The organism is Streptomyces sp. NPDC045778 (assembly GCF_056431945.1).
In genome coordinates this window covers 288,358-336,610 of the sequence record NZ_JBWKJZ010000006.1, presented here as the reverse complement: position 1 = coordinate 336,610, position 48,253 = coordinate 288,358, and the positions used below count along the sequence as shown (strand labels likewise).

Here is a 48,253-nt window from a genome sequence, read left to right as displayed (position 1 = left end):
GCCGTTGAGGCGGCGCCTGTGGCGCGTACGCGTCGGCGTGCGACGCGGCGTGCGTCGGCTCCGGCCGGTGCGCCCAAGGGTGCCGAGGAGGCTCCGCGGGAGGCCGCCGCCGAGCAGGCCGAGGCCGTGGAGCCGTCGGTCGCCGAGACCGCCGAGACCGCTGAGGCCGTTGAGGCGGCGCCTGTGGCGCGTACGCGTCGGCGTGCGACGCGGCGTGCGTCGGCTCCGGCCGGTGCGCCCAAGGGTGCCGAGGAGGCTCCGCAGGAGGCCGCCGCCGAGGCGCCCGCAGCCGCCGCCGAGCCGGTCGCCGCCGAGTCCGCCGCCGGGCCGGAGGCCGAGGCCGCGCCCCGCCGCAGCCGCCGCCGCGCCACCCGTGGCGTGACCGCGCCCGCCGCCGAGGCGCAGGCGCCGGCCGAGCAGCCCGCCGCCGCGGAGGAGCCCAAGGCCGCCGCCGAGCCTGAGGCCGGTGCTGAGGCCGAGGCCGCGCCGCGTCGCAGCCGCCGCCGCGCCACCCGTGCCGTCTCCGCGCCCGCCGCCGAGCCGCAGGCCGAGGAGACCGCCGACGTGGCGGACACCACCACCACCGCCGCCGAGCCGGAGGCCGAGGCCCCGCAGGCCGAGACCGAGGCGCCCCGCCGCGCCCGCCGCCGCGCCACCCGTGCCGCCGCCGCGCCCGCCGCCGACGCGAAGCCCGCGGAGGAGCCCACGCCCGCCGCCGAGGCCCCGCAGGCCGCCGACGATGCCGAGGCCGCCCCGCGCGCCCGTGCCCGCCGCCGCGCCACCCGCAAGGCCGCGGCCGGGTTCACCGCGCCGCCCGCCGCTGCGCGTGCGAAGGGTGAGGACGAGGCCGGTCAGCGGCCCGCGCGTCCCTCCGTCGCCGTGTTCCAGGCGCCGGTGTTCACCGAGCCGATGTTCCAGACCCCGGAGCGCGCCGCCGCCGCTGCCGCCGCCGAGGCGGCCGAGGCCCAGAGCGCGCCGCCCGTCGCCGACGAGGAGTCGGGCCCGCGCCGTCGCCGTCGTCGCCGCGCCGCCGACGAGCAGCCCGCCGAGGCCGCCGCGCCCGCCGAGGCCGTGGAGGCCCCGCAGGCCCCCGAGGCCGAGGAGCCCCAGGACGCCGACGCCGAGGCCGAGGGCCCCGACGCCGCCGAGGGCGAGGAGGGCGGCGAGCGCCAGGGCCGCCGTCGCCGCCGCGGTGGCCGTCGCCGCCGCCGCGGTGAGTCCGCCGACGGCGCCGACGCCGACGCCGACGAGAGCGCAGACAGCGCCGCCGTCGCCGCCGAGCAGGCGGAGCAGGACGCCGAGGACACCGCCGAGCAGTCCGCAGAGGACGCCGAGGACGCCGAGGAGTCCGACGAGGCCGACGGCCCCACCGGGTCCAGCAGCAGCCGCCGTCGCAGGCGCCGCCGTCGCCGCGCCGGTGACGCCGCCGAGTCCGAGCCGGGCGAGGGCGACCCGGAGCGCACGGTCGTGAAGGTCCGCGAGCCGCGCAAGAAGTCCGCGGACGACGGCACGCCGAGCGACGAGGTGCAGTCCATCAAGGGCTCGACCCGTCTGGAGGCGAAGAAGCAGCGCCGCCGCGAGGGCCGCGAGCAGGGCCGCCGCCGGGTGCCGATCATCACCGAGGCCGAGTTCCTGGCCCGCCGCGAGGCGGTCAACCGCGAGATGATCGTCCGTCAGAACGGCGACCGCACCCAGATCGGCGTCCTCGAGGACAACGTGCTCGTCGAGCACTACGTCAACAAGGAGCAGTCGACGTCGTACGTCGGCAACGTCTACCTGGGCAAGGTGCAGAACGTCCTGCCGTCGATGGAGGCCGCCTTCATCGACATCGGCAAGGGCCGCAACGCCGTCCTGTACGCCGGTGAGGTCAACTTCGAGGCGCTCGGCATGGCCAACGGGCCGCGCCGCATCGAGTCCGCCCTGAAGTCCGGCCAGTCCGTGCTCGTGCAGGTCACCAAGGACCCGATCGGCCACAAGGGCGCCCGCCTGACCAGCCAGGTCTCGCTGCCCGGCCGCTACCTGGTCTACGTGCCCGAGGGCTCGATGACCGGCATCAGCCGCAAGCTGCCCGACACCGAGCGCGCGCGTCTGAAGTCCATCCTCAAGAAGATCGTCCCCGAGGACGCGGGCGTGATCGTGCGCACCGCCGCCGAGGGCGCGAGCGAGGACGAGCTGCGCCGCGACGTCGAGCGGCTCCAGGCGCAGTGGGAGGACATCCTCAAGAAGTCGAAGATGACCACGACCAGCTCGCCCAGCCTGCTGTACGGCGAGCCGGACATGACCGTCCGCGTGGTCCGCGACATCTTCAACGAGGACTTCTCGAAGGTCATCATCAGCGGTGACGAGGCCTGGCAGACGATCCACGGGTACGTCTCCCACGTCGCGCCCGACCTCGCCGACCGCCTCCAGCGGTGGACGTCCGAGGTCGACGTCTTCGCGACGTACCGGATCGACGAGCAGCTCGCGAAGGCGCTCGACCGCAAGGTCTGGCTGCCGAGCGGTGGTTCGCTGGTGATCGACAAGACCGAGGCCATGGTCGTGATCGATGTCAACACCGGCAAGTTCACCGGCCAGGGCGGCAACCTCGAAGAGACCGTGACCAGGAACAACCTGGAGGCGGCCGAGGAGATCGTGCGCCAGCTGCGCCTCCGGGACCTGGGCGGCATCGTCGTCATCGACTTCATCGACATGGTCCTGGAGTCCAACCGCGACCTGGTCCTCAGGCGGATGCTGGAGTGCCTGGGCCGCGACCGTACGAAGCACCAGGTCGCCGAGGTGACCTCGCTGGGCCTCGTGCAGATGACCCGCAAGCGCGTGGGCCAGGGCCTGCTGGAGTCCTTCTCCGAGACCTGTGTCCACTGCAACGGCCGCGGTGTGATCGTGCACATGGACCAGGCGACGTCCACCGGTGGCGGCGGCAAGCGCAAGAAGCGCGGCCGCGGCGGTGCCGAGCACACGCACGAGGCCCCCGCGACCGTCGAGACCGAGTCCGAGACCGACACCGAGACCGCGGCCGAGGTCGAGGCGGAGGCCGCCGCGCCGGTGGCCCTGCCCGAGCCCGACTTCGCGGTGGACGAGGAGCTGTACAGCAGCGCCGCCGAGGCCGAGGCGGCCGCGGCGTCCCGGGGCCGTTCGCGGCGCCGGGCCACGCGCCGCGCGTCGGCTCCGGCGGGCGCGCCGCAGTCGGAGCAGGCCCCTGAGGCCTCCTCCGCGTCCGCGTGGGCCGATGAGCCCGAGGCCGAGCGGCCGGAGTCCGGCAGGAAGGCGAAGAGGGCGAAGTCCGGCTCGGCGAAGGCACGTGCGGAGAAGGCCGAGCCCACCAGGGCAGAGCCCGCCCCGTCCGAGCCCGCCCCGTCCGAGCCCGCCCCGGCGGAGCCCGCCAAGGCCGAGACCGCCCAGGCCGAGCCCGCCAAGGCGGCGCCCGCCGAGGCCGCCCCGGTGGCCGAGGCCCCGGCGCCCGCCACCGAGGACGACGCCGCGCCCAAGGGGCGTACGCGGCGCCGCGCGACCCGCAAGGCGTCGGCTCCGGCCGGTTCGCCGAAGGCCGCGGCTGACGCCGAGGTGATCGTCACGGAGGCCGCCAAGCAGGAGCCGGCGGCTCCGGCCGAGCAGGAGCCGGTGGCCGCTGCCGCCGAGCCCGTCGCGGAGCCGGTCGCGGAGGCCGTGTCCGAGCCCGTCGCCGAGGCCCCGGCCCGGCCGCGCCGCCGTGCCGTCCGCAAGGCGACCGCGCCGACCGCGTCGGAGGACGCGGCCGTGGTGGTCCTGCCCGCGGCGGACAAGCCGGTGGAGAAGGCCGAGAAGCCCGGCAAGGCCGAGAAGGCTGAGAAGGTCGAGAAGGCCGACGCCGCTGACAAGGCCCCCGAGGCCCCGTCCGCGACCGCCGACGAGGCGGCCACGGAAGCGGCCGAGGACGGGACCGAGGCCAAGGCCGCCAAGAAGACGGCCCGCAAGACGGCCAAGAAGGCCACCGCCAAGAAGGCCGCCACCAAGAAGACGGCGGCCACGAAGACGACGGCGGCCAAGAAGACCGCGGCCAAGAAGACGACCGCGAAGAAGGCGACGGCGAAGAAGACGACGGCCAAGAAGGCGGCGAAGAAGACCACCGCCAAGAAGGCCGCGACGGCCGAGCAGCCGTCGTCGTCCGCCGTCCCGGCCGACGCGAGCTGACCCGCGAGGGCGCAGCGACCGCGGAGGTCAGCGGCTCAGGGCCCCCGCCCGGCGATCACGCCGGGCGGGGGCTTCCGCGTTCCCGCGTGCCACCGTCACTCATCCGTTGCCGATATCGCCTTTTCGGCCCGCACTTGGTGCCGGAGCCGGATACCTGTAAGACTCACCCGGTCCGTTGAGCAAGGGGAGGGATGGACATGACGGGAGCACGCCCACGAGGGATACGCCTGAGAGGAACGGGGCGCCACCGAGCGGTACGGCCCGCCAAGGGAGGCCGCCAGGCCGCCGCGCTCGCCACGGTCCTCTCGGCCGCCACCCTGCCGGCCGCGGCCACCGCCACCGCCGCGCCCGCCGCGACGCCCGCCTGGCCCGAGGGCCCGGTCTTCAACGACCCGCTGGGCACCGTCGACCAGCAGCACGCGATCCGCACCCGGCTCATCGAGCTGACCGACGCGGCCGTGAAGGGCTCGACCATCAAGGTCGCCGTCTACCACGTGTGGGAGGCACCCATAGTCGATGCGCTCGTCGCCGCCCACAAGCGCGGCGTCGACGTGCAGGTCCTGCTCGACTCGACCAGCAAGACGGACCGCCCGGACAACACCGCGTACGCCCAGCTCGTGCGCGAGCTGGGCGCCAACCGGACCAAGTCGTCCTTCGTGACGCTCTGCCCGCCGAACAAGTCGTGCCTCGGCGACCCGAAGTACGGCAAATCGATCATGCACAACAAGTTCTGGCTGTTCTCCGAGGTCAAGGGGGCCCGGGACGTCGTCGTGCAGACGACGTCGAACTCGACCCCGTCGGCGCACACCAAGTTCTTCAACGACGCGCTGCTGCTGCCGGACAACCCGGCCATGTACGACGCGTTCTCCGAGTACTTCACCGACATGGTCGGCAGGAACTGGGAGGCCTGGGACTACCGCACGGTCAGCAGCGGCCGCTACAAGGCGTACTTCTTCCCGCGCGTCGGCACGGTGAACGAGACCGACACCATGTACTCGGTCCTGAACAACGTCTCGTGCACGTACAAGGACGCGAGCGGCGTCAAGCGCAGCACCAAGGTCCGCGCCTCCATCTTCAAGATCACGCGCAAGCAGATCGCCGACAAGCTGGTCTCCCTCCAGAAGGCGGGCTGCGCCGTCGAGCTGGTGTACGCCGAGACGGACAGCGCCAAGAGCCAGAACGGCAAGCCCGGCACCTGGGAGGGCCTGCACAAGCCGGGCGGCCCGGCGCTGCGCTGCTACAACGACGACCGGGACCCGCTCAGGCCCGGCCAGAAGCTGATCACGCCGTACATCATCCACAGCAAGTACGTGCTGATCGACGGCAAGTACGACGGCAAGATCAAGAAGGTGTCCTTCACCGGCTCGCAGAACTACACCGCGCCCGCCCTGCGCGAGAACGACGAGCTGATCGTCAAGGTCGACGACGACTCCGTGCACAACACCTACCTCAAGCACTTCAACCGCGTGAAGAAGGTGGCGTGGCCCGGCACCAAGGACAAGACGGACCTGTGCCGGGGCGTGAAGCCGCTGCCGCCGGACGGTGAGAAGCCGCCGCACTAGGGGCGCGGGTCACAGGGGACGAGGCCCGGTTTGACCCGTACGGGTGGGCCCCGTAATCTTGACCGTCGGCGTGTCCATAGGTACGCCCATCCTCGTAAACCTTCTTCCTCCCGGGAATTTCCCAGAGATGTCCGGGAGAGGCCGATCGCGCTGTCGCGCCGGACGGCTGGACTGCGGGGATACCGTTCCGAGCGAGAGAGAGATCCGCGTGTACGCCATCGTGCGCAGCGGTGGTCGCCAGCACAAGGTTGCTGTCGGCGACATCGTTGAGGTTGACAAGATTTCCACTGCCAAGGTTGGCGACACGGTCGAGCTCTCGACCCTGCTCGTTGTCGACGGCGAGTCCGTGACCAGCGACCCGTGGGTCCTGGCCGGCATCAAGGTCACGGCCGAGGTCGTGGACCACCACAAGGGCCAGAAGATCGACATTCTGCGCTACAAGAACAAGACCGGCTACCGCCGTCGCCAGGGTCACCGTCAGCAGTACACGGCGATCAAGGTCACCGGTATCCCCACGGCTGCGAAGTAAGGGACTGAGACAAGATGGCACACAAGAAGGGCGCATCGTCCACCCGGAACGGTCGCGACTCCAATGCTCAGCGGCTCGGCGTGAAGCGCTTCGGCGGTCAGCTCGTCAACGCCGGTGAGATCCTGGTCCGCCAGCGCGGCACCCACTTCCACCCGGGCTCGGGCGTCGGCCGCGGCAAGGACGACACCCTGTTCGCCCTGGACGCCGGCGCGGTGGAGTTCGGTACCCACCGCGGCCGCAAGGTCGTGAACATCGTCCCGGTCGCCTGAACGGCACTCTGACCGGAACTTTCGCGAGGCGGACCTCACTTCCCTGCCGGGAAGCGGGTCCGCCTTTCGCGTGTTTTGAATAGACACAGCAAGCTACACACCCCGTACGTCTCTGGAGGCACCGAACCATGACCACCTTCGTGGACCGCGTCGAGCTGCACGTCGCCGCGGGTAACGGAGGCCACGGCTGTGCCTCCGTCCACCGTGAGAAGTTCAAGCCGCTCGGCGGCCCGGACGGCGGCAACGGCGGCCGTGGCGGCGATGTGATCCTGGTCGTCGACCAGTCGGTCACCACCCTGCTCGACTACCACCACAGCCCGCACCGCAAGGCCACCAACGGCAAGCCCGGCGAGGGCGGCAACCGCTCCGGCAAGGACGGCCAGGACCTGGTCCTGCCGGTGCCGGACGGCACGGTCGTCCTGGACAAGCAGGGCAACGTCCTGGCGGACCTCGTCGGCCACGGCACCTCCTACGTCGCCGCCCAGGGCGGCCGCGGCGGGCTCGGCAACGCGGCGCTCGCCTCCGCCCGGCGCAAGGCCCCCGGCTTCGCGCTGCTCGGCGAGCCCGGTGACGCGGGCGACGTGGTCCTGGAGCTGAAGACGGTCGCCGACGTGGCGCTCGTCGGCTACCCGAGCGCGGGCAAGTCCTCGCTGATCTCGGTCCTGTCCGCGGCCAAGCCGAAGATCGCCGACTACCCGTTCACGACGCTCGTGCCGAACCTCGGCGTCGTCACCGCGGGCTCCACCGTCTACACCATCGCCGACGTGCCCGGGCTCATCCCGGGCGCCAGCCAGGGCAAGGGCCTGGGCCTTGAGTTCCTGCGCCACGTCGAGCGGTGCAGCGTGCTCGTGCACGTCCTGGACACCGCGACCCTGGAGTCCGACCGCGACCCGGTCTCGGACCTCGACGTGATCGAGGCCGAGCTGCGGCAGTACGGCGCGGGCCTGGAGAACCGGCCCCGGCTCGTCGTCCTCAACAAGATCGACATCCCCGACGGCCAGGACCTCGCCGACATGGTCAGGCCCGACCTGGAGGAGCGCGGCTACCGCGTCTTCGAGGTCTCCGCCGTCGCCCACAAGGGCCTCAAGGAGCTGTCGTACGCCCTCGCGGAGCTGGTCGCGGAGGCGCGGGCGGCCCAGCCCAAGGAGGAGGCCACGCGCATCGTCATCCGGCCCAAGGCCGTCGACGACGCGGGCTTCACCGTGACGCGCGAGGACGAGGACGGGGAGGTCGTGTACCGCGTGCGCGGCGAGAAGCCGGAGCGCTGGGTCCGCCAGACCGACTTCAACAACGACGAGGCCGTCGGCTACCTCGCCGACCGGCTCAACCGCCTCGGCGTCGAGGACCAGCTGATGAAGGCGGGCGCCCGCGCGGGCGACGGCGTCGCCATCGGCCCCGAGGACGACGCCGTCGTCTTCGACTGGGAGCCGTCGATGTCCGCGGGCGCCGAGATGCTCGGCCGCCGTGGCGAGGACCACCGCTTCGAGGCACCGCGCCCCGCCGCGCAGCGCCGCCGCGACCGCGACGCGGAGCGCGACGAGTCGGAGCGGGAGTTCAACGACTTCAACCCGTTCTGAACGACTGCGACCCGTTCTGGCCGTACGGGATCGTCGTCGCGCCCCTGGGGCACAGCGACGCCTCTGGGGCACAGCGAAGGGGCCCGGAGCGAATCACTCGCTCCGGGCCCCTTCGGCGTACGAAGAGCTACGAAGAGCTACGCGGACTCCAGCTCCTCCGCGGCGGCCTCGGCCGCCTCGGCGGCAGCCTCCTCCGCGGCCTCCTCGCGCTGCGCGGGGATCTCCGCGGCCACCCGGGCGGCGGCGCGCACGCGCCGGGCGTCGGACTTGGCGCACAGCGCCACCGCGGCCGCGTTGAAGCGGACCAGGGAGGGCGGGTCGGAAGGACCGAGCAGGTGCTCCTTCAGCTCGGCGCGCGCCTCGGCGTACACGTCGTGCCGGGGGTCGCGCACGGCGGCCAGGAGCGCGGGCACGCCCTCCGCCTCGGGCGACAGGATGGCCGCGGCGCGCACCGTCGGGAAGCCGGCGCGGAAGTCGGCCTCGCTCAGGCCGGAGGTGTTGGCCACCGCGTACGGCTTCTCGCTGCTCAGCCAGTCGGACACGACCGACGAGACATCGCTGATGAGCAGGTCGGCCTGGTTGAAGCAGGAGAAGATCGCCGGCCGGGACTCGGTGATGATCTGGTGCTCCCACTCCGGCAGGGCCGCCCAGTAGGCGTTCTCCCAGGCGAGGGTCGCCTCGATGATCGCGGCGCGGATGTCGCCGTCCGGCTTGCCCTGGAGCATCATGCGCTCCTGTTCGTCCGCGCCCTTGCGGAACTTCTTCGCCGTGAGGAGGTTCAGCTCCTCGGTGCGGCGGACCAGCTCGGCGTCGGCCTCGGGGCCGGGCCGGGCGCCGGAGCGCCGGGTGTTGGCCTCGCGGATCAGGGCCTTGATGCGCTCGTTGGCGGCGCCCGCGGCCGGGATCTGGGAGCCGGTCATCGGGTGCGGCTTGTAGATCAGGCGCACGCCGGGGTCGGCGAGGAGGTTCCTGACGATGTTCTCGCCCGCGAGGATGACCGAGGTGTTGCCGGGGTTGCCGTCCCAGCCCTCCCAGGTCGGCGCGTACAGGACGGTCGTGTACGCCCCGGTGGGCGCGCCCGAGTACGGGCGGATCGGCGACAGCTGCGGACGGCCGACCTCGACGACGTCCTTGTCGTCCACGCCGATGTCGGCGAGCTGGTAGCGCTCGCGCGCGGCGGGACCGGCGACCCACACCTCGTCGTACGCCTTCGCGTACGGGTTGCAGGAGGACAGCTTGTCGCTCTCGCCGTGGTTGATGAAGGCGTGCTTGATCGACGGGATGCGCAGGACCTGCGAGGTCTTCGCGGCGTTCGCCGGGTGCAGGAGCATCTTCAGCGTCGACTGCTCCAGCGAGAACATCGTGGCGACCTTCGGGAAGCAGATGATCGGCACGTCCGTGGAGTCGATCTTCTGCACCATGAAGCGCTCACGGAGCACGATCAGCGGGTTGCCGTCGAGCTGCGAGAGCGTGGAGAGCCACATGTTGGCCTGGTACGCGGACGTGGTGCCGCCGGAGAAGTACATGCCGACCGTCGGCTGGTACTCGGCCAGCCACTGGTCCAGCCACTCCATGACCGCTTCGGTGTTCTTGGCGCGCTTCTTCGGGAGCAGCCAGGTCATGAGGTGGGCGACGCCCGCGCCCACGAGCACCAGGGAGATGCCGAGGCCGACGCCGCCCCAATACGCGTCGGTGGTGGCGGCCGTGAGCAGCAGGCCCAGGGTCGTCGGCACCGAGAACAGGAGCAGGCGGCGCGCGTGCTGGCGGGCCAGAAGGCGCGGCGGCGCGGCGGTGAGGTGCAGCGCGGACGTGTCGATGTTCCGCGTGAGCACCGGGAGCTGGCGGCTGCGGCGGACCATGACGGCGGTGGCCGTGCAGGTGAAGTGCAGCGCGAAGAACACGAGAAGGCCGATGGTCAGCGGCGACTGCTCGGCGAGCGGCTCGATGCCGTCGATGCGCAGCAGGCCGACCAGGATCAGCATGTCCCGCAGCAGCTGCCGGACGATGACGTCGAAGCGGACCTTCCCGAGGAGGGAGAGCAGACCCGGCTGCTTGTACTGCAGGTAGATGTCGAGCGCGAGGTTCGCCGCGGAGGCGGCGATGAACACCGGGACGTACGGGATCAGCGCGGTGGCGAGCTGGGCCGCGAAGAGTGCGAACATCGTCAGCAGCGCGGTGAGCTGCACGATGCGGCGGTTGGCGAGTCCGGCGGAGGGCACGGGCTTGAGCTCCTGGCGGGGGGCGGTCGGACAGGGCGGGGGCGGTACTGAGAGTCCGGACGTGAGGGCGGGGCCTGCTTCAGACGAGGCTCGTCACTCATCCGGATAAGAGGAAGACCCCTGACCGTATGACGCCGGGCGCCTCCGTAGCAATCTTCCGTGATGCTCATCACCGCATATAGGGACAAAAGTCCCCTGGCTGTCCCGGTGCGGTCCACCGGGCGAAACGCCGGGGCGCCGGGCCCCGGTCTTCGCGTAGATTCGCGGGGCAAGCAGCATCGGGATCATTGGGGAAGCGCGTGACCAGACAGGGCGTGGCAGCGGCGCACCGGGTCGTCGTCAAGGTGGGGTCCTCCTCGCTGACCACCGCTTCGGGCGGCCTCGACGCGGACCGCGTTGACGCGCTCGTCGACGTGCTGGCCAAGCACCGAAATCTGGGGGCGGCCCGAAGGGCCTCGGTTGAGGGTGGTGGCGGGAGACGGGCGGGCGGCGGCGAGCACGAGATCGTCCTGGTGTCCTCAGGGGCCATCGCCGCCGGGCTCGCGCCGCTCGGCCTGCGCCGCCGCCCCAAGGACCTGGCCCGCCAGCAGGCCGCGGCCAGCGTCGGCCAGGGCCTGCTCGTGGCCCGCTACACGGCCTCCTTCGCGCGCTACGGCGTCCGCGTCGGCCAGATCCTGCTCACCACCGACGACACCAGCCGCCGCGCCCACCACCGCAACGCCTCGCGCACCCTCGACAAGCTCCTCGCCATGGGCGCCCTGCCGGTGGTCAACGAGAACGACACCGTCGCGACCGACGAGATCCGCTTCGGCGACAACGACCGGCTCGCCGCCCTCGTCGCCCACCTCGTACGCGCCGACCTGCTCGTGCTGCTCTCGGACGTCGACGGCCTGTACGACGGCGACCCCGCGGCCGAGGGCACGGCCCGCGTCGGCGAGGTGCGCGGCCCCGCCGACATCGCGCACGTCAAGATCGGCAGCGCGGGCAAGGCAGGTGTCGGCACCGGCGGCATGGCCACCAAGGTCGAGGCCGCCCGGATCGCGGCCGCCGCGGGTATCCCCGTCGTCCTGACCTCCGCGAGCCACGCCTCGGACGCCCTCGCGGGCCGGGACACGGGCACGTACTTCCACGCCACCGGGCGCCGCTCGGCGGACCGCCTGCTCTGGCTCCAGCACGCCTCCGCGCCCCGGGGCGCCCTCACGCTCGACGACGGGGCCGTGCGCGCGGTCGTCGAGGGCCGCAAGTCGCTCCTGCCCGCGGGCATCGCGGCCGTCGAGGGCGACTTCATCGCGGGCGACCCGGTCGAGCTGCGGGACCCCTCCGGGCGCGCCGTGGCCCGCGGCCTGGTCAACTTCGACGCCAAGGAGCTGCCCCTGCTCTTCGGCCGCTCCACCCGCGACCTGGCCCGCGACCTTGGCCCCGCCTACGAGCGCGAAGTGATCCACCGGGACGACCTGGTGGTCCTGCACCCCTGAACGCGCGCTCGCGCGAACCCCTGTGCGGCCGGCCCCGGTATCCCCGCCCACCCCAGGGGCACCAGCGGAAAACAGGCCGAAAACAGGCGCGAACGCCGTCCCGGGACCGGCCCGCCCGAGGGGAAACTCCGGAAAATCGCCCCGAGGGACCGCTTGTCCTGCTCAACTTTGTGTCAAGGCAGTTCCGCACGACCGTTGCGTAACGACCGTTGCGTATCCGCATGAGGACTGGTTGAAGGAGGCCGTCGTGAGACGAGTGCGCCCAGGGGCGGCGTCCCGCGGGTCGGCTGAGCGCGCCCTGACGAGCGTCGCCGCGGGGGCGACGTACACCGGGGACGCGAGCGAGGACCACGACCGGGAGTCACGCGCGCGGCAGTCGGACGAGAGCCCCAAGGACACGGGCGGCGAGCGCGCCGAGGCGCCGCGCCTGTGGCACGTGACCCTCAGCGTCTCCGGCGCCAGGACCCCGTTGCAGGAGGTCAGGCGGGGCCTCGAACAGCTCGCCCACGACCACCCCTTTCTGCTGACCAGCCGGTACGCCCACGACCACGCGGAGATCCGCTACTGGGAAGAGGCCCGCGACCTGCACGACGCCGCGGCGGTCGCGCTGCGCCTGTGGGGCGAGCACCGGCAGACCGCGCGGCTTCCGCCCTGGGAGATCGTCGGCCTCGAAGTGATCGACCGCGACACCTATCACCAGCGGATCGCGGAGGGGTACGGGCCGCTGCCCGCGACACCCGTCGGCGTCCACCCCTTCTGAGCCCCGGCCGGCCCCCGCTGCCCCTCCGGGACGCGCCCCGCGGCCGGACCGGCGAGGTTACGCACCACTGGTCATTACCGGCCATGTCTCGCGGAGTGGGATACCGGCTGGACGGCCCGGGACGCGCGGTTACCCTGCCCTCATGACCGCCCCGCTCTCCCCGTACGACAACATGTCCCCGGTCGCCCAGGCGGCCTACCGCGCCCGCGCCGCCGCCGCGGGGCTCGCGCCGCTGCCACGGGCCGCGAAGGACGACGCGCTGCTCGCCGTCGCCGACGCCCTCGAAGTGCGCACGGCGGAGATCGTCGAGGCCAACGCCGAGGACGTCGAGCGCGCCCGCGCCGCCGGGACCAGCGAGGCGATCGTCGACCGGCTCACGCTCACGCCCGAGCGCGTGCGGGCCATCGCCGCGGACGTGCGGGACGTCGCCGCGCTGCCCGACCCCGTCGGCGAGGTCGTGCGCGGCTCCACGCTGCCCAACGGCATCGACCTGCGCCAGGTCCGCGTCCCCCTCGGCGTCGTCGGCATCATCTACGAGGCCCGCCCGAACGTCACCGTGGACGCCGCGGCCCTCTGCCTGAAGTCCGGCAACGCGGTGCTGCTGCGCGGTTCGTCATCGGCGTACGCCTCCAACACGGCCCTCGTGCGCGTCCTGCGCGACGCCATCGAAGGGGCGTCGCGCAGCGACTCGTGCACGGGTGGTGGTGGGCGACGGGTGGGCGGCGCCGGGCTCCCGGCCGACGCCGTCCAGCTGGTGCCCGGCGAGAGCCGCGAATCCGTCCGCGAGCTGATGCGCGCCCGCGGCCTCGTCGACGTCCTGATCCCGCGCGGCGGCGCCTCGCTGATCAAGACCGTCGTCGAGGAATCCACCGTCCCCGTCATCGAGACCGGCACCGGCAACTGCCACGTGTACGTCGACAAGGACGCCGACCTCGACACGGCCGTCGAGATCCTCATCAACTCCAAGGCGCACCGCGTCAGCGTGTGCAACGCCGCCGAGACCCTCCTCGTGCACGCGGGCATCGCCGACGCCTTCCTGCCGCGCGCCCTCGACGCGCTCGCCGATGCGGGCGTGACCGTGCACGCCGACGAGCGGGTCCAGGCGTACGCCCCCGGCTCCAAGGCCACCGTCGTACCGGCGACCGCAGAGGACTGGGAGACCGAGTACCTCTCGTACGACATCGCGGCCGCCGTCGTCGACTCCCTGGAGCAGGCCGTCGAGCACATCCGGCTGTGGACCTCCGGGCACACCGAGGCCATCGTCACCACCTCGCAGCAGGCCGCCCGCCGGTTCACGCAGCTCGTGGACTCCACGACGGTCGCCGTGAACGCCTCCACGCGGTTCACCGACGGCGGCCAGTTCGGATTCGGCGCCGAGATCGGCATCTCCACGCAGAAGCTGCACGCCCGGGGCCCCATGGGCCTGCCCGAACTGACCTCGACGAAGTACATCGTGACCGGCGACGGACACGTGCGCTGAGGCGTCCGCGGGCCCGGCCGGCGGACGGGGGCGTTCGCGGTCACACCCGCTGAATTCCCTTTCCGTCTGCCCAAATCCACCCCTCCAGGTCTACGCTGGACGCGTGCCGGAGGACGTGGGGGGCACGCCGTTCCCAGGCGGCGAGGAGCCCGACGACGACCGCGACCACGGGGGTGCGGACGACGAGTTCGCCTCCGTGGTCTTCGACGAGGACTTCGTGCGGGCCGCGCGGATCCACGAACCCACCGCCGTGGAGCGCCTCCTGGCCGCCGCCCAGGCCCGCGCCGACGCCGAGGCCCGCCGCGGCCGCGCCCGCCGCTCCGGCTCCGACGCCCGGGACGGGGCGGACGACGACTTCGACGACTACGCCTACGACGGATACGGCCCGGACGACGGCGTCTTCGGCCCCGGCCGTGAGGGTGGCCCCTTCGACGACTCCGACGACTCCGACGACTTCGACGACTTCGACGACGCGACCCTCCTTGAGGACGGCCGCGGGCGCTACGGCCGCCGCGGCGGCAAGGTCCGCTGGCACCGCCCCGTCGCCTGGATGCTGGCCCTCCTGATGGGCATAGGCATGGTGGCCTTCGCCTTCGCCGCGGTGTACCGGGGCGCGTCGTCCGGCCGCCAGGACCGCATACCCCCGCCCGCGAGCACCGAGGTCGAGCAGCCCAGGGGCGCGGGCGAGGCGGGCGGCCCCTCCGCGTCGGCGGAGTTCGGCCAGCCCGCCGTACCGGCCGAGCCGCGCAGGCCCTGACACCGCCCCGCGAACCCCCGCCCCAGCTCGGCGAACGCGCTGACACAGCACGTGAGGCGTTGTCAGAACTTGTCGTGTACCAGGGCGTTTATCGCGCGTCCCGGAGACCTACCCTGAAGGTATGGGCGGGCCAGGAGAACCACCTGCGGGGACACCCGAGGGCGCTCCCGGAGGTGAGGACGAGTACCGATCCGTCGTCTTCGACGAGTCGTTCATACGCGCTGCGCGATTACAGGAGTTCTCCGCGCGCGAGCGCATGGGCGACCACGCGCGCGCCGTACGCCGCAGGCCGAACCCGCACCGGCGGCTCTCCCGGCAAGTGGTGGTCCTCGTCGTCCTGATCGCCGTCGCCTTCGGCACCGCCATCTACATGGGCGTGCGCCACCCGTACGAGACCCCCGTGGCCCGCCGCCCCGAGCCGCTGCGCATGACCGTCGTCCCGCTCGCCCCGCAGGGCCGCGTGCCCGGCTCCGAGGAGGTGGCCGAGCTGTTCGCGAAGAGCCCGGCCGCGCAGTTCGGCGTCGGCGCGAGCGGCATCGCGCTGCCCGCCGCCCGGCGCACCGCGCACTTCTCCGAGGACCAGGTCGTCGCCGCGCTCGCCACCGCCAAGGACTACCTCGTCGAGTCCTCGCTCGACCCGGACGTGCTCAGCGGCCGTGCCGTCCGCTCCGCCCGGGTGCTGCTCGACCCCGCTCAACTCGACCAGTTCGACCGCAGCTTCGACCACCCGGCCGCCGACGGGCGGCACGCGTCCACCGGCTGGCTGGTGCGGTTCGACCCGGCGAAGACCGCGCTCGCCGACCCGGGGGTGCGGGTGAACGGCTCGCTGCGCGCCACCGAGACCGACAAGGAGACCCTCGAAGTGGCCTCCGACCACACCTTCGTCTACGCGCTGCGGCCCGCGGGCGCCGGACGCCACGCGCGCGCCTCCCTGTTCACCGTCCGCCGTGAGCTGCTCTTCCGCTTCGACCGCGACGACCTGCGCATGCACCAGACCGAGCTGCTGGTGTCGTACGTCCAGGCCGGGCCGCTGACCTGCGCCGCCGACACCACGCGCCGGCTGCGGCCGCTGCTCGCGGGCCAGAAGGCGACGCCGGGCGGCCCCGCGGGCACCGACCCGTACGCGACGGGCCGGGCCACGGCGCTGTGCGGGACCCTGGCGGGGGCGGCCCAGCCCAGGGTGTAGCTCCCGCCCCGCGGCCTCGGGGTTCGGGGGACCGGGGCTACTTTCCGTCGGGCCCCGCGGAGGGCCCGTCCCCGCCGGAGCGGTCGGAGGGACCGCTGCCGCCCTGCCCCGTGAACCGGCCGCGCAGCTTGCCGCCGAGGTCGCCCGCGCCGCCCGCGATGTCCGTGACCAGCTTCATCAGCGGGTCCTTGCTGCCCCGCACGCTCTCCGCGTACGACGACGCCGACTGCCGGAAGGAGTCGCTGACGGAGGTGTCCTTGTCCTCATCGCGGCGCGGGTAGTGCCCGTCCATGAGGCGCTGGTAGTCGCGGGTCGCGGCCCACTTCTTCAGCTCGGCGGCGCGCACGGTGGTGAAGGGGTGGGAGCGCGGCAGCACGTTCAGGATCTTCAGGACGGAGTCGCGCAGGTCGCCGCCCGCCTCGTACTCCTCGGCCTGCTCCAGGAACGCGTCCACGTTCATCTCGTGCAGGTGGTTGCCGCCGGCGATCTTCATCAGGCCGCGCATGGACGCTTGCAGGTCCTGGCCGACGAGCAGGCCCGCGCGGTCCGCGGACAGCTCCGACTTGCGGAACCACTCGCGCAGCGCGGTCACGATCGCCATGATCGCCACATTGCCGAGCGGGATCCACGCGACCTTCAGGGCGAGGTTCGTCAGGAACAGCAGGATCGTGCGGTACACGGAGTGGCCCGACAGGGCGTGGCCCACCTCGTGGCCCACGACCGCGCGCATCTCCTCCTCGTCGAGCAGCTCGACGAGGCCGGTGGTGACCACGATGATCGGCTCGTCGAGGCCGATGCACATCGCGTTCGGCTTCGGGTCCTGCGTGACGTACATCGGCGGGACCTTCTCCAGGTCCAGGATGTAACAGGCGTCCCGCAGCATGACGTTGAGGTGCGCGAACTGGGCGTCGGACACGCGCACGGAGTCCGAGAGGAACAGCAGCCGGAGGCTGCGCTCGGGCAGCAGCCCGCTGAGCGCCTTGAAGACCGTGTCGAAGCCGCTGAGCTTGCGCAGGGCCACCAGGGCCGAGCGGTCCGCCGGGTGCTCGTACGCCCGCGACGAGATGCCGGGGAAGCGCCTGCGCTGCCGGCTCGGCACGCTCTCCTGCCCGCCGTCCGTGCCGTCGTGATTGCCGTTGGTCATGCCGCAGCCCCCATGTCGTGTCCGCGTGGCGGATCCACGTGCCGGATCCGCGTGTCGTGTCTGCGCATCGGATCCGCGTGTCGTGTCCGCGTGTCGAATCCGCAGTCGTGCCCCCGAGACGGACCCCAGCCTAGGCGGAGATACCGTGACAGGGCAGCGCACAGAAGGAGCCATCCGCCATGGAGCACATCTCTCCCGCCGACGCCCTCACCCTGGCCGCCCACGCGGCCGACAAGCAGGGCCCGGGCAACCTGCTTCGCGTCGTACTGATCGTGATGGTCATCGGCTGTGTCCTGGTGGGCTGGCTGCTCCTGCGGGGTTACCGGAAGTGACGGGAGCGGGGGACCCCGGCAGGGCGGCGTGGTCGCGTCCGCGCGCCCCGCATACGATGTGCCCAAGTCTTTACCCCGATCCCACACCGGATAGGTCCTGCTGACGATGAGCCTCCACGCCACCGCCGCCCAGTTGGTCACCCTCGCCTCCTCCGAAGGTGAGCACGTCGATGAGCACGCGAGCATCAGCCCCTACGTGACCGGCGGCGGCGCCTTCGTCGTGCTGCTCCTGCTGCTGTGGATCACCACGCGCTTCAACCGCGACCGCTGAGCCCCGCGGCCCGGGGCCGTACGCCTGGAACCCGGGTCGCCCGGCCGGGCCGGTAGTGTCTGCACGCATGGGAGAGCAGGACATGCCGGCCGGCCCGCGGGGCGGACCTGGCACAGGCCCGGCGAGCGCCGCCAAGCGCCGTCTGGGCGTCATGGGTGGGACGTTCGATCCGATCCACCACGGACACCTGGTGGCGGCCAGTGAGGTCGCCGCCCAGTTCCACCTCGACGAGGTCGTGTTCGTACCGACCGGGCAGCCGTGGCAGAAGAGCCACAAGCAGGTCTCGCCCGCCGAGGACCGCTATCTGATGACGGTCATCGCGACCGCGGAGAACCCGCAGTTCTCGGTCAGCCGCATCGACATCGACCGCGGCGGCGCCACGTACACCACGGACACCCTGCGCGACCTGCGTCGCCTCAACCCCGACACGGACCTGTTCTTCATCACGGGCGCCGACGCGCTCGGTCAGATCCTCACCTGGCGGGACACCGAAGAGCTGTTCTCGCTGGCCCACTTCATCGGCGTCACACGCCCCGGCCACACCCTGGCCGACCCCGGCCTGCCCGAAGGCGGCGTCTCGCTGGTGGAGGTGCCCGCGCTCGCGATCTCCTCCACCGACTGCCGCTCCCGGGTCGCCAAGGGGGAGCCCGTCTGGTACCTGGTGCCGGACGGCGTGGTGCGTTATATCGACAAGCGCGAGCTGTACCGCGGCGAGTGAGCCGAGAGGGGCACCGGTGAACGACCGACAGTACGACCCGTACGGCGGCGAGTACGAGGGTGACGCGGCGGCTCAGTACGAGGTCGTCGGGTACGACGAGTACGGCCGGCCGGTCTACCAACTGGTGCCCCGGCAGGCGCCGGCCCCCTCGTACGACACGTATGCCGCGCAGCCCCAGGCCCAGCCGCAGCCGCAGCCGCAGCCGCAAGGCTATGGCTATGACACGTACGCGCCGTCGTACGAGGTCCCGTACGGGGCCGGGGAGCAGGCCGGGTGGATCCCGCAGCAACAACAGCCTGAGCAGCGGCCTTCGTGGGATCAGCAGTATCAGGAGCCTCAGCAGTATCAGGAGCCTCAGCAGGGCCAAGAGGCTCAGCAGGGCCAAGGGGCTCAGCAGGGCCAAGGGGCTCAGCAGGGCCAAGAGGCTCAGCAGGGCCAAGGGGCTCAGCAGCCTCAGCATCACCACCAGCCCGACCCCGGACCGGAGCCCTCGGAGCAGCGCGAGTACCACACCGCGCAGTTCTCCTTCATCGAAGAACCGGACGAGGACTCCGAAGACGTCATCGACTGGCTGAAGTTCACCGAGAGCCGTACCGAGCGGCGTGAGGAGGCCAGGCGGCGCGGCCGCTCGCGGATCGTCGCGCTGGTCGTCGTGCTGGCGCTCGCCCTCGTCGGCGGCGTCGGCTATCTGTGGGCCGCGGGCAAGCTGCCAGGACAGTCGGACGACAAGTCCGGCGGCGCGGCCGCCGCGGGACCGCAGAAGCGGGACGTCGTCGTCGTGCACCTGCACAACACCAAGGGCGGCGGCACTTCCACCGTGCTCCTGGTGAACAACACCACCAGCAAGCGCGGCTCCGCCGTCCTGCTGCCCAACGCCCTCGCCCTGACCAGCGACGACGGCACCACGACCACGCTCGGCAAGTCCGTCGACGACGACGGCTCGACCGGCACGCGCGAGGAACTGGACACGCTGCTCGGCACGAAGGTCGAGGGCACCTGGCGCCTCGACACCCCCTACCTCAACAACCTCGTCGAACTCGTCGGCAACATCGACATCGACACCAACACCGACGTGCCGGACCCCAAGGCCAAGCGCAAGGGCGAGGCGCCGCTGGTCAAGAAGGGCGAGCAGCAGACCCTGAGCGGGCCCATGGCCGTCGCCTACGCCACTTACCGCGCGCCGGGCGAGGGCGAGAACGCGCAGCTCACCCGGTTCGGCCAGGTCATGCAGGGCGTGCTGCGCAAGCTGTCGTCCGACCCGCAGGCCGCCACGGTCACCGTGCAGTCGCTCGCGCAGATCCTCGACCCGTCCCTGAAGGAGAAGGACCTCGGCAGCTTCCTCGCCAAGCTCGCCGACCGCGCCAAGGGCGGCGACTACGCGACCACGCTCCTGCCGGTGCGGCAGGACGGCACGCTCACCGAGAAGGCCGGCGCCCAGGTGGTCAAGGACGTGCTCGGCGGCGTCGTGAAGAGCCCGGAGCAGGGCGCGGCGGTGCGCGTCGGCGTGAAGAACGCCACCGGCGCCAAGACCGCCACCGAGAACGCCCGCATCGCCCTCGTCAACGGCGGCTACACCTTCGTCGACGGCGGCACCGGCTCCGCGCCCGCCCCGTCCTCGCAGGTCACCTACGGCGACGCGGACAAGAAGCGGGAGGCGGCGGAGGTCGCCAAGACCCTGGGCCTGCCCGCGAGCGCCGTCCGCAAGGGCGACCCGGCGTCGAACGCGGAGGTGTCCGTGGTGCTCGGCCGGGACTACGGGAGTCGCTGAGGGGTGGGGTCGCCGGAGCCGGGGGCCGAGACCTTCGGGGGCGCTGAGCGGCGGCGCCCGTTCCGCCCGGCTCCGCGAGGGATCGAGTACGGCTCCTGGGGTGATCGAGCACGGCGTTCCCGGGTGATCGAGTACGGCGTCCCCGGGTGATCGAATAATCGCCTGGGGAGCCGTCCGCAGTCCGTGAGACCCTTGACGGGTATTGCCTACCTGAAGGAAAGCTCTCTAGTGACCGCCACGGACCGCTCCACCGAGCTCATCACCGTCGCCGCCCAGGCGGCCGCCGACAAGCTCGCGCACGACATCATCGCGTACGACGTCAGCGACGTGCTGTCGATCACGGACGCCTTCCTGCTCGCCTCCGCGCCCAACGACCGCCAGGTCAAGTCGATCGTCGACGAGATCGAGGAGCGCCTGAACAAGGAGCTGGGCGCCAAGCCGGTGCGCCGCGAGGGCGACCGCGACGCCCGCTGGATCCTCCTCGACTACGTCGACATCGTCGTCCACGTCCAGCACAGCGAGGAGCGCGTCTTCTACGCCCTCGAGCGGCTGTGGAAGGACTGCCCCGAGATCGAGCTGCCCGCCGACGCCAAGGCCTCGCGCGGCAAGGCCGCGGAGCACGCCAAGCTCCAGCAGGCCGCGGAGGAGGCCGAGGAGATGCGTCACCTCGGCGGTGAGCTTCGGTGACCTCCCGCGGCTGCCGCATCATCCTGTGGCGGCACGGTCAGACGTCCTGGAACCTGGAGCGCCGCTTCCAGGGCTCCACGGACATCGAGCTGACCGAGGCCGGTGTCGCCCAGGCCCGGCGCGCCGCGCGGCTGCTCGCCTCGCTGAAGCCGGACGCGATCATCGCGTCCGACCTCAAGCGTGCCGCCGCGACGGCCGCCGAGCTGGCCGCCGTCACGGGCCTCGACGTCACGCACGACGAGGGCCTGCGCGAGACGTACGCGGGGGAGTGGCAGGGCCTCACCCACGAGGAGATCATCGACCGCTTCGGCGAGCAGTACGCCGCCTGGAAGCGCGGCGAGCCGGTGCGCCGCGGCGGCGGCGAACTGGAGACCGAGGTCGCCGACCGTGCCGCCCCGATCGTGCTGCGGCACGCCGAGAAGCTGCCGGAGGACGGCACCCTCGTGGTCGCCAGCCACGGCGGCACGATCCGTACGACCATCGGCCGCCTCCTCGGCCTGGAGTCGCACCACTGGGAAAGCCTGGGCGGGCTCACCAACTGCTGCTGGTCCGTCCTCGGCCGGGGCGCCCGCGGCTGGCGCCTCCTGGAGCACAACGCGGGCACGCTGCCCGAGCCGGTGCTCGGCGACGACGACTAGCCGCAGGTCACGCCCCCGCGGCGGGGTCCGACCACGGATTTCGCGTTTGGGCAGGTGGCAGGCTAAAGTTCTTCTTGTTCGCACCGCGGAGCGGGAAGAACGCAAGGGGCTATAGCTCAGTTGGTAGAGCGCTTGCATGGCATGCAAGAGGTCAGGAGTTCGATTCTCCTTAGCTCCACAATCCCGGTCCCGTCCCCGTCAGGGGGCGGGACTTTTTGCTGCTCGGGTGGGGATTTTCGCTGCCCGAGCGGGGCTTTTCGCTGCTCGCGGACCGATCGCCGCGCGCCGCAGCTCCCGGAGCCGGGCCACTCCCCTGCGGGTGTCCTCGTCGACCGGGGTGTAGGCCACGATCCGGCACTCCGGCATCCCGTTGATGGACAGCGACACCGACGTCATCCGCAGCTCGCCGACCGCCGCGTGCCGGAACGTCTTCACGCGCGGGCCCGGGGGTATGACGTCCCCGCTCGCCCAGAGGTCGGCGAACTCCGGGCTGGCCAGGGAGAGGCCCCGGACGAACTCCTCCCAGGCGGGCTCGCCCACGTGCCGTCCGTACGCCCCGCGCAGTGTCGCCACCATCACCGGCAGCTCCGAGTCCCGGAAGACCAGCGGGCAGTCGCGCCTGGGCACCACGAACAGGGTCCACAGGACATTCGGCACGCCTATGACCTCTGTCTCCGGGACCAGGAACAGGTCTCGGTAGGCGGGGTTGGTGGCGAGGATGTCGTACCGCGTGTTGTAGACCACGGCCGGGTGCGGGTCCAGGGCGTCGATGATGCCCTGGATCTCGGGGCCGACCGCCTCGGCGGCCGCCTCGTGCCGTACCGCGTACGGCACGTCGGCCAGGTGGTACAGGTGCTCGTGCTCCGCCCCGTCCAGGCGCAGGGTGCGGGCCACGGCGTCCAGGACCTGCGCGGAGGCGTTGATGGGGCGGCCCTGCTCCAGCCACGTGTACCACGTCACGCCGACGCCGGAGAGCTGGGCGACCTCCTCACGCCGAAGCCCCGGCGTGCGCCGCCGCGGCCCCGGCGGCATGCCCACGTCGGCCGGGGTCACCCGGGCCCGACGACTGCGCAGAAAGGCGGCCAGCTCGGGGCGGCGCCGGGGTGACGCGGCCGCGGAGGGGGCCGAGGGGGCCGAGGGGGTGGCGGGGGCGCTCGCGTAGGGGATGGTGAGGCCGGGCGCGGGCGCGTCCGCGGTGTCCGCCGTGCCGGGCGCCCGACCGGTGGCCGACCCCCGTGCGGCACCGGTCGGACGCCCCGCACCGCGGACACCGGCGGCCTCCGCCGCGCCCGACACGGCGGCGGCCGAGGTCGCGTGAGCAGTGTCGCCGGGTGGGGTGGCGGGGCTCGGAGCCGTACGGTGCGGAGTCGCGTGGCCCGCGGTCGGGTCGGCCGCAGGGCCGGCCGCCGTCGGGTCGGTCGGGGCCGGGGCGGCCGGGGGCGTGGCGTGCGGTGCGGGGGCCGGAGTCGCTCGGCCGGAGGTGGGGCCCGGCGCCGGGAGGTCCGGCGCGGGGCGTGGTCGCGCCCTGCTCGTCGTGTCCGTCATCGTCACGTCTGTCATCGTCACGTCCCCCATCGTCACGTCCCCCATCGTCACCGCCCGGCCCGGCCTGTGCCAGGTGCTGTCAGTACCAGCATCCGCGGGCTCTCACTACCTGTACCGAACCGTCGCCACGCTCAGGGGCATGACGACCACCACCCCATCGGCACCGAGCCCGGTCTCAACTCCCGCGTCCAGTAAAGCCCCCGGCACTGACAATCGCCCGGGACGCGTCCTCGCGACCGTGCTCGCGGCCCAGTTCATGGCGCTGCTCGACGTGTTCATCGTCAACGTCGCCGCACCCACGATCCGTACCGACCTGCACGCGTCCGGCGCCGGGCTGCAACTGGTGATCGCGGGCTACACGATCACGTACGCCGTCCTCCTCATCACCGGCGCCCGGCTCGGCGAGCGGCTCGGGCACCGGCGCGTCTACATCGCCGGGCTCGCCCTGTTCACCGCCGCATCGCTGGCCTGCGGGCTGAGCCAGAACACCGGGCAACTCATCGCGTTCCGGCTGGTCCAGGGCGCGGGCTCCGCGCTCCTGATCCCGCAGGTCCTGAGCCTCATCCAGCGCACCTTCACCGGCGAGGCCCGGGTGCGGGCCCTCGGCGCGTACTCGGCGGTGCTCGCCACGGGGGCCGCGGCCGGGCAGGTGCTCGGCGGCGTCCTGGTCAGCGCCGACCTGTTCGGCGCCGGCTGGCGCCCGGTGTTCCTCGTGAACGTGCCGGTCGGCCTGGTCCTGCTGGTCCTCGCCGCCCGCGTCCTGCCGGCCGACGGCACGGCCCCGGCCGGGCGCGCCCGCGGCCTCGACCTGCCGGGCCTCGTCCTGCTCGGCGCCGCCGTCTCGCTCTTCACCGTGCCCCTGGTACTCGGCGAGCAGAAGGGCTGGCCGCTGTGGACCTGGCTGTCCCTGGCCGCCTGCGCGGTGCTCTTCGTCCTGTTCTGCGGCTACGAGTCCCGCCTGGCCGGGCGCGGCGGGTCGCCGCTGATCTCGCCGCGCCTGCTGCGCGCCCCGGGCATGGGCGTCGCCGTCGTCCGCCTCGCCGTGATCATGGCGGTCAACGCGGGCTTCCTGTTCGTGCTCACGCTGCACCTGCAAGGGGGGCTCGACTACAGCCCGCTGCGCGCGGGGCTGACGTTCGCGCCGACCGCCATGCTCTTCGGCGCGGTCGGCCTCACCTGGCGGAAGTGGCCGCAGGCCGTCCAACCGGCGCTGGTCCCCTTCGGGTTCACGCTCACGGCGGTGGCGAGCCTCACGATGGGCCTGCTGCTGCGCGACGGCCACGACGTCGGTCTCTGGCTGTACGTGACGTTCGTCGCCGCGGGCACAGGAATGTCGCTCGGCTTCAGCCCGGTCCTCACGCGCGCGTTGGCGACGGTCAAGCCCGAGGACGCGGCCGACGCCAGCGGCCTCCTCGCGACCGTCACCCAGCTCGGCCAGGTGACGGGCGTCGCCGCCTTCGGCGCGCTCTTCCTCGGCCGGCTTGAGTCACAGGGGACTCCTGGGGCGTATTCGTCGGCGGACGCGCTCTTGGTGTGCTCCTACGCGCTCGCCGCGGCGGCCGCCCTCGGGGCCGTGTCCGGACTGGTACGTATGCGTCGCTGACCGGCTCGCCGTGGGCGTGGCAGAATTCGGGGGGCCGGAAGGGGACTGCACCAGTGCGCCGACGGTGACTCGACGGGAGGGAGAGCGCGATGCCTGCGAGCATCCTCGAGGAGGCCGGCGGCCTCCCCGAAGTGGCGAAGATACGGTCCGGCGACGCCACGCTCCTCAACTGCCCTTCCTGCGGTTCGTCCCACGTCGCCCAAGTCCTCGGTGACAACGGCGGAGTCAGTTACGTGTGCACGGCCTGCGGCCACAGCTGGAGCTGATCGATGGGTGCACACAGGCGTAAGTGCGACTGGTGCGGCAGCGGTACGCCGATCGTCCGCGACATGGAGCCGGTGAACCCGGACTACCAGTACTGGTGCGAGGAGTGCGCGCGGGCGCTGATCATAAAAGGCGACCCCATCGAGACGTACCGCGAACTCGAAGGGGAGCCGATCTACGGCCGCCTTCTCGACGAGCACTGCACACTTAAACGTTTCTATTCCTTCGCCACTGCCTGAGCGAGGCTCCGGAGGTGCCGTCCGGGCACTGGGTCCGCCCGCGGGGCCCGCGCCGCGCGACGGCCGCCGCCACCGCGAGGAAGCCGAAGGCCGTCAGCGGGTACACCGCCGAAAGCGCCATCTGGACGACGCTCTGGTCGAGTTCGGGCCGCCCCGGACGGTGCGGAACCCACCACAGGGCGTACGAACAGAACACCACCACGAGCCCGCCCGCGGCCGCCCAGCGCACCGGCCCGCCACGGCGCGCGGCCCGCGTCCACAGGAGCAGCGCCATCGGCACGCACCACACCCAGTGGTGCGACCACGACACGGGGCTGACGAGCAGCGCCGTCGCCGCGCAGGCGACCGCGCCCCAGGCCCGCTCCCCGCGCAGCGTCGCGGCCACCGCGACCCCGAGGCCACCCGCACCCACCAGGACGGCGCCCGCCGCCCACCACGGGCCGGGCTCCCCGGTGTGCAGCAGCCGGGCGAGCACCCCGCGCAGTGACTGGTTCGCCGTCTGCTCGGTGTGCCCGGCCCGGCCCGCCTCGAAGACCACGCGGGTCCAGAAGCGCCGGGAGTCGCCCGGCAGCGCCACAGCGGCGGCCAGTGTCGCCGACAGGAACGCCGCGGTGGCCACGCACGCGTGCCGTACGGCAGGTGGCCATCCCCCTCTCCGTACGGCCTGCGCGATGCCGACCAACAACAAGAAGACCGCGAACAGCGCGGGCGTGAGCTTGATCGCCGCCGCCACCCCGATGCCGGCCCCCGCCCACCGGTGGCCCGGGCGCCGGGTCAGGTCCCACAGCACCAGGACCGCAAGGAGCAGATTGATCTGCCCGTAGCGCAGCGTCGTCCACACCGGCTCCGACCAGACGGCGACCGCCGAGACCCACAAAGCGGTCTCTACGCGCGCGTGCCCTCGCCGCAGCGCGACGGGCGTATGCCCCCTCTCCTCGATCAGCCGCAGGCACAGGCGGACGAAGACGATCAGCAGGAGCAGGTTCCCTGCCGTCGCGAGCACCCGTAGGTCCGCGACGTCCGGCACGGTCAGCGGTGTGAAGAGCAGCGCGGCGAAGGGCGGGTACGTCATGGGCAGGTGCGCCTCGGTCGCGCGCAGCGCGTACAGGTCACCGCCCGCACGCGCGGTCGCGCCCTCCGCGCGGTAGACCATCAAGTCGATCATCGAGACGTCGGCAGCACGCTGAGCCGCCCAGAAGAGCACGAAGGAGAACAGGCAGGCCCCGGCGGCGAGCGGTACGCGGCGGCGGGCGGCGACGGACACGAGCACGGTCACGCCGCGGGACAGTAGCGCCCCCGTCCGACCGGAACGGAAACGATTTGGTGGTGCGGGGGGTCCACCGTGTAATGTTGGCGGAGCCGCCGGGGAAACCGGGCGGAACACAGCAAGGGGCTATAGCTCAGTTGGTAGAGCGCTTGCATGGCATGCAAGAGGTCAGGAGTTCGATTCTCCTTAGCTCCACAGTGAATTGAGAGCGGGCCACCCGGATCGGGTGGCCCGCTCTCGTGTTTCCTCCCCGCGCCGTGTGCTCTACTGCCGTCCGCTGCCCAGGGCGCGGCGCCCGCGCCCGCGCGGCGGCATCGGCAGTGCCCGGGACGCGGCGGGAGCCGCGGGGTCCTCCTCGACCCGCAGGGCGAGCGCGGGGCAGCGCCGCACGGCCCGCTGGGCGCGTGCCTCCGCGTAGCGCGGCACCGCGGCCTCCGCGACGGACGGGAAGCCGTCGGGACCCAGCTGGATCAGCTCGGGCACGATGTCGGCGCACAGGCCGTGGCCCTGGCACAGCGTCCAGTCGACGGCCAGCCTGCGCCCGCTGGGCGCCTCGCCCTCCGGCGCGTCGTCCTGGAGGGGCAGCACGCCCTCGACCGGCCGTCCGCAGCCGTCGCCCAGGACGTGCGCCGCCAAGTCGTCCGTGAAGGCGGCGATCGTGGACTCCAGGAAGGCCGCCGTGCCGTCGGGGTGCTTGCAGGCGCCGCGCCGCTTCACCGCCCGCGTCACCTCGCGCAGCGCCTCCAGGGCGGTCGGCCCGCCGCCGTCCAGGACGTCCGCGAGACCGCGCGCGGCGGCGGGCAGCCCCAGGTAGCAGGGGCCGCACTGGCCCGCGCTCTCGGCCGCCAGCCAGTGCGCCACGCGCAGGGACTCGCCGAGCGGACAGGTGCCGGGGCCGATCGGAAGGACCGCGCCCGCGCCCAGAGCGCCCCCGCAGGCCTCCAGGGCGGCCCGGGAGACCACGGCGTCGTGCGCGGTGGCCGCGTCCAGCCACTTGCCGTGGTAGCCGCCCGTGAGGACGCCCTGCGGCAGCGGGGGAGCGCCCGCGAGCTGGAGAACGTACCGCAGGGGGACGCCCGTTGGGACCTCCACCACCATGGGGCGCGTGACGGCCCCGGAGAGGGTCAGCAGGACGGTGCCGGGCTCGTCGCGCAGACCGGTGCGGCGGTAGCGGTCCGCTCCGGTCCGGGCGGCGACGGCGAGCTGCGCGAACGTCTCCGCGTTCGACAGGAGCGTGGGCGCGCCACCCACCCCGGAGTCGGCGGTGCGGACCTTGCGCCCCGGAGGCAGCGGCGGACCGCCGTCGGCGGAGCGTACGAGCGCGGAGGACTCGCCGGTCACCATGCGCGCGGGATTGCGCTGCACCCGCGCGCGGAGACGCGATCCACGCCGGTCGGTCAGACCCCGCTCGCCGAGTGCGGCGCGCATCGACGCCTCCGTGGAGTCGCGGGTCACGCCGACGACGAGGGTGCGCGCGCCGAGGGCCTCGGCCGCGAGCAGGGCACCGTCCAGGATGAGGTGCGGCGTGCGGTTGATCAGGACGGTGTCCTTGCGGCAGGCGGGCTCGTCCTCGCTGCCGTTGACGACGACCACGGGACGGACCCCGCGGCGGATCGCGGCCTCGGCGACGGCCCGCAACTTCCTGGCGAACGGGAAGCCCGCGCCGCCGCGGCCGCGCAGGCCGATCGCCTCCGCGAGCCCGGCCAGCTGCTCGCCCGCGACGGGCCGCAGCGGGCCGTGCACCTTCAGGTGCATGGCGAGGTCGAGCCGCTCGACCAGATCGAAGCCCGAGGTCAGCAGCGGAAGCCCGACGACGCGGACTTCGGGGACGTCGGGCAGGGACGCGTTCACTTGCTGCCTCCGGCGGGCGCGTTCCAGGGCTCACCGGTGCTGGGTGCCTGGAACGGGCCTGGTAGGGGTTGCGTGGCGGGCTCGCCGCCGTCGCGCACGGGCTCGCACGGCGGGTCGTACACGGGCGGGTGGTAGGCGGGCTGGGAACAGGTGTCGAAGGAGCTGTCGGCGTACGGCCCCGGGCCGTCGGTGCCGAATCGGGTGTCTCCGTAGTCGTGTTGCGTGTCCTGGGGGTCTACGGAGTCGTATCGCGTGTCTACGGAGTCGTATCGCGTGTCTACGGAGTCGTGTCGGGGGTCTACGGAGTCGTACGAGAACGGGGGTCCGGGGGCCTGGGCGGGTGGCGGTGGTGAAGGGGTGGGCCAGCGGGGCGTGACGGTGGGCAGGACCTCGGTCGTCCTGAGGTCCGGCGGGAGATCGGCCCCGTCCTGGCCGGAGGGCGTGGCGAGGGCGCGGTAGGCGGCGGCGATGCCGGTGACGGGGCCCGGCTCCGGGGGGAGCCCGCGGGCGCCGGGGGCCGTGCCGGGGAGCGGGGCGGTCTCGGTGTCCCGGGCGGTCGCGCGGGCCCTGCGGCGCGGCCGGCCGGGCGCTCCTCGGCCGTCGGGTTCGAGGACGGCGAGGATCCGGGCGGCCACCCTGCGCTTGACCGGGCGCGGTGCCGCGCGCAGCGCCATCGCCCCGGCGACCGCGACGAGGCACAGGCAGTACAGGGCGACGACCCACGGCTTCGGCTGGCGTCCCGCGTACAGGCCGTGGAGCAGGGCGGCGCACCAGGCGGGATAGGCGAGCATGTGCAGGGCCCGCCACCGCGAGGCGACCTGGACCGGTGAGGCGAAGGCGCTGCGCAGCGCGCCGGTGACGCTGGTGGTGACCATCAGGAGGCCGGCGAGCGACCCCAGGCCGATGAGGCCGTCGCCGCCGGTGACGCCGAGGCCGAAGGGGACGAGGGCGCCCACCAGGGACACGTGGTCGAGCGCGAGCTTGACGGTGCCGTGCAGCAGCAGGAAGCCGACGGAGGCGACCGCCGTGGCCCGGTGCACGGCCTGGGCGAGCAGACGCTGGCGGGAGCGCAGGAAGAGCCGGTCCGACGCGACGAGGCCCCAGCCGACGGACGCGGTCAGGGCGACCAGGGACAGGACGCCGGTGGTGTGGTCGAGGGCGGCACGGAAGTCGTCGCCTCCCGCGAACACCAGCAGGGGTATCAGGAGCAGCGCGGCCGTGGTCAGCAGGCCGCGGGCCGCTCTGCCCGGCCCGGTGAACGAGCCGGTGAAGGGCTCGGCCGGCGAGCGGAGGAAGGGGGAGCCGGATAACACGGGGCTCCGGGGACGCTTGCGGTGCGGGTGCAGAGGGTTCATGGGGGCGACTCCGAAATGGTCCGGTCGCCGCATGCTAAGTCGCCCCATACCGGTGGGTACGGGGTTTGAGTTATTGCGTTGTTATCAAAGTGCGACTCGATCTTGGTGTTGCCCCGATAGGGGGCGGTACGCGGGGTAATCCTTGGCCAAGGGTGGGCCGCCGCTTTCCGTGCGGCACCGCGGTCCGGATCCGGTCGGAGCGGGACGAAGTGCGTCGCCCGGCCTCGGGGCGCTGCGGTACTCTGACGCCATGCGTGCCGTACGCCTTCTGCTTAGCGGGCCGCGCTGATCAGTCCCGACCGCGAGTGAGCGCGGTCGGAATCGGCGCGGCGTCCCCTCCTGTGCGAGGGGCATTTTTATTTGGCCGCACGGCCGTTTCCGCAGGCAGAGACGATCGATGGAGCTTTGAGGACCATGAGCGAGACGAATTCCTCCGCCACCGCCGAAGGCGCGGGGGGCGCCCCCACGGCCGCCGAGACGGCCGCGCCGCACCGCTACACGGCCGCCCTGGCGGCCGAGATCGAGGCGCGCTGGCAGGACGTCTGGGACGCCGACGGCACGTATGAGGCACCCAACCCGAGCGGCGACCTGGCCGGTGACCCGGAGCTGGCGGCCCGCCCCAAGAAGTTCATCATGGACATGTTCCCGTACCCCTCGGGTGCGGGCCTGCACGTGGGCCACCCCCTGGGGTACATCGCCACGGACGTCTACGCGCGCTTCCAGCGCATGACGGGCCACAACGTCCTGCACTCCCTGGGCTTCGACGCCTTCGGCCTGCCCGCCGAGCAGTACGCGGTGCAGACCGGCACGCACCCGCGCGTGTCCACCGAGGCCAACATCGCCAACATGAAGGCGCAGCTGCGCCGCCTGGGCCTGGGCCACGACAAGCGCCGCTCGTTCGCGACGATCGAGCCGGAGTACTACAAGTGGACCCAGTGGATCTTCCTGCAGATCTTCAACTCCTGGTACGACGACGAGCTGCGCAAGGCCCGCCCGATCGCCGACCTGATCGCCCAGTTCGAGACCGGTGAGCGCGCCGTACCGGACTCCACGCGCGCGTGGAACGAGCTGTCCGCCGCGGAGCGCGCCGACGTCCTGAGCGGCTTCCGCCTGGCCTACGCCTCCGAGGCCCCCGTCAACTGGTGCCCGGGCCTGGGCACCGTCCTGGCGAACGAGGAGGTCACCGCCGACGGCCGCTCCGAGCGCGGCAATTTCCCGGTCTTCAAGTCCAAGCTGCGCCAGTGGAACATGCGCATCACGGCCTACGCCGACCGCCTGCTGGAGGACCTGGACGGGCTGGACTGGCCCGAGGCCATCAAGCTGCAGCAGCGCAACTGGATCGGCCGCTCCGAGGGCGCCCGCGTCGACTTCCCCGTCGGCTCCGGCGACGCGGCGATCACGGTCTTCACCACCCGCCAGGACACCCTGTTCGGCGCCACGTACATGGTCCTGGCGCCCGAGCACGAGCTGGTCGACTCGCTGGTCCCGGCCGCCTGGCCCGAGGGCACCCACGAGGTGTGGACCGGCGGGCACGCGACGCCCGCCGAGGCCGTCGCCAAGTACCGCGCCACCGCCGCCGCCAAGTCCGACGTCGAGCGCCAGGCCGACGCCAAGGAGAAGACCGGCGTCTTCACGGGCGCGTACGCCACGAACCCGGTCAGCGGCGAGCGCGTCCCGGTCTTCATCGCCGACTACGTCCTGATGGGCTACGGCACCGGCGCCATCATGGCCGTCCCGGCGCACGACACCCGTGACTTCGCCTTCGCGCGCGCCTTCGAGCTGCCGATGCGCTGTGTCGTCGAGCCCTCCGACGACCGGGGCACCGACGCGTCCACGTGGGACGACGCCTTCGCCTCGTACGAAGCGAAGATCGTCAACTCGTCCGGCGACAAGATCTCCCTGGACGGCCTGTCGGTCGTCGAGGCCAAGGCCCGCGTCACGGAGTGGCTGGAGCGCGAGGGCATCGGCCGCGGCACCGTCAACTTCCGCCTTCGCGACTGGCTGTTCAGCCGCCAGCGCTACTGGGGCGAGCCCTTCCCGATCGTCTACGACGAGGACGGCGTCGCCCACGCGCTGCCCGAGTCGATGCTGCCGCTGGCCCTGCCGGAGGTCGACGACTACTCGCCGCGCACCTTCGACCCGGACGACGCCGACACCCGCCCGGAGACCCCGCTGTCCCGCGACGAGGACTGGGTCAACGTCACGCTGGACCTGGGCGACGGCGCCGGCCCGCGCACCTACCGCCGCGAGACCAACACCATGCCCAACTGGGCGGGCTCCTGCTGGTACGAGCTGCGCTACCTGGACCCGCACAACGACCAGCAGCTGGTCGCGTCCGACATCGAGCGCTACTGGATGGGCCCGCGAGAGGGCCAGCCCACCGGCGGCGCCGACCTGTACGTCGGCGGCGCCGAGCACGCCGTGCTGCACCTGCTGTACGCGCGCTTCTGGTCGAAGGTCCTGTTCGACCTGGGCCACATCTCGTCGGCCGAGCCGTTCCACAAGCTGTTCAACCAGGGCATGATCCAGGCGTACGTCTACCGCGACAGCCGCGGCTTCCCGGTCCCGGCCGCCGAGGTCGAGGAGCGCGACGGGCAGTACTTCTTCGAGGGCGAGCCGGTCAAGCGCGAGCTGGGCAAGATGGGCAAGTCCCTGAAGAACGCGGTCACCCCGGACGAGATCTGCGAGGAGTACGGCGCGGACACCCTGCGCCTGTACGAGATGGCGATGGGCCCGCTGGACGTGTCCCGCCCGTGGGACACGCGCGCGGTCGTCGGCCAGTACCGGCTGCTCCAGCGCCTGTGGCGCCTGATCGTCGACGAGGCCACCGGCGAGGTCACCGTCGTGGACGCGGAGCCCGGCGAGGACACGCTGCGCGCCCTGCACAAGGCGATCGACGGCGTCCGCCAGGACCTGGAGAGCATGCGGTTCAACACCGCCATCGCCAAGGTCACCGAGCTGAACAACCACCTGACCAAGGCCGGGGGCGCGCTGCCGCGTTCGGTGGCCGAGGCCCTGGTGCTGCTGGTGGCGCCGCTGGCCCCGCACATCGCCGAGGAGCTGTGGCGCCGACTGGGCCACACCGACTCGGTCGTCCACCAGGACTTCCCGGTCGCCGACCCCGCGTACGTCGTGGACGAGGCCGTGACCTGTGTCGTGCAGATCAAGGGCAAGGTCAAGGCGCGTCTGGAGGTCCCGCCGGCCATCTCCGACGAGGAGCTGGAGAAGGTCGCCCTGGCCGACGAGCGGGTCGTGGCCGCGCTGGGCGGCGCGGGCATCCGCAAGGTCATCGTGCGGGCGCCGAAGCTGGTGAACATCGTTCCCGCCTGACCTGTACGAGGCGCTGAGAGCGGCCGGGGCCCATGGGGCTCCGGCCGTTCAACGTTTGCCGGGGCCGGGCGCGTTGGGCCCGGGAGGGGCGGTGAGGCAGGCGCGTCGGGCCCGGGAGGGGCGGCGAGGCAGGCGCGTTGGGCCCGGGGGAGCGGCGGGGCGAGCCCGCGTGGGGCGCACCGCCTCGGGGTAGTCCCCTACGGGCACGTTGGGGGTTCCGCTGGAACCCTCGACGGGCTTGTTGCGTTTACCGTGGAGGGGCGGACAGGCCGTCCGTCCCGGCACCACCACCCCCGCCCCGCCCGGCCGAAGGAGAAGCATCGTGGAAGCCGTGATCGCAGTGGTCGCGCTGCTCTTCGTGCTGTTCCTGGTGGTCGGCGCCTATGCGGCGGTGAAGGCCGTCGGCGCCGCCAAGCGAGGCGTGGACCGCACGATCTCGCAGGCCCGCCGCACGGTCGAGGACACCACGCTGCGCGCGCGGACGATCGCGCAGCCGGGAGCCGTCGGCGAGCTGGCCCAGCTCCGCCTCAAGCTGCGCACCTCGATGCGGGCCACCCAGGACGCCCTGCGCGCGGGCGTCGCCGAGGACGCCTCGCTGCACGAGTCCCTCGCCCTGTTCGAGCGCCTGAGCACCCACGGCCACGAGCTGGACGACGAGCTGCGGCGCCTTGAGAGGGAGCCGGACCGCATCACCCTGAGCCAGCGCCTGCCCGCCCTGAAGGAGCGCACGGAGCAGATCACCAAGGCCGCGGACTCCCTGCGCTGGGCGGCGCGCGATCGCGCCCACAAGTTCGCGGACGACAACCTCGACGGCCTGATGACGCAGATCGACATGGAAGCGGGCGCCCTGCGGCACTGGACGGCGGAGCCGACCGACGCACGGCCCCCGGAGTCCGCCGCGCCTTCTTCGCCTTTCTCCTCCCCGCCGGCCTCCGCGCCCGCCTCGTCGTGGCCCGACCCGGCCCCGGAGAGTTCCGACCGCGCCGCCCAGGAGCCGACGAGACCCGCGATCACCCCGCCGACCCCGCGGCCGACGTACTCCTGGGAGAAGCAGGCCAAGCCGGAGAGCACCACCTGAGCCCCGCGCGATCCGTTGCCGACGCCGTGGTGAGGCCTCGGCCTGCCCGGTCGCGCCCGGTCGCGTGCGGCCCGTCATGGGTGCCGTCGCCCGGGTGACGGGGTCGGACTGCCGCGTCCCGGTTCCTGCGGGTAATCTCCAGCTCATGTCCCGCCATGTCGCGATCGTCACCGATTCAACGGCCTACCTGCCGCAGCGGACGATGGAGCGGCACGGCATCACCGCGGTGCCGCTGACCGTGGTGCTCGGCAACCAGGCGCTCGAAGAGGGCACCGAGATCTCGGCCCGCTCCCTCGCGCTCGCGTTGCAGAAGCGCAGGCCCGTGACCACGTCGCGGCCCAGCCCCGAAGTCTTCGCGCGCACCTACCGCGAGGTCGCCGAGGCGGGCGCCACGGGCATCGTCTCGCTGCACCTGTCGGCGGAGTTCTCCGGGACGTACGACGCGGCCGTCCTCGCGGCACGCGAGGCGCCGGTGCCGGTGCGCGTCGTCGACACCGGCATGGTCGCGATGGCCCTCGGCTTCTGCGCCCTCGCGGCCGCCGAGGCCGCGGAGTCGGGCGGCTCCGTGGACGAGGCGGTGTCCGCCGCCGAGAAGCGGGCCGCGAGCACCTCCGCGTACTTCTACGTCGACACCCTCGACTACCTCCGCCGCGGCGGGCGGATCGGCGCGGCCCAGGCGCTCCTCGGCTCCGCGCTCGCCGTGAAGCCGCTGCTCGAACTGGACGGCGGGCGCATCGAGCTGCTGGAGAAGGTGCGCACCGCGTCGAAGGCGATCGCCCGCCTCGAGGAGATCGCGGTGGAGCAAGCCGGTGCGCACGAGGTCGACATCGCGGTCCATCACCTCGCGGCGCCCGAGCGCGCCGACGCGCTCGCGGAGCGGCTCAGGGAGCGGGTGCCGTCGCTGGCGGAGCTGCACGTCAGCGAGGTGGGCGCGGTGATCGGTGCGCACACGGGGCCGGGGCTGCTGGGGGCTGTGGTCTCGCCTCGGTGAGGCGGCTCGTGCCCTCGTGGCGCATCGGTGGGGTGCCTCGTGCTCCCGTGACACCTCGGCGGAGGGCTCGTGCCCTCGTGTGAGTGACGGAGTTATCCACAACTCGCGGGTAGTCCCCGGGAATTGACCAAGATCAACGTGTTTTCCGTGCCGTGTCTAGCGTTTTCGGCATGGCACTTCGATCACCTTCACGGACAGCGACAGGCACGGCGGGCGGAGAGCTGAGCCAGGACTTCTCAGTACGAGTGACGCGTCGTCACGCCCGACGGCGCGTCCGGCGCAGGCGGGCCGCGGCGGAGGCGATGCGGCTGCGGGCGGAGACGCTGTTCGCCGGGGTCGGTGGGGCGGGGCCCGGTCCGGGAGGGCCTCGCCGAGCGGGGGTTGGCGTGGCGGGGCGACGCGAGGAGGCCTCGCGGCCCTTGGCGGTGCCGGTGGCCGTGCCGGAGGGTGTGGGCCCTGCTTCGGGGCTCGTGGGCTCCGCGCCGGATCGCGTGGGCTCCGTGCCGGAGGACGGGTGTGACCGCCCCGCGCGGGCGGAGGTGTCGTGGCGGGTGCGCGCCGGGCTCGCCGTGCGGGAGCGGCTCCCGGTCTGGATGCAGCTCAGATGCGCCATGGAGCGGCGGAGCGTGCTCGCGCTCGGGGTGGTCCTCGTCGTCGCGGCGGTGTTCGCCGCCCAGCACTTCTGGAGTGGCCGGGCTCAGCCGGTGCGGGCGCCGGACGTGGTGGGTGAGGCGGCCGCGCCCGGTGGCGAGGCGGGACCGTCCCCGTCACCGGGAATGCTGCCGGACGCGGGGCCGCCTCCAGGGGCCGAGGGCGCCGGTGCCGGCGCCGGGAGCGCGGGCGCGGCGGGCGCGGCGAGTGGCGCGCTCGTCGTGGACGTCAGCGGCAAGGTCCGCAGCCCCGGTGTGCTCCGCCTGCCGGTCGGCTCCCGGGTCGCCGACGCGCTGCGGGCCGCGGGCGGGGTGCGCCCCGGCACGAAGACCGATGGCCTCAACCGCGCCCGGCTGCTCGTGGACGGTGAGCAACTGATCGTGGGCGGGCCCGCGCCCGGGGCGCCCGGGGTGCCCGCGGGTGGCGCGGCGGCCGGACCACCCGGCACCCCCGGAGCGACCACGGGCCCGGTCGCGCTGAACTCCGCCACGGCTGAGCAACTGGACACCCTGCCGGGGGTCGGCCCGGTCCTCGCGCAGCACATCATCGACTACCGCACGGAGCACGGCGGCTTCCGCTCGGTGGACGAGTTGCGCGAGGTCAATGGCATCGGCGATCGACGCTTCGCCGATCTGCGGAATCTCGTACGGCCATGAGGGGGCCGGGTACGGCGAACCCCCGCCAGGAAGCCCCGGTGGACCTGCGCCTCGTGCCGCCCGCCCTGGCGGCCTGGGCGGCCGCGGCCCTGGCGCTCGACGCGCCACCCCGCCTGGTGACGGGCGCGGTGGTGGTCTGCGTGGTGGTCGCCGGTGCCCTGCTGGTGTCCTGGACGGCGTGCGGGCGCGTGCCGAGCGGGAGGCGTGGCCGTCTGGGCCGCCGGCGCGGCGGGGCCTGGGGGCGGGTCAGCGTGGCGGCCGTCCTGTTGTGCGCCGGGGCGGCGGCGGCCTCCGCCGGGCTGCACGGGGCGGATCTGCACCGTGGCCCGGTCCCCGCGCTGGCCCGGGAGTACGCCACGGTGACGGCGGAGCTGGAGGTGACGTCGGACCCGCGCCGCACCAGACCCCGGGCGGCGGGCGACCGGCCGGTGCCGCCGGCCGTGGTGCTGGACGCGGACGTCGTGCGGGTCACGGAGAGGGACGGCACGACGACCGCGACGCGGACACCGGTGCTGGTCATCGTGCGGCACGAGGAGAAGGAGGAAGCGAAGGAGCCTGCGGAGTCCGAAGAAACCGAGGGGCCGGGGGAGGTTGCGGGAAAGGAGGCCGGGCAGCGGCGGGACTCCCCGTGGCTCGGGCTGCTGCCGTCCACGCGGCTTCGGGTGCGGGCGGACCTCGTGCCGCCGCTGCCGGACAGGGGAGGAATCGCGGCGGTGCTGCGCGTGACGAGGGACCGGGCACCGCGTGTGATCGAGGAGCCTTCGCGGGCGCAGCGGTTCGCGGGAGAGCTGCGCGGGGGCCTGCGAGAGGCGACGGACGGGCTGTCCGCCGACGCCCGGGCGCTGCTTCCGGGGCTGGTGATCGGGGACACCTCCCGGGTGGATCCGGAGCTGGAGCAGGCGTTCCGGGCGACCGACCTGACGCATTTGCTCGCCGTGAGCGGGGCCAACCTCACCATTGTCCTCGCGCTGCTCATCGGCCCGCCGGGGGCGGCACACCGGGCCGAACGGCGTGGTCTGGCGCCACGGTTGGGCATCCCGCTGCGGTCGACGGCGCTGCTCGGGGGCGTCCTGACGCTGGGCTTCGTGCTCGTGTGCAGACCGGAGCCGAGTGTGGTGCGGGCGGCGGCGTGCGGCCTGGTGGTGCTCCTGGCCCTCGCCACGGGCAGGCGAAGATCGCTGATCCCGGCGCTGGCCGCGGTGGTCCTCGTGCTCGTCCTGTACGACCCGTGGCTGGCGCGGAGCTATGGCTTCTTGCTCTCCGTGCTCGCCACCGGGGCGTTGCTGACGCTCGCGCCGAGATGGAGTGCCGCGCTCCGGCGGCGCGGGGTGCCGGGGCGGCTGGTCGAGGCGCTCGCGGCCGCGGCGGCGGCGCAGGCGGTGTGCGCGCCGGTGGTGGCCGTGCTCGCGGCGAGGGTGAGCCTGGTGGCGGTGCCGTGCAATCTGCTGGCGGAGTTCGCGGTGGCGCCCGCGACGGTGCTCGGGTTCGCCGCGCTCGCGGTGGCGCCGGTGGCGATGCCGTTGGCCAAGGCCCTGGCGTGGTGCGCGAGTTGGCCGACCGGGTGGATCGCGGGCATCGCGCGGGCGGGTGCGGGACTGCCCGGGAACGGGGTGGACTGGCCGGGCAGTTGGCGCGGCGCGCTGCTGCTCGCCGTCCTGACGGTGGCGCTCGTCCTGGTGGGCGGACGGCTCGTGCGGCACCCCTGGCTGTGCGCGGCGTGCGCGTTGTTGCTGCTCGTCGTGGTCGTCCAGCCGCCGCCGCTCACCCGGGTCATCGCGGGCTGGCCGCCGCCCCGGTGGCGCCTGGTGATGTGCGATGTGGGGCAGGGCGACGCGACCGTCCTCGCGGCGGGGCCGGGGGCTGGGGTGGTCGTCGACGCGGGCCCCGACCCGATGCTCGTGGACCGCTGTCTGCGGACGCTGGGTGTCACGCGGGTGCCGTTGGTGCTGCTCACGCACTTTCACGCGGACCACGTGGCGGGGTTGCCGGGGGTGCTGAGGGGGCGTTCGGTGGGGGCGATCCAGACGACGGGGCTCGGGGAGCCACCAGGGCAGGTGGCGTTCGTGCGGGCACAGGCGGCGGCGCGGGGCGTGCCGGTGACGCGGGCCGTGGCCGGGGAGCGGCGGCGCGTGGGGGAGCTGGACTGGCGGGTGCTCTGGCCCGCGTCGCGCCCGGCACCGGACCCGGAGGGGCCGAACGACGCGAGCGTCACGCTCCTGGTGCGCACAAGGGGCCTCACGCTGCTCCTGCTCGGCGATCTCGAACCGCCCGCGCAGCGGGCCTTGTTGCGCACCCCGGCGGGGGCGGTGCTGCCGCGGGTGGATGTCCTGAAGGTGGCTCACCACGGTTCGTCGTACCAGGACCCGGAGCTTTTGAGGCGGGCGGGGCCGCGCCTCGCGCTGATCTCCTGCGGGGCGGACAACTCCTACGGACACCCCGCACCCCGCACGGTCGACGCGCTGCGGAGCGCGGGGGCGATGGTGCTGCGGACCGACGAGGACGGCGCGGTCGCGGTGATCGGCGGGCGGCCCGGCGGTGCGTCCGGCGAGCGGGCGCCGGGGGCCGCCGGGGCCGCGGCCGGGGGAGAGGAGGTGGAGCTGGGGGTGATCACGCGCCGGTTCTGAGGCGGTGTTCCGGTTCTGAGGCGGTGTTCCGGGGAGAGATCAATTCGGGTCAGCCGGACAGTCCGATCAGTTCTCCTGTTTTTGCAATGTTCATGTTGAAGGGGGTGCGTTTGCATCGAATGCCGCAACGGTGATCGAATGCCTCTTCGGTATGTTGTCAAGGCCCGCGGGGGTGTGTCGCAGTGTTCGGCCGTTGGCTGGGAAACCGTATGAGCCGGGGAGGGCGGTCCGGGCCGCTGTCGGCGGTGGTGGTCCCACCCAGCGCGGGGGTGCTGAGCTGCCGGGTGCTCGACCCCGTGAACGAGCCGGTGCGGCACGCGGAGCTGTCCGTCACCGACACGATGGGGCGCAAGGTCGTCGGTGGAGGGACGGACCCGTTCGGGTCGTTCGTGACGACGGTTCCGGCGGGGGAGTACCGGATCGCGGTGTCGGCGGAGGGGTTCACGCCGTACCGGGCGAACGTGACGGTCACCGAGGCCGCGCACGCCTCGATGGGTGATGTGACGCTTCAGGTGGCGCAGCTGCCGACGTTGCCGGAGCCGGGGGACTGGGACGTCGACCCGATGCACTCCACGATCGGGTTCACGGCGCGGCACATCGGGCTTGCGCGCATCCACGGACGGTTCAACACGTTCGCGGGGGCGATCCGGCTCGCCGAGCGGATGGAGGACTCCGCGATGCACGTGGTGATCGACGCCGCGTCCATCGACACGGCCGTGAAGATGCGCGACGACCATCTGCGGTCCGGTGACTTCCTGGACGTGGAGCGGTTCCCGACGATGGAGTTCTACGGGGACCGGTTCGTGCACAAGGGCGGCAACCGGTGGGCGATCACCGGCGCGCTCTCGCTGCACGGTGTGACGCGGACGGTGACGCTCGACACCGAGTACCTGGGCGTCGGGCAGGGCATCCAGGGTGAGACCCGCGCGGCCTGCCGCGCGACGACCGAGCTGCACCGCGACGACTTCACGATCACCTGGCAGACCATGCTGGCCCGGGGCATCGCCGCGGTCGGCGCCAGCATCACCATCGAGCTGGACATCCAGGTGGTGCCGAAGAGCGCCGCCGCGGCCGCGGCGGCGTAGGGCTCAGGGGGCTTCCAGCCAGCCCTCGTACTCCGCGGCGAGGCCGTCGAGCGCCGCCGGGTCCAGGCGCCGCTCGGGGTCCTCGACGACGACCAGCCACTGGGCGTCCTCGGCGTCGTCCTCGCCGGCCAGCGCGTCGCGGACGAGCTGGGGCTCCTCGGCCACCTGGAAGCGGTCGGGAAGCTCTTCGGCGACTTCTTCCGCGGCGTCGCGGTCGGGCAGCACCAGGACATGTCGTACGTCGGTCACCTGGCCATTCTCACCCACGGGCGGCCGGGGTCCGGGCGCGGTCCCCGCCGCGCGGCCCGCTGTCGGTGGCGCGTGGGATGCTTGACCGCGATGGCCAGGAAGAACGCACAAGACGACCCGCTCGCGCCCGTCACGGTAGCCGTGGGGCAGGAGGACCTGCTGCTCGACCGCGCCGTGCAGGAGGTGGTCGCGGCGGCCCGCGCCGCGGACGCCGACACCGATGTGCGGGACCTCACCCCGGACCAGCTGGCGCCCGGGACGCTCGCGGAGCTGACCAGCCCGTCGCTGTTCGCCGAGCGCAAGGTCGTGGTGGTGCGCGGTGCGCAGGACCTGTCGGCGGACACGGTCAAGGACGTGAAGGCGTACTTCGGCGCGCCCGTGGAGGAGATCACCCTCGTGCTCCTGCACGCGGGCGGCGCCAAGGGCAAGGGCCTGCTCGACGCGGCCCGCAAGGCCGGGGCGCGGGAGGTCGCCTGCCCCAAGATGACCAAGCCGGCGGACCGGCTCGCGTTCGTGCGCGGGGAGTTCCGCACGCTGGGGCGCGCGGCGACGCCGGAGGCCTGCCAGGCCCTCGTGGACGCGATCGGCAGTGACCTGCGGGAGCTGGCATCCGCCGCGGCGCAGCTGGTCGCGGACGTCGAGGGGACCATCGACGAGGCGGTCGTCGGGCGGTACTACACCGGGCGGGCCGAGGCCTCCAGCTTCACCGTGGCCGACCGGGCCGTGGAGGGGCGGGCCGCCGAGGCCCTCGAGGCGCTGCGGTGGTCGCTGGCCACCGGGGTCGCGCCCGTGCTGATCACGAGCGCGCTCGCGCAGGGGGTGCGGGCCATCGGGAAGCTGTCCTCCGCCCGGGGCGGGCGGCCCGCCGACCTGGCGCGGGAGCTGGGGATGCCGCCCTGGAAGATCGACCGGGTGCGGCAGCAGATGCGGGGGTGGTCTCCCGACGGGGTGGCCGTGGCTCTTGCCGCTGTCGCGGCGGCTGACGCGGGGGTGAAGGGTGGGGGGGACGACCCTGAGTACGCCCTGGAGAAGGCGGTCGTCGCCGTCGCCCGCGCCGCCCGCACCCGCCGCCCCTGACCCCACACGGGCCCCACCCCGCCGCCGCGCCCGCGCCCGCCCACTGCCCGGTCGAGCCCGCCCGCAGGCGTCGGGCCACGCTCCAGGCGAGCCCGGGAGCCGCTCCGGCCCGAGCCCGCCCGTCCGCGCTGGGCCACGCTCCGGTCGAGCCCGTGCCGCCCGGCCGGCTGCGCCCGGCGCCTGCCCACCCGGCGTGGTGGTGAGTTCGGCACCGCCGATCCCGTGTGCTCTGGTTGCTCGCCGTCGCGGCGGGGGTTTCTTTCCCCAATCCCGCCCCTTCCCGAAACTGGGGGCTCCGCCCCCAGGCCCCAGGCCCCAGGCCCCCGGCCCCAGGCCCCCGGCCCCAGGCCCCAGACCCCCGCCCCCAGGCCCCCAGCCCCGAGCAAGCCCCAAGCCGAAAAGCCCCGCTCTCGCCCCGGGGAAGGGGTGAGGCGCGGGGCCTTCGGTTGTGCTGGGTGTTGAGCTCGCACCCGCGTGGCGAACGCAGGCCGCGTGCGAGCTCGAGGTGCCGGTCGGGAGCGGATGAGAGAGGGCCCGCTCTGGGTCCTGCCGGCGGTTACATCAGGTTCGGTCCAGAAGGACTCAGCCCTGGAGGGACGCGACCTTCGAAGCAAGCGCCGACTTCTTGTTGGCGGCCTGGTTCTTGTGGATGACGCCCTTGGAGACGGCCTTGTCCAGCTTGCGGTTGGCGTCGCGCAGCGCGACGGTGGCCTTCTCGACATCGCCCGCGACGATGGCCTCACGGGTCTTGCGGATCGACGTCTTGAGGGCGGACTTGACCGACTTGTTGCGCAGGCGCGCCTTCTCGTTGGTCTTGTTCCGCTTGATCTGGGACTTGATGTTCGCCACGAAAGAGCCTTTTCAGGTTCAGGTACCGCTGGTTTCTCTGACATGCGCCTCGCGCTGAGAGGGCTACGAGACACAGCTGACCACGGTACCAGCCGTCCCGCGGGCGGCCCAAACCGATGGGCGCGGCCCACCCGTGGGACCATGGAGGCTACGTATCGATCCGACCCGAGGCATAAGGCGCCTCAAGAGACAGGACCCTGCGTGCCCGCGACCCCTAAGAATGTGCCCGAGCCGAGCCGTACCGACCCGGCTCTGATCCGCAATTTCTGCATCATCGCGCACATCGACCACGGCAAGTCCACGCTCGCCGACCGCATGCTCCAGCTGACCGGTGTGGTCGAGCAGCGCCAGATGCGCGCCCAGTACCTCGACCGCATGGACATCGAGCGAGAGCGCGGCATCACGATCAAGTCCCAGGCGGTGCGTCTGCCCTGGGCCCCCACCGAGGGCCCGGACCAGGGCACGACCCACATCCTCAACATGATCGACACCCCGGGCCACGTGGACTTCACGTACGAGGTCTCGCGCTCGCTCGCCGCGTGCGAGGGGACGATCCTGCTCGTCGACGCCGCCCAGGGCATCGAGGCGCAGACCCTCGCCAACCTGTACCTGGCGATGGAGAACGACCTCAAGATCGTCCCGGTGCTCAACAAGATCGACCTGCCGGCCGCCCAGCCCGAGAAGTTCTCCGAGGAGCTGGCGAACCTCATCGGCTGCGACCCGGAGGACGTCCTCAAGGTCTCCGCGAAGACCGGTCTCGGCGTCGAGGCGCTGCTCGACCGGGTCGTCGCCGAGGTCCCCGCGCCCGTCGGTGTCGCGGACGCGCCCGCCCGCGCGATGATCTTCGACTCGGTGTACGACTCGTACCGGGGCGTCGTGACGTACGTACGTGTCGTCGACGGCCAGCTCAACAAGCGTGAGCGGATCCGGATGATGTCGACGGGCGCGACGCACGAGCTGCTCGAGATCGGGACGAACTCGCCCGAGATGCTCGCCGCCGACGGCCTCGGCGTGGGTGAGGTGGGCTATCTCATCACCGGCGTGAAGGACGTGCGGCAGTCCAAGGTCGGTGACACGATCACCTCCCTGCACAAGGGCGCCACCGAGGCCCTCGGCGGGTACAAGGACCCCAAGCCGATGGTCTTCTCGGGCCTGTATCCGCTGGACGGCTCCGACTATCCGGAACTGCGCGACGCGCTGGACAAGCTCCAGCTCAACGACGCCGCCCTGGTGTACGAGCCGGAGACCTCCGCCGCGCTCGGCTTCGGCTTCCGCGTGGGCTTCCTCGGCCTGCTGCACCTGGACGTGATCCGCGAGCGCCTGGAGCGGGAGTTCGGGCTCGACCTGATCGCCACCGCGCCGAACGTGGTCTACCGCGTGATCATGGAGGACGGGACCGAGCACACGGTCACCAATCCGAGTGAGTTTCCCGAGGGGAAGATCGACCAGGTCTTCGAGCCGGTCGTGCGGGCGACCATCCTCGCGCCGTCGGAGTTCATCGGCTCGATCATGGAGCTGTGCCAGAACCGGCGCGGCACGCTGCTCGGCATGGACTACCTCTCCGAGGACCGCGTGGAGATCCGCTACACGCTGCCGCTCGCGGAGATCGTCTTCGACTTCTTCGACCAGCTGAAGTCCAAGACGCGCGGTTACGCCTCGCTGGACTACGAGCCCACCGGCGAGCAGTCCTCCAGCCTGGTCAAGGTCGACATCCTGCTGCACGGCGACAAGGTCGACGCGTTCTCGGCGATCACGCACAAGGACGCCGCGTACGCGTACGGCGTGCGCCTGGTGGCCAAGCTGCGCGAGCTGATCCCGCGGCAGGCCTTCGAGGTGCCGATCCAGGCGGCCATCGGCTCGCGGGTCATCGCCCGCGAGACCATCCGCGCCATCCGCAAGGACGTCCTCGCCAAGTGCTACGGCGGTGACATCTCGCGTAAGCGGAAGCTGCTGGAGAAGCAGAAGGAGGGCAAGAAGCGGATGAAGATGGTGGGCTCCGTGGAGGTCCCCCAGGAGGCCTTCATCGCGGTGCTCTCCAGCGACGAGGGCGCCAAGAAGAAGTAGCCGCCCGCCCGGCCCCGGCCGGGTTCCCCGCTGTGTGGAAAGCGCTCGTCCGTCGCCCGGACGAGCGCTTTTCGTCTGCCGGGACGGCCGCCGCGCCACCCTCACCGGCCCGGGGCGGCAGTGAGGCTACCGCCCCGTTCTGTAGAAAGTGACAGGCAGCAGCCCCTTACATGGCGGGGCGTCCGGCCTCTACCCTGATCACTGCTCGGAGGTTACTCGCAAGTTAAACAACGTGCCTGGAGTGGCATCGGAGCGCAGCAGCCACACGCAGCCAGCCAGTAAGCCACACGCAGCCAGCCAGTAGGACGCACCGTCGCGGGCCCGGAGGATGTCGTGAGCGACACACTGACCTTGATCGAGAACCGACCGCCCTCGGTGGCGCACCTCCTGCTGGAGCGCGTGGCGGCGACCCCGGAGGCCGAGGCCTACCGCTACCCGGTCCCCGCGGCCTCCGGCGCCGGTCCTGACGACTGGAAGTCGCTGAGCTGGGCCCAGGCCGCCGAGCGCGTCTACGCCGTGGCGGCGGGGCTCATCGATCTGGGGCTGCTGCCCGAGGACCGCGTCGCCCTGGCCGCGGCCACCCGCATCGAGTGGATCCTCGCCGACCTCGGCATCATGTGCGCGGGCGCCGCCACCACGACGGTCTATCCGCAGACCAACGCGGAGGAGTCCGCGTTCATCCTCGCCGACTCCGGCAGCCGGGTCCTGATCGCCGACAACGCCGAGCAGCTGGTCAAGGCGCGCGAGCAGCGGGCGAACCTGCCCGACCTGAAGCACGTCGTGGTCTTCGACACCCAGGGCGTCGAGCCCGCCGACGACGATCCCGAGGGGTGGGTGCTCAGCCTCGCGGACCTGGAGGCGCGCGGCGCCGCCCACCTGGAGAAGAACCCGGACGCGGTCAAGCAGCGCATCGAGGCGATCAGGGCCGACCACCTCGCGACGATCATCTACACCTCGGGGACGACGGGCCGCCCCAAGGGCGTGCGTCTGCCGCACGACAACTGGTCGTACATGGCGAAGGCCATCGCGGCCACCGGCCTGCTCTCGGCCGAGGACGTGCAGTACCTGTGGCTGCCGCTCGCGCACGTCTTCGGCAAGGTGCTCACCAGCGGGCAGATCGAGCTGGGGCACGTCACCGCCGTCGACGGCCGCGTGGACAAGATCATCGAGAATCTGCCGGTGGTCCAGCCGACGTACATGGCGTCCGTGCCGCGCATCTTCGAGAAGGTCTACAACGGCGTCGTGGCCAAGGCCCGGGCCGGCGGCAACGCCAAGTACAAGATCTTCCAGTGGTCGGCGGACGTCGCCCGCGAGTACGCGAAGACCAGCCAGGACAACTTCCGCAGGACCGGCGTGGCCTCGGTGCCGTTCGGCCTCGGGGCCAAGCACAAGATCGCCGACAAGCTCGTGTACGCGAAGCTGCGCGAGGCGTTCGGCGGGCGGCTGCGGGCCGCCGTTTCCGGCTCGGTGGCGCTCGCCCCGGAGATCGGCTACTTCTTCGCGGGCGCCGGGATCCACATCCTGGAGGGGTACGGACTCACCGAGTCCTCCGCGGCCTCCTTCGTGAACCCGGGTGAGGCCTACCGCACCGGGACCGTCGGCAAGCCGCTGCCCGGCACCGAGGTGCGGATCGCGGATGACGGCGAGATCCTGCTGCGCGGCCCCGGCATCATGGAGGGCTACCACGGGCTGCCCGAGAAGACCGCCGAGGTCCTGGAGTCCGACGGCTGGTTCCACACCGGCGACATCGGGGAGCTGTCGGCGGACGGCTATCTGCGGATCACCGACCGCAAGAAGGACCTGTTCAAGACCTCCGGCGGCAAGTACGTCGCGCCCACGGAGGTCGAGGGCCAGTTCAAGGGCGTGTGCCCGTACGTCTCCAACATCCTGGTGCTCGGCGCCGACCGGAACTTCTGCTCCGCCCTCATCGCCCTGGACGAAGCCGCCATCATGGGCTGGGCCAAGGAGAACGGCCTGGACGGCAAGAGCTACGCGGAGGTCGTCGCGGCCCCGGCCACCGTCGCCCTCATCGAGGGGTACGTCCAGCAGCTCAACGAGGGCCTCCAGCGCTGGCAGACCCTCAAGAAGTTCAAGCTGCTCCCGCGCGACCTCGACGTCGAGCACGGCGAGCTGACGCCGAGCCTGAAGCTCAAGCGCCCGGTCGTGGAGCGGCAGTACAAGGACCTGATCGAGGAGATGTACGCGGGCGCGCGCGAGGCCTGAGCCGGCGCGTACGGAGCGCCTGAGCGCCCCCGCCCACCCGGGGCCGGGCCGGCCGGGGGCGCTCAGGCGCTCCGTACGCGCCGCATCTCCCGCAGGATCTCCTCCATGCGGGCGATCTGCCGGCGTACGTCCGTCATGTCGTCGAAGCCCCGGTCCGCCAGCTGCCGCTCGACCGCGGCGAGGCGCAGCGACAGCTCGTCGAAGTCCTCCTGCTCGCGCGCCAGCACCTGCTCCAGCTGCTGGTTCTTGCGGTGCAGCTCCAGGAACACGGTGACCTTCGCGCGCAGCACCCACGGGTCGAAGGGCTTGGTGAGGTAGTCCGCCGCGCCTGTCGCGTAGCCGCGGAAGGCGTAGCCCGCGTCGTTGTCGGTGCCTGTCAGGAAGATGATCGGCACGTCCTTCGTCTGGTCGAGGCGCTTGATGTTGGACGCGGTCTCGAAGCCGTCCATGCCCGGCATCCGCACGTCGAGGAGGACCACGGCGAACCGCTGCCGCAGCAGGGCCTTCATCGCCTCCTCCCCCGAGCGGGCGCGGACCAGCGGTTCGTTCAGGGACCCCAGGACGGCCTCCAGCGCCACGAGATTGTCCTCCATGTCGTCGACGAGGAGGATGCTCGCGTGGTCGCCGGTGGTGGCCTCAGTGCTCATGGTGACGGTGCCTCACTCGGTCGTCGGCGGAATCGCGGGCTTCCGTCGAGTGCCGCGTGCCGCGCGGCTCCGCGTCGGCGGTTCCCGCGGGTGTCCCGCCGACGGCTTCCGGGGGCTCGGCCGCCTCCGGGGGGCCGACGGTCTCCACCGGCCTGGCGGTCCGCGGGGAAGCGGACTCCTTGGGCTCCGCCGGCTGGCTCTCGGGGTCCAGGAGGGCGCAGACGACGGTGAGGAGCTGGTCCACGTCCACCGGCTTCGGGACGTAGTCGGTGGCGCCCTGCGAGATGGCCTTCTCGCGGTCGCCGGGCATGGCCTTGGCGGTCAGGGCCACGATGGGCAGGCCCGTCCAGCGCGGTGAGCGGCGGATGGCGGCGATGGTCTCGTAGCCGTCCATCTCCGGCATCATGATGTCCATCAGGATCAGGTCGGTGTCGGGGTTGCGCTCCAGGGTTTCGATGCCCTCGCGGCCGTTCTCCGCGTACAGGACCACCAGGCCGACGCGGCTGAGGACGTGCGTGAGCGCGAAGACGTTGCGGATGTCGTCGTCGACGATGAGCACCCGGCGGCCCGGGAGCACCCGGCCCGCCTGCCCCTCCTTCCACGCCTCCAGCTTGGTCGGCGCGGGCCAGTTGTCCTCGGTCTCGGGGGCCGCGGGCATCGTGTGCGCCGACAGCGGCATCTGCTCCCCGGGCTCGGGCGCCGGGAGTGTGCGCGAGGACGCGTACGCCACGGCCGCCGCGCCGTGGCCGGGGTGCACCACGGGCACGTACAGCGTGAAGACGGAGCCCTCGCCGGGGCGGGACTCGGCGGTGATGCGGCCCCCGAGCAGGCCCGCGATCTCGCGGCTGATGGACAGGCCGAGCCCGGTGCCGCCGTACTTGCGGTTGGTGGTGCCGTCGACCTGCTGGAACGCCTCGAAGATCACCGGGAGTTGCTCGGGCGGGATGCCGATGCCGGTGTCCCTCACGGTGAAGCTGATGAGGTCGCCGCGGTCGCTGAGCAGCGGGTCGGGGGAGTGCTTGACGTGCTGCACGCTCAGCTCGACGCGGCCGTTGGCGGTGAACTT

38 protein-coding genes and 2 tRNA genes (1 of these 40 cut by a window edge) are annotated in these 48,253 nt (G+C 72.6%); 30 read left to right on the top strand and 10 right to left on the bottom strand.

Features of this window, described 5'->3' with window-relative positions; genetic code table 11:
• The 5 genes from AC07GB_RS10880 to obgE all read left to right on the top strand — a co-directional run.
• Positions 1-4,167 (top strand): Rne/Rng family ribonuclease (locus AC07GB_RS10880; protein WP_478843752.1); only part of this gene is annotated, 4,167 nt, incomplete at its 5' end.
• A 197-nt stretch (positions 4,168-4,364) separates the two neighbouring features.
• Positions 4,365-5,729, top strand: coding sequence for a phospholipase D-like domain-containing protein (locus tag AC07GB_RS10875; protein ID WP_478843750.1), 1,365 nt, complete (start codon positions 4,365-4,367; stop codon positions 5,727-5,729).
• Positions 5,730-5,937: 208 nt separating this feature from the next.
• Entirely contained in the window at positions 5,938-6,258 is a 321-nt protein-coding gene (gene rplU / locus AC07GB_RS10870; RefSeq protein WP_030673925.1) for a 50S ribosomal protein L21, read from the top strand.
• Positions 6,259-6,272: 14 nt separating this feature from the next.
• Entirely contained in the window at positions 6,273-6,527 is a 255-nt protein-coding gene (gene rpmA / locus AC07GB_RS10865) for a 50S ribosomal protein L27 (RefSeq protein ID WP_478843748.1), read from the top strand.
• Positions 6,528-6,655: 128 nt separating this feature from the next.
• The gene (gene obgE / locus AC07GB_RS10860) at positions 6,656-8,104 is read left to right on the top strand and encodes a GTPase ObgE (RefSeq protein WP_478843746.1); all 1,449 of its coding nucleotides are present in this window, start codon (positions 6,656-6,658) and stop codon (positions 8,102-8,104) included.
• Between the two features lie 137 nt (positions 8,105-8,241).
• Here obgE and AC07GB_RS10855 read toward each other — a convergent pair whose 3' ends face one another.
• Positions 8,242-10,323 (bottom strand): hypothetical protein, encoded by a 2,082-nt coding sequence (locus AC07GB_RS10855; RefSeq protein WP_478843744.1) that lies wholly within the window; start codon positions 10,321-10,323, stop codon positions 8,242-8,244.
• A 299-nt stretch (positions 10,324-10,622) separates the two neighbouring features.
• Here AC07GB_RS10855 and proB point away from each other — a divergent pair, with 299 nt between their 5' ends.
• The 5 genes from proB (at position 10,623) to AC07GB_RS10830 (ending at position 15,981) form a co-directional block, all read left to right on the top strand.
• Entirely contained in the window at positions 10,623-11,798 is a 1,176-nt protein-coding gene (gene proB / locus AC07GB_RS10850; RefSeq protein WP_478843742.1) for a glutamate 5-kinase, read from the top strand.
• 247 nt (positions 11,799-12,045) lie between these two features.
• A complete protein-coding gene (locus AC07GB_RS10845; RefSeq protein ID WP_478843740.1) occupies positions 12,046-12,558 on the top strand; it encodes a hypothetical protein in 513 nt (170 codons plus the stop codon).
• Positions 12,559-12,700: 142 nt separating this feature from the next.
• Positions 12,701-14,038 carry a glutamate-5-semialdehyde dehydrogenase gene (locus tag AC07GB_RS10840; protein WP_478843738.1) on the top strand — a complete coding sequence of 446 codons (1,338 nt, stop codon included), beginning with the start codon at positions 12,701-12,703 and terminating at the stop codon, positions 14,036-14,038.
• 103 nt (positions 14,039-14,141) lie between these two features.
• Positions 14,142-14,795, top strand: coding sequence for an SCO2584 family spore wall biosynthesis protein (locus AC07GB_RS10835; RefSeq protein ID WP_478843736.1), 654 nt, complete (start codon positions 14,142-14,144; stop codon positions 14,793-14,795).
• Between the two features lie 121 nt (positions 14,796-14,916).
• Positions 14,917-15,981: an SCO2583 family membrane protein gene (locus AC07GB_RS10830; RefSeq protein ID WP_478843734.1), complete on the top strand. Its 1,065-nt coding sequence runs from the start codon at positions 14,917-14,919 to the stop codon at positions 15,979-15,981.
• Between the two features lie 37 nt (positions 15,982-16,018).
• Here AC07GB_RS10830 and AC07GB_RS10825 read toward each other — a convergent pair whose 3' ends face one another.
• A complete protein-coding gene (locus AC07GB_RS10825; RefSeq protein ID WP_478843732.1) occupies positions 16,019-17,125 on the bottom strand; it encodes a M48 family metallopeptidase in 1,107 nt (368 codons plus the stop codon).
• Positions 17,126-17,304: 179 nt separating this feature from the next.
• Here AC07GB_RS10825 and AC07GB_RS10820 point away from each other — a divergent pair, with 179 nt between their 5' ends.
• The 7 genes from AC07GB_RS10820 to AC07GB_RS10790 all read left to right on the top strand — a co-directional run bounded on the left by AC07GB_RS10820 (position 17,305) and on the right by AC07GB_RS10790 (position 21,717).
• The gene (locus AC07GB_RS10820; RefSeq protein WP_478843730.1) at positions 17,305-17,457 is read left to right on the top strand and encodes a hypothetical protein; all 153 of its coding nucleotides are present in this window, start codon (positions 17,305-17,307) and stop codon (positions 17,455-17,457) included.
• A gap of 106 nt (positions 17,458-17,563) precedes the next feature.
• Positions 17,564-17,728: a hypothetical protein gene (locus tag AC07GB_RS10815; protein ID WP_478843728.1), complete on the top strand. Its 165-nt coding sequence runs from the start codon at positions 17,564-17,566 to the stop codon at positions 17,726-17,728.
• 67 nt (positions 17,729-17,795) lie between these two features.
• A complete protein-coding gene (nadD, locus tag AC07GB_RS10810) occupies positions 17,796-18,446 on the top strand; it encodes a nicotinate-nucleotide adenylyltransferase (RefSeq protein ID WP_478843726.1) in 651 nt (216 codons plus the stop codon).
• 16 nt (positions 18,447-18,462) lie between these two features.
• A complete protein-coding gene (locus tag AC07GB_RS10805; protein WP_478843724.1) occupies positions 18,463-20,214 on the top strand; it encodes an LCP family protein in 1,752 nt (583 codons plus the stop codon).
• A 228-nt stretch (positions 20,215-20,442) separates the two neighbouring features.
• Positions 20,443-20,901 carry a ribosome silencing factor gene (gene rsfS / locus AC07GB_RS10800; RefSeq protein WP_478843722.1) on the top strand — a complete coding sequence of 153 codons (459 nt, stop codon included), beginning with the start codon at positions 20,443-20,445 and terminating at the stop codon, positions 20,899-20,901.
• Positions 20,898-21,539 carry a histidine phosphatase family protein gene (locus AC07GB_RS10795; protein ID WP_478843720.1) on the top strand — a complete coding sequence of 214 codons (642 nt, stop codon included), beginning with the start codon at positions 20,898-20,900 and terminating at the stop codon, positions 21,537-21,539. Before rsfS ends, AC07GB_RS10795 begins: the two co-directional genes overlap by 4 nt.
• A 105-nt stretch (positions 21,540-21,644) precedes the next feature.
• Positions 21,645-21,717: transfer RNA gene (locus tag AC07GB_RS10790), tRNA-Ala, on the top strand.
• 20 nt (positions 21,718-21,737) lie between these two features.
• On the opposite strand, the gene AC07GB_RS10785 is transcribed toward AC07GB_RS10790, so the two are convergent.
• Positions 21,738-22,625: a helix-turn-helix transcriptional regulator gene (locus AC07GB_RS10785; RefSeq protein ID WP_478843827.1), complete on the bottom strand. Its 888-nt coding sequence runs from the start codon at positions 22,623-22,625 to the stop codon at positions 21,738-21,740.
• Between the two features lie 598 nt (positions 22,626-23,223).
• On the opposite strand from AC07GB_RS10785, the gene AC07GB_RS10780 reads away from it, so the two are divergent.
• From AC07GB_RS10780 to AC07GB_RS10770, 3 genes are all read left to right on the top strand, one after another.
• The gene (locus tag AC07GB_RS10780; RefSeq protein WP_478843718.1) at positions 23,224-24,687 is read left to right on the top strand and encodes an MFS transporter; all 1,464 of its coding nucleotides are present in this window, start codon (positions 23,224-23,226) and stop codon (positions 24,685-24,687) included.
• 89 nt (positions 24,688-24,776) lie between these two features.
• The gene (locus AC07GB_RS10775; RefSeq protein ID WP_171075738.1) at positions 24,777-24,953 is read left to right on the top strand and encodes a hypothetical protein; all 177 of its coding nucleotides are present in this window, start codon (positions 24,777-24,779) and stop codon (positions 24,951-24,953) included.
• Between the two features lie 3 nt (positions 24,954-24,956).
• Complete coding sequence (locus tag AC07GB_RS10770) at positions 24,957-25,190, top strand: hypothetical protein (protein ID WP_016643127.1); 234 nt, start codon at positions 24,957-24,959, stop codon at positions 25,188-25,190.
• Here AC07GB_RS10770 and AC07GB_RS10765 read toward each other — a convergent pair.
• Positions 25,159-26,466 carry a glycosyltransferase 87 family protein gene (locus tag AC07GB_RS10765; protein WP_478843716.1) on the bottom strand — a complete coding sequence of 436 codons (1,308 nt, stop codon included), beginning with the start codon at positions 26,464-26,466 and terminating at the stop codon, positions 25,159-25,161. The genes AC07GB_RS10770 and AC07GB_RS10765 overlap by 32 nt on opposite strands.
• Positions 26,467-26,579: 113 nt before the next feature.
• On the opposite strand from AC07GB_RS10765, the gene AC07GB_RS10760 reads away from it, so the two are divergent.
• A tRNA-Ala gene (locus tag AC07GB_RS10760) sits at positions 26,580-26,652 on the top strand.
• 69 nt (positions 26,653-26,721) lie between these two features.
• Here the strand turns inward: AC07GB_RS10760 and AC07GB_RS10755 are convergent.
• Both AC07GB_RS10755 and AC07GB_RS10750 read right to left on the bottom strand, forming a co-directional pair.
• Complete coding sequence (locus AC07GB_RS10755; RefSeq protein WP_478843714.1) at positions 26,722-28,308, bottom strand: ferredoxin; 1,587 nt, start codon at positions 28,306-28,308, stop codon at positions 26,722-26,724.
• Positions 28,305-29,621, bottom strand: coding sequence for a ferric reductase-like transmembrane domain-containing protein (locus AC07GB_RS10750; RefSeq protein ID WP_478843712.1), 1,317 nt, complete (start codon positions 29,619-29,621; stop codon positions 28,305-28,307). The genes AC07GB_RS10755 and AC07GB_RS10750 overlap by 4 nt, the downstream gene beginning before the upstream one ends.
• A 456-nt stretch (positions 29,622-30,077) precedes the next feature.
• On the opposite strand from AC07GB_RS10750, the gene leuS reads away from it, so the two are divergent.
• The 6 genes from leuS to AC07GB_RS10720 all read left to right on the top strand — a co-directional run bounded on the left by leuS (position 30,078) and on the right by AC07GB_RS10720 (position 40,078).
• Positions 30,078-32,993 (top strand): leucine--tRNA ligase, encoded by a 2,916-nt coding sequence (gene leuS, locus AC07GB_RS10745; protein WP_478843710.1) that lies wholly within the window; start codon positions 30,078-30,080, stop codon positions 32,991-32,993.
• Between the two features lie 322 nt (positions 32,994-33,315).
• Positions 33,316-34,071, top strand: coding sequence for a hypothetical protein (locus AC07GB_RS10740; RefSeq protein ID WP_478843708.1), 756 nt, complete (start codon positions 33,316-33,318; stop codon positions 34,069-34,071).
• A 145-nt stretch (positions 34,072-34,216) separates the two neighbouring features.
• Positions 34,217-35,062, top strand: coding sequence for a DegV family protein (locus AC07GB_RS10735; protein ID WP_478843706.1), 846 nt, complete (start codon positions 34,217-34,219; stop codon positions 35,060-35,062).
• Between the two features lie 425 nt (positions 35,063-35,487).
• The gene (locus AC07GB_RS10730) at positions 35,488-36,369 is read left to right on the top strand and encodes a ComEA family DNA-binding protein (RefSeq protein ID WP_478843825.1); all 882 of its coding nucleotides are present in this window, start codon (positions 35,488-35,490) and stop codon (positions 36,367-36,369) included.
• Positions 36,366-38,993, top strand: coding sequence for a ComEC/Rec2 family competence protein (locus tag AC07GB_RS10725; RefSeq protein WP_478843704.1), 2,628 nt, complete (start codon positions 36,366-36,368; stop codon positions 38,991-38,993). Before AC07GB_RS10730 ends, AC07GB_RS10725 begins: the two co-directional genes overlap by 4 nt.
• 182 nt (positions 38,994-39,175) lie before the next feature.
• Complete coding sequence (locus AC07GB_RS10720) at positions 39,176-40,078, top strand: YceI family protein (RefSeq protein ID WP_478843702.1); 903 nt, start codon at positions 39,176-39,178, stop codon at positions 40,076-40,078.
• A 3-nt stretch (positions 40,079-40,081) separates the two neighbouring features.
• On the opposite strand, the gene AC07GB_RS10715 is transcribed toward AC07GB_RS10720, so the two are convergent.
• Complete coding sequence (locus AC07GB_RS10715; RefSeq protein WP_478843700.1) at positions 40,082-40,327, bottom strand: hypothetical protein; 246 nt, start codon at positions 40,325-40,327, stop codon at positions 40,082-40,084.
• Positions 40,328-40,417: 90 nt separating this feature from the next.
• Here AC07GB_RS10715 and holA point away from each other — a divergent pair, with 90 nt between their 5' ends.
• On the top strand, positions 40,418-41,404 hold the full coding sequence (holA, locus tag AC07GB_RS10710) for a DNA polymerase III subunit delta (RefSeq protein ID WP_478843698.1): 987 nt from the start codon (positions 40,418-40,420) through the stop codon (positions 41,402-41,404).
• A gap of 582 nt (positions 41,405-41,986) precedes the next feature.
• Here holA and rpsT read toward each other — a convergent pair.
• Entirely contained in the window at positions 41,987-42,253 is a 267-nt protein-coding gene (rpsT, locus tag AC07GB_RS10705) for a 30S ribosomal protein S20 (protein ID WP_242717949.1), read from the bottom strand.
• Between the two features lie 201 nt (positions 42,254-42,454).
• Here rpsT and lepA point away from each other — a divergent pair, with 201 nt between their 5' ends.
• On the top strand, positions 42,455-44,317 hold the full coding sequence (lepA, locus tag AC07GB_RS10700; RefSeq protein WP_478843696.1) for a translation elongation factor 4: 1,863 nt from the start codon (positions 42,455-42,457) through the stop codon (positions 44,315-44,317).
• Between the two features lie 333 nt (positions 44,318-44,650).
• The gene (locus AC07GB_RS10695) at positions 44,651-46,540 is read left to right on the top strand and encodes an AMP-dependent synthetase/ligase (RefSeq protein ID WP_478843694.1); all 1,890 of its coding nucleotides are present in this window, start codon (positions 44,651-44,653) and stop codon (positions 46,538-46,540) included.
• Between the two features lie 62 nt (positions 46,541-46,602).
• Here AC07GB_RS10695 and AC07GB_RS10690 read toward each other — a convergent pair whose 3' ends face one another.
• Together AC07GB_RS10690 and AC07GB_RS10685 are read right to left on the bottom strand one after the other, a co-directional pair.
• Positions 46,603-47,187: a response regulator gene (locus AC07GB_RS10690; protein WP_478843692.1), complete on the bottom strand. Its 585-nt coding sequence runs from the start codon at positions 47,185-47,187 to the stop codon at positions 46,603-46,605.
• Positions 47,177-48,253, bottom strand: the end of a protein-coding gene (locus tag AC07GB_RS10685) for a HAMP domain-containing protein (protein ID WP_478843823.1). The gene runs 3,150 nt beyond the window's last position; only the last 1,077 of its 4,227 coding nucleotides appear in the window; the start codon falls outside the window, past its right edge; the stop codon is at positions 47,177-47,179. The genes AC07GB_RS10690 and AC07GB_RS10685 overlap by 11 nt, the downstream gene beginning before the upstream one ends.

What these genes read in the sequence shown, in the direction of transcription:
- AC07GB_RS10770 (WP_016643127.1), top strand. Translation starts at nt 24,957, where the DNA reads ATGGGTGCACACAGGCGTAAGTGCGACTGGTGCGGCAGCGGTACGCCG.
- AC07GB_RS10840 (WP_478843738.1), top strand. Translation starts at nt 12,701, where the DNA reads ATGACCGCCCCGCTCTCCCCGTACGACAACATGTCCCCGGTCGCCCAG.
- AC07GB_RS10775 (WP_171075738.1), top strand. Translation starts at nt 24,777, where the DNA reads ATGCCTGCGAGCATCCTCGAGGAGGCCGGCGGCCTCCCCGAAGTGGCG.
- nadD (WP_478843726.1), top strand. Translation starts at nt 17,796, where the DNA reads ATGGGAGAGCAGGACATGCCGGCCGGCCCGCGGGGCGGACCTGGCACA.
- AC07GB_RS10780 (WP_478843718.1), top strand. Translation starts at nt 23,224, where the DNA reads ATGACGACCACCACCCCATCGGCACCGAGCCCGGTCTCAACTCCCGCG.
- rpmA (WP_478843748.1), top strand. Translation starts at nt 6,273, where the DNA reads ATGGCACACAAGAAGGGCGCATCGTCCACCCGGAACGGTCGCGACTCC.
- AC07GB_RS10815 (WP_478843728.1), top strand. Translation starts at nt 17,564, where the DNA reads ATGAGCCTCCACGCCACCGCCGCCCAGTTGGTCACCCTCGCCTCCTCC.
- obgE (WP_478843746.1), top strand. Translation starts at nt 6,656, where the DNA reads ATGACCACCTTCGTGGACCGCGTCGAGCTGCACGTCGCCGCGGGTAAC.
- AC07GB_RS10725 (WP_478843704.1), top strand. Translation starts at nt 36,366, where the DNA reads ATGAGGGGGCCGGGTACGGCGAACCCCCGCCAGGAAGCCCCGGTGGAC.
- leuS (WP_478843710.1), top strand. Translation starts at nt 30,078, where the DNA reads ATGAGCGAGACGAATTCCTCCGCCACCGCCGAAGGCGCGGGGGGCGCC.
- holA (WP_478843698.1), top strand. Translation starts at nt 40,418, where the DNA reads ATGGCCAGGAAGAACGCACAAGACGACCCGCTCGCGCCCGTCACGGTA.
- AC07GB_RS10875 (WP_478843750.1), top strand. Translation starts at nt 4,365, where the DNA reads ATGACGGGAGCACGCCCACGAGGGATACGCCTGAGAGGAACGGGGCGC.
- AC07GB_RS10830 (WP_478843734.1), top strand. Translation starts at nt 14,917, where the DNA reads ATGGGCGGGCCAGGAGAACCACCTGCGGGGACACCCGAGGGCGCTCCC.
- AC07GB_RS10825 (WP_478843732.1), bottom strand. Translation starts at nt 17,125, where the DNA reads ATGACCAACGGCAATCACGACGGCACGGACGGCGGGCAGGAGAGCGTG.
- AC07GB_RS10690 (WP_478843692.1), bottom strand. Translation starts at nt 47,187, where the DNA reads ATGAGCACTGAGGCCACCACCGGCGACCACGCGAGCATCCTCCTCGTC.
- AC07GB_RS10820 (WP_478843730.1), top strand. Translation starts at nt 17,305, where the DNA reads ATGGAGCACATCTCTCCCGCCGACGCCCTCACCCTGGCCGCCCACGCG.
- AC07GB_RS10735 (WP_478843706.1), top strand. Translation starts at nt 34,217, where the DNA reads ATGTCCCGCCATGTCGCGATCGTCACCGATTCAACGGCCTACCTGCCG.